This window comes from Streptomyces sp. ID05-26A (assembly GCF_033794685.1).
GTDB lineage: Bacteria > Actinomycetota > Actinomycetes > Mycobacteriales > Pseudonocardiaceae > Lentzea.
The window spans coordinates 2,147,232-2,203,503 of the sequence record NZ_JARAYZ010000001.1; the positions used below are offsets into that span (position 1 = coordinate 2,147,232).

The 56,272-nt window shown below is 67.5% G+C and carries 57 protein-coding genes and 3 tRNA genes (2 of these 60 only partly in view); 34 read left to right on the forward strand and 26 right to left on the reverse strand.

All coding sequences use genetic code 11. The features are described 5' to 3' along the window. From PV646_RS10615 to PV646_RS10640, 6 genes are all read left to right on the forward strand, one after another. Positions 1-929, forward strand: the 3' portion of a protein-coding gene (locus PV646_RS10615) for a protein kinase family protein (protein ID WP_500341253.1). Its footprint begins 589 nt before the window's first position; only the last 929 of its 1,518 coding nucleotides appear in the window; its start codon lies off the left edge, out of view; the stop codon is at positions 927-929. 67 nt (positions 930-996) lie between these two features. After that, positions 997-1,614, forward strand: coding sequence for an RNA polymerase sigma factor SigM (gene sigM, locus PV646_RS10620; RefSeq protein WP_500341254.1), 618 nt, complete (start codon positions 997-999; stop codon positions 1,612-1,614). Then, positions 1,611-2,357, forward strand: coding sequence for an RsmA family anti-sigma factor (locus PV646_RS10625; RefSeq protein WP_500341255.1), 747 nt, complete (start codon positions 1,611-1,613; stop codon positions 2,355-2,357). Before sigM ends, PV646_RS10625 begins: the two co-directional genes overlap by 4 nt. A 77-nt stretch (positions 2,358-2,434) precedes the next feature. Further along, on the forward strand, positions 2,435-3,415 hold the full coding sequence (gene trxB, locus PV646_RS10630; protein ID WP_500341256.1) for a thioredoxin-disulfide reductase: 981 nt from the start codon (positions 2,435-2,437) through the stop codon (positions 3,413-3,415). Between the two features lie 34 nt (positions 3,416-3,449). Continuing rightward, the gene (trxA, locus tag PV646_RS10635; RefSeq protein WP_093595124.1) at positions 3,450-3,779 is read left to right on the forward strand and encodes a thioredoxin; all 330 of its coding nucleotides are present in this window, start codon (positions 3,450-3,452) and stop codon (positions 3,777-3,779) included. A gap of 220 nt (positions 3,780-3,999) precedes the next feature. Beyond that, the gene (locus tag PV646_RS10640; protein WP_500341257.1) at positions 4,000-5,139 is read left to right on the forward strand and encodes an N-acetylmuramoyl-L-alanine amidase; all 1,140 of its coding nucleotides are present in this window, start codon (positions 4,000-4,002) and stop codon (positions 5,137-5,139) included. A gap of 52 nt (positions 5,140-5,191) precedes the next feature. Here the strand turns inward: PV646_RS10640 and PV646_RS10645 are convergent, their stop codons facing one another. Then, on the reverse strand, positions 5,192-5,824 hold the full coding sequence (locus PV646_RS10645; protein ID WP_500341258.1) for a GNAT family N-acetyltransferase: 633 nt from the start codon (positions 5,822-5,824) through the stop codon (positions 5,192-5,194). Positions 5,825-6,042: 218 nt separating this feature from the next. Between PV646_RS10645 and PV646_RS10650 the strand changes: the two genes are divergently transcribed. Then, on the forward strand, positions 6,043-7,275 hold the full coding sequence (locus PV646_RS10650; RefSeq protein ID WP_500341259.1) for an aminotransferase-like domain-containing protein: 1,233 nt from the start codon (positions 6,043-6,045) through the stop codon (positions 7,273-7,275). Between the two features lie 25 nt (positions 7,276-7,300). After that, positions 7,301-8,245, forward strand: coding sequence for a D-alanine--D-alanine ligase family protein (locus PV646_RS10655; protein WP_500341260.1), 945 nt, complete (start codon positions 7,301-7,303; stop codon positions 8,243-8,245). Here the strand turns inward: PV646_RS10655 and PV646_RS10660 are convergent. Next, entirely contained in the window at positions 8,209-8,808 is a 600-nt protein-coding gene (locus tag PV646_RS10660) for a winged helix-turn-helix domain-containing protein (protein ID WP_500341261.1), read from the reverse strand. The genes PV646_RS10655 and PV646_RS10660 overlap by 37 nt on opposite strands. Before the next feature lie 165 nt (positions 8,809-8,973). On the opposite strand from PV646_RS10660, the gene PV646_RS10665 reads away from it, so the two are divergent. Further along, positions 8,974-9,312 (forward strand): beta/gamma crystallin domain-containing protein, encoded by a 339-nt coding sequence (locus tag PV646_RS10665; RefSeq protein WP_500341262.1) that lies wholly within the window; start codon positions 8,974-8,976, stop codon positions 9,310-9,312. Between the two features lie 97 nt (positions 9,313-9,409). Here PV646_RS10665 and PV646_RS10670 read toward each other — a convergent pair whose 3' ends face one another. From PV646_RS10670 to rsmG, 3 genes are read right to left on the reverse strand one after another with little or no spacing between them, the layout of a single operon-like run. Beyond that, a complete protein-coding gene (locus PV646_RS10670) occupies positions 9,410-10,378 on the reverse strand; it encodes a ParB/RepB/Spo0J family partition protein (RefSeq protein ID WP_500341263.1) in 969 nt (322 codons plus the stop codon). Further along, positions 10,375-11,349, reverse strand: a complete 975-nt coding sequence (locus PV646_RS10675; protein ID WP_500341264.1) for a ParA family protein — start codon at positions 11,347-11,349, stop codon at positions 10,375-10,377. Before PV646_RS10675 ends, PV646_RS10670 begins: the two co-directional genes overlap by 4 nt. Next, on the reverse strand, positions 11,346-12,023 hold the full coding sequence (gene rsmG / locus PV646_RS10680) for a 16S rRNA (guanine(527)-N(7))-methyltransferase RsmG (protein WP_500341265.1): 678 nt from the start codon (positions 12,021-12,023) through the stop codon (positions 11,346-11,348). The genes PV646_RS10675 and rsmG overlap by 4 nt, the downstream gene beginning before the upstream one ends. Before the next feature lie 175 nt (positions 12,024-12,198). Between rsmG and PV646_RS10685 the strand changes: the two genes are divergently transcribed. Continuing rightward, entirely contained in the window at positions 12,199-12,636 is a 438-nt protein-coding gene (locus PV646_RS10685; protein ID WP_500342357.1) for a protein-tyrosine phosphatase family protein, read from the forward strand. A 920-nt stretch (positions 12,637-13,556) separates the two neighbouring features. Here PV646_RS10685 and PV646_RS10690 read toward each other — a convergent pair. The 5 genes from PV646_RS10690 to rpmH are packed head-to-tail and all read right to left on the reverse strand — an operon-like array spanning position 13,557 to position 15,986. After that, entirely contained in the window at positions 13,557-14,120 is a 564-nt protein-coding gene (locus PV646_RS10690; protein WP_500342358.1) for a Jag family protein, read from the reverse strand. A 60-nt stretch (positions 14,121-14,180) separates the two neighbouring features. Continuing rightward, positions 14,181-15,215: a membrane protein insertase YidC gene (gene yidC / locus PV646_RS10695; RefSeq protein WP_500341266.1), complete on the reverse strand. Its 1,035-nt coding sequence runs from the start codon at positions 15,213-15,215 to the stop codon at positions 14,181-14,183. Between the two features lie 5 nt (positions 15,216-15,220). Next, entirely contained in the window at positions 15,221-15,478 is a 258-nt protein-coding gene (gene yidD / locus PV646_RS10700) for a membrane protein insertion efficiency factor YidD (protein ID WP_030480223.1), read from the reverse strand. Further along, a complete protein-coding gene (rnpA, locus tag PV646_RS10705; protein ID WP_500341267.1) occupies positions 15,475-15,816 on the reverse strand; it encodes a ribonuclease P protein component in 342 nt (113 codons plus the stop codon). Before rnpA ends, yidD begins: the two co-directional genes overlap by 4 nt. A 26-nt stretch (positions 15,817-15,842) precedes the next feature. Further along, positions 15,843-15,986, reverse strand: coding sequence for a 50S ribosomal protein L34 (rpmH, locus tag PV646_RS10710; protein ID WP_189157525.1), 144 nt, complete (start codon positions 15,984-15,986; stop codon positions 15,843-15,845). A 377-nt stretch (positions 15,987-16,363) separates the two neighbouring features. Between rpmH and dnaA the strand changes: the two genes are divergently transcribed. The 11 genes from dnaA to PV646_RS10765 all read left to right on the forward strand — a co-directional run bounded on the left by dnaA (position 16,364) and on the right by PV646_RS10765 (position 29,057). Beyond that, positions 16,364-17,917, forward strand: coding sequence for a chromosomal replication initiator protein DnaA (dnaA, locus tag PV646_RS10715; RefSeq protein WP_500342359.1), 1,554 nt, complete (start codon positions 16,364-16,366; stop codon positions 17,915-17,917). An 806-nt stretch (positions 17,918-18,723) separates the two neighbouring features. Beyond that, positions 18,724-19,848, forward strand: a complete 1,125-nt coding sequence (gene dnaN / locus PV646_RS10720) for a DNA polymerase III subunit beta (protein ID WP_500341268.1) — start codon at positions 18,724-18,726, stop codon at positions 19,846-19,848. A 43-nt stretch (positions 19,849-19,891) separates the two neighbouring features. Beyond that, on the forward strand, positions 19,892-20,806 hold the full coding sequence (gnd, locus tag PV646_RS10725) for a phosphogluconate dehydrogenase (NAD(+)-dependent, decarboxylating) (protein WP_500341269.1): 915 nt from the start codon (positions 19,892-19,894) through the stop codon (positions 20,804-20,806). A 3-nt stretch (positions 20,807-20,809) separates the two neighbouring features. Continuing rightward, positions 20,810-21,916: a DNA replication/repair protein RecF gene (gene recF, locus PV646_RS10730; protein WP_500341270.1), complete on the forward strand. Its 1,107-nt coding sequence runs from the start codon at positions 20,810-20,812 to the stop codon at positions 21,914-21,916. A gap of 118 nt (positions 21,917-22,034) precedes the next feature. After that, entirely contained in the window at positions 22,035-22,568 is a 534-nt protein-coding gene (locus tag PV646_RS10735; RefSeq protein ID WP_500341271.1) for a DciA family protein, read from the forward strand. 249 nt (positions 22,569-22,817) lie between these two features. Next, complete coding sequence (gene gyrB / locus PV646_RS10740) at positions 22,818-24,788, forward strand: DNA topoisomerase (ATP-hydrolyzing) subunit B (RefSeq protein WP_500341272.1); 1,971 nt, start codon at positions 22,818-22,820, stop codon at positions 24,786-24,788. Between the two features lie 55 nt (positions 24,789-24,843). After that, the gene (gene gyrA / locus PV646_RS10745) at positions 24,844-27,396 is read left to right on the forward strand and encodes a DNA gyrase subunit A (protein ID WP_500341273.1); all 2,553 of its coding nucleotides are present in this window, start codon (positions 24,844-24,846) and stop codon (positions 27,394-27,396) included. A 34-nt stretch (positions 27,397-27,430) separates the two neighbouring features. Then, positions 27,431-28,477 (forward strand): DUF3566 domain-containing protein, encoded by a 1,047-nt coding sequence (locus PV646_RS10750; protein ID WP_500341274.1) that lies wholly within the window; start codon positions 27,431-27,433, stop codon positions 28,475-28,477. Between the two features lie 72 nt (positions 28,478-28,549). Further along, positions 28,550-28,623, forward strand: a tRNA-Ile gene (locus tag PV646_RS10755). Positions 28,624-28,823: 200 nt separating this feature from the next. Beyond that, complete coding sequence (locus PV646_RS10760) at positions 28,824-28,946, forward strand: DLW-39 family protein (RefSeq protein WP_211257843.1); 123 nt, start codon at positions 28,824-28,826, stop codon at positions 28,944-28,946. A gap of 38 nt (positions 28,947-28,984) precedes the next feature. Further along, positions 28,985-29,057 (forward strand) — tRNA-Ala (locus PV646_RS10765). A gap of 115 nt (positions 29,058-29,172) precedes the next feature. Here the strand turns inward: PV646_RS10765 and PV646_RS10770 are convergent. Further along, complete coding sequence (locus PV646_RS10770; RefSeq protein ID WP_500341275.1) at positions 29,173-29,568, reverse strand: DoxX family protein; 396 nt, start codon at positions 29,566-29,568, stop codon at positions 29,173-29,175. A gap of 109 nt (positions 29,569-29,677) precedes the next feature. On the opposite strand from PV646_RS10770, the gene PV646_RS10775 reads away from it, so the two are divergent. After that, positions 29,678-30,211, forward strand: coding sequence for a DUF2020 domain-containing protein (locus PV646_RS10775; RefSeq protein WP_500341276.1), 534 nt, complete (start codon positions 29,678-29,680; stop codon positions 30,209-30,211). A 1-nt stretch (position 30,212) separates the two neighbouring features. Here PV646_RS10775 and PV646_RS10780 read toward each other — a convergent pair whose 3' ends face one another. Further along, positions 30,213-30,782 carry a hypothetical protein gene (locus PV646_RS10780; protein ID WP_500341277.1) on the reverse strand — a complete coding sequence of 190 codons (570 nt, stop codon included), beginning with the start codon at positions 30,780-30,782 and terminating at the stop codon, positions 30,213-30,215. 94 nt (positions 30,783-30,876) lie between these two features. On the opposite strand from PV646_RS10780, the gene PV646_RS10785 reads away from it, so the two are divergent. Further along, positions 30,877-31,425 (forward strand): peptidylprolyl isomerase, encoded by a 549-nt coding sequence (locus PV646_RS10785; protein WP_452250353.1) that lies wholly within the window; start codon positions 30,877-30,879, stop codon positions 31,423-31,425. Then, positions 31,422-32,339, forward strand: a complete 918-nt coding sequence (locus PV646_RS10790; protein ID WP_500341278.1) for a rhomboid family intramembrane serine protease — start codon at positions 31,422-31,424, stop codon at positions 32,337-32,339. The genes PV646_RS10785 and PV646_RS10790 overlap by 4 nt, the downstream gene beginning before the upstream one ends. Positions 32,340-32,346: 7 nt before the next feature. Here the strand turns inward: PV646_RS10790 and PV646_RS10795 are convergent, their stop codons facing one another. Together PV646_RS10795 and crgA are read right to left on the reverse strand one after the other, a co-directional pair. Next, on the reverse strand, positions 32,347-32,742 hold the full coding sequence (locus tag PV646_RS10795) for a PH domain-containing protein (RefSeq protein WP_500341279.1): 396 nt from the start codon (positions 32,740-32,742) through the stop codon (positions 32,347-32,349). A gap of 234 nt (positions 32,743-32,976) precedes the next feature. Next, the gene (gene crgA / locus PV646_RS10800) at positions 32,977-33,243 is read right to left on the reverse strand and encodes a cell division protein CrgA (RefSeq protein WP_030465604.1); all 267 of its coding nucleotides are present in this window, start codon (positions 33,241-33,243) and stop codon (positions 32,977-32,979) included. 144 nt (positions 33,244-33,387) lie between these two features. Between crgA and PV646_RS10805 the strand changes: the two genes are divergently transcribed. Continuing rightward, positions 33,388-34,623 carry a class E sortase gene (locus tag PV646_RS10805; protein WP_500341280.1) on the forward strand — a complete coding sequence of 412 codons (1,236 nt, stop codon included), beginning with the start codon at positions 33,388-33,390 and terminating at the stop codon, positions 34,621-34,623. Continuing rightward, positions 34,623-34,778, forward strand: a complete 156-nt coding sequence (locus tag PV646_RS10810; RefSeq protein ID WP_189157537.1) for a hypothetical protein — start codon at positions 34,623-34,625, stop codon at positions 34,776-34,778. The genes PV646_RS10805 and PV646_RS10810 overlap by 1 nt, the downstream gene beginning before the upstream one ends. On the opposite strand, the gene PV646_RS10815 is transcribed toward PV646_RS10810, so the two are convergent. The 3 genes from PV646_RS10815 to PV646_RS10825 form a co-directional block, all read right to left on the reverse strand. Continuing rightward, positions 34,765-35,229 carry a hypothetical protein gene (locus PV646_RS10815; protein WP_500341281.1) on the reverse strand — a complete coding sequence of 155 codons (465 nt, stop codon included), beginning with the start codon at positions 35,227-35,229 and terminating at the stop codon, positions 34,765-34,767. The genes PV646_RS10810 and PV646_RS10815 overlap by 14 nt on opposite strands. Then, entirely contained in the window at positions 35,217-35,642 is a 426-nt protein-coding gene (locus tag PV646_RS10820) for a hypothetical protein (protein ID WP_500341282.1), read from the reverse strand. Before PV646_RS10820 ends, PV646_RS10815 begins: the two co-directional genes overlap by 13 nt. An 85-nt stretch (positions 35,643-35,727) precedes the next feature. Next, positions 35,728-37,071, reverse strand: coding sequence for an FAD-dependent oxidoreductase (locus PV646_RS10825; RefSeq protein ID WP_500341283.1), 1,344 nt, complete (start codon positions 37,069-37,071; stop codon positions 35,728-35,730). Between the two features lie 77 nt (positions 37,072-37,148). Between PV646_RS10825 and PV646_RS10830 the strand changes: the two genes are divergently transcribed. Continuing rightward, a complete protein-coding gene (locus PV646_RS10830; RefSeq protein ID WP_500341284.1) occupies positions 37,149-37,790 on the forward strand; it encodes an aminodeoxychorismate/anthranilate synthase component II in 642 nt (213 codons plus the stop codon). A gap of 56 nt (positions 37,791-37,846) precedes the next feature. On the opposite strand, the gene pknB is transcribed toward PV646_RS10830, so the two are convergent. Genes pknB through PV646_RS10865 form a run of 7 tightly spaced genes read right to left on the reverse strand, consistent with a single transcriptional unit; the run spans position 37,847 to position 47,517 of the window. Further along, on the reverse strand, positions 37,847-39,847 hold the full coding sequence (pknB, locus tag PV646_RS10835; RefSeq protein ID WP_500341285.1) for a Stk1 family PASTA domain-containing Ser/Thr kinase: 2,001 nt from the start codon (positions 39,845-39,847) through the stop codon (positions 37,847-37,849). 55 nt (positions 39,848-39,902) lie between these two features. After that, a complete protein-coding gene (locus PV646_RS10840) occupies positions 39,903-41,387 on the reverse strand; it encodes a serine/threonine-protein kinase (protein ID WP_500341286.1) in 1,485 nt (494 codons plus the stop codon). Further along, the gene (locus tag PV646_RS10845; RefSeq protein WP_500341287.1) at positions 41,387-42,859 is read right to left on the reverse strand and encodes a peptidoglycan D,D-transpeptidase FtsI family protein; all 1,473 of its coding nucleotides are present in this window, start codon (positions 42,857-42,859) and stop codon (positions 41,387-41,389) included. The genes PV646_RS10840 and PV646_RS10845 overlap by 1 nt, the downstream gene beginning before the upstream one ends. Beyond that, positions 42,856-44,283 carry an FtsW/RodA/SpoVE family cell cycle protein gene (locus PV646_RS10850; RefSeq protein ID WP_500341288.1) on the reverse strand — a complete coding sequence of 476 codons (1,428 nt, stop codon included), beginning with the start codon at positions 44,281-44,283 and terminating at the stop codon, positions 42,856-42,858. The genes PV646_RS10845 and PV646_RS10850 overlap by 4 nt, the downstream gene beginning before the upstream one ends. 42 nt (positions 44,284-44,325) lie before the next feature. Then, the gene (locus PV646_RS10855; RefSeq protein ID WP_500341289.1) at positions 44,326-45,750 is read right to left on the reverse strand and encodes a PP2C family protein-serine/threonine phosphatase; all 1,425 of its coding nucleotides are present in this window, start codon (positions 45,748-45,750) and stop codon (positions 44,326-44,328) included. Beyond that, positions 45,747-46,208, reverse strand: coding sequence for an FHA domain-containing protein FhaB/FipA (locus PV646_RS10860; RefSeq protein WP_030480247.1), 462 nt, complete (start codon positions 46,206-46,208; stop codon positions 45,747-45,749). The genes PV646_RS10855 and PV646_RS10860 overlap by 4 nt, the downstream gene beginning before the upstream one ends. Before the next feature lie 49 nt (positions 46,209-46,257). Continuing rightward, the gene (locus PV646_RS10865; RefSeq protein ID WP_500341290.1) at positions 46,258-47,517 is read right to left on the reverse strand and encodes an FHA domain-containing protein; all 1,260 of its coding nucleotides are present in this window, start codon (positions 47,515-47,517) and stop codon (positions 46,258-46,260) included. A gap of 126 nt (positions 47,518-47,643) precedes the next feature. On the opposite strand from PV646_RS10865, the gene PV646_RS10870 reads away from it, so the two are divergent. The 4 genes from PV646_RS10870 to PV646_RS10885 all read left to right on the forward strand — a co-directional run bounded on the left by PV646_RS10870 (position 47,644) and on the right by PV646_RS10885 (position 50,233). Next, a tRNA-Leu gene (locus tag PV646_RS10870) sits at positions 47,644-47,726 on the forward strand. A gap of 116 nt (positions 47,727-47,842) precedes the next feature. Further along, positions 47,843-48,628 carry an NADP-dependent oxidoreductase gene (locus tag PV646_RS10875; protein ID WP_500341291.1) on the forward strand — a complete coding sequence of 262 codons (786 nt, stop codon included), beginning with the start codon at positions 47,843-47,845 and terminating at the stop codon, positions 48,626-48,628. Between the two features lie 315 nt (positions 48,629-48,943). Continuing rightward, positions 48,944-49,561 (forward strand): hypothetical protein, encoded by a 618-nt coding sequence (locus PV646_RS10880; RefSeq protein ID WP_189156612.1) that lies wholly within the window; start codon positions 48,944-48,946, stop codon positions 49,559-49,561. Between the two features lie 15 nt (positions 49,562-49,576). After that, positions 49,577-50,233 carry an NAD(P)H-binding protein gene (locus PV646_RS10885; RefSeq protein ID WP_500341292.1) on the forward strand — a complete coding sequence of 219 codons (657 nt, stop codon included), beginning with the start codon at positions 49,577-49,579 and terminating at the stop codon, positions 50,231-50,233. A 362-nt stretch (positions 50,234-50,595) separates the two neighbouring features. Here the strand turns inward: PV646_RS10885 and PV646_RS10890 are convergent, their stop codons facing one another. Then, positions 50,596-51,879, reverse strand: coding sequence for a D-arabinono-1,4-lactone oxidase (locus PV646_RS10890; RefSeq protein WP_500341293.1), 1,284 nt, complete (start codon positions 51,877-51,879; stop codon positions 50,596-50,598). Between the two features lie 87 nt (positions 51,880-51,966). On the opposite strand from PV646_RS10890, the gene PV646_RS10895 reads away from it, so the two are divergent. Continuing rightward, complete coding sequence (locus tag PV646_RS10895; RefSeq protein WP_500341294.1) at positions 51,967-53,148, forward strand: amino acid deaminase/aldolase; 1,182 nt, start codon at positions 51,967-51,969, stop codon at positions 53,146-53,148. Here the strand turns inward: PV646_RS10895 and PV646_RS10900 are convergent. Beyond that, positions 53,145-53,759 carry a TetR/AcrR family transcriptional regulator gene (locus PV646_RS10900; protein WP_500341295.1) on the reverse strand — a complete coding sequence of 205 codons (615 nt, stop codon included), beginning with the start codon at positions 53,757-53,759 and terminating at the stop codon, positions 53,145-53,147. The two genes, PV646_RS10895 and PV646_RS10900, sit on opposite strands and share 4 nt — an antisense overlap. A gap of 113 nt (positions 53,760-53,872) precedes the next feature. Here PV646_RS10900 and PV646_RS10905 point away from each other — a divergent pair, with 113 nt between their 5' ends. Then, positions 53,873-55,120, forward strand: coding sequence for a GH1 family beta-glucosidase (locus PV646_RS10905; RefSeq protein WP_500341296.1), 1,248 nt, complete (start codon positions 53,873-53,875; stop codon positions 55,118-55,120). After that, positions 55,113-56,272, forward strand: partial view of an MFS transporter gene (locus PV646_RS10910; RefSeq protein WP_500341297.1) — the 5' portion only. The gene runs 49 nt beyond the window's last position; 1,160 of the gene's 1,209 nt are visible here — the first part of the coding sequence; its start codon is at positions 55,113-55,115; its stop codon lies beyond the right edge, outside the window. Before PV646_RS10905 ends, PV646_RS10910 begins: the two co-directional genes overlap by 8 nt.

Below are 56,272 nucleotides of genomic sequence, written 5' to 3' on the forward strand. Positions count from 1 at the left end.
CCGGCCGGTGGGCGCTGCCGGGCGGCCCCCAGGGCGTGCCGGTCGCGCCAACGGGGCCGGACGGGTCCGTGGTCGCACCGAACGCGCTGCACCCGTACCTGCCGCACGACCTGTCGTCCGTCGCGGTGCGTTCGCTGGAGGACACGTCGGTGGGCGGCATCCGCACGTCCGCGGCGATCCTGCAGGTCCTCGACCAGATCGCGGCCGAGGAAGCGCAGACGTCGCTGATCCCGGCCGTGGCGGCGACCCGTGATGACGACGACCAGGTCGTGTGGACGACCCAGCGGCCGCGCCAGGACAAGCAGCAGAAGAAGAAGCTGTGGATCAGCGTCGGCGTGCTCGCGCTGGCCACGCTGACCGTGATCGTCTGGCTGAGCGTGCAGATCGTCGGGTTCTTCAGCGACGAGCCGTCCAAGGGCGGCGGCCCGACCGTGGTGATCAACCAGCCGGGGTCGAACGGCCAGACCGCGCCTCCGCCCGCGGCGGCGGGTCCGGTGCAGCCGGGCCAGATCGGCGTCTACGACGTCACGAACCAGCCCGACAACGCGAACCAGGCGAGCCGGGCGGTCGACAACAACGCGGGCACGTTCTGGCGGACCGACAACTACTTCCAGCAGTTCCCGACGCTCAAGCCCGGCATCGGGCTGATGGCGTCGTTCGCGGAACCGGTGAAGCTGGCCTCGGTCACGGTCACCTCGCCCAGCAAGGGCACGCACGTCGAGATCCGGGTGGCGTCCGCGCTCGACTCGCCGATCGAGGAGACCAAGGTCATCGGCGTCGCGGACCTGTCCGACGGGCAGACGCAGATCCAGCTGAACGACCACGAACCGACCGGTCACGTGCTGATCTGGATCACGCAGCTGACGAGCTCCGGCGGTGGCAAGAACCAGACGGAGATCCGAGAGGTCCTGTACACGCGAGCCCAGTAGAACTACGCGTGCACTCTGGGTAGACCTGTCCGGGTGATCTGTGATCACCCTCGCTAAAGTGCGTCCCGTGACCGCCGCAGCCAGCTCGGACGCCGAACTCATCTCGGCCCACGCCGCAGGTGACCCCTACGCGTTCTCGGAGCTGGTCAAACGGCACCGCGACCGGATGTGGGCGGTGGCGTTGCGCACGCTGCGTGATCCGGAAGAGGCCGCGGACGCGCTGCAGGAGGCGTTCATCTCGGCCTTCCGGGCGGCGTCGTCGTTCCGCGCGGAGTCACAGGTGACCACCTGGCTTCACCGCATCGTGGTCAACGCGTGTCTCGATCGGATGAGACGCCGACAAACAAGACCGACAGTGCCGCTGCCCGAGGCCGGTCCCGGCGAACCCGTCGCTCCCCGTGACGCGATGAGCGACCGCGAGACCAGCCTGATGGTGCAGCAGGCGTTGATGGAGCTGCCGGAGGAGCAGCGGGCGCCCATCGTGCTCGTCGACGTCGAGGGGTATTCGGTCGCCGAAACGGCGAAACTCCTCGGCATCGCGGAGGGCACGGTCAAGAGCCGGTGCGCGCGTGGCCGCGCCAAGCTCGCCAAAGTTCTCGGGCACCTCAGGAACCGAATCGCAGATGCGAACGTCCCAGCTGACGGTGTGAATGTGCAAGAGCAACGTCAGTGGGAGGGCCGATGACCGGCATGGAGCGCGTGCCGATGGGTCCGCCGTGGTCTGTTGACCTCATCGCGGACCTGCACGCGGGCGTGCTGCCCCCTGAGGTCGCCGCACAGCTGCGCCCGAGGGTCGAGGCAGACCGCGACGCCAGGGAGATCCTGCAGGCGCTCGACGCGACGCTGATGGACCTGCAGTCGTTGCCGGCGATCCCGATGCCCGACCACGTGGCCGCCCGGATCGACGCCGCACTGGCCGCGGAGGCCCGTCCGGGCATCGCGCCGGTCGTGTCGCTGAACGACGCACGCAAGCGCCGCAACCGCCGCCTCGGCATGGGCGGGGCCGGTGTGCTGGTCGCCGCCGCTGCCGCGTTCGGCATCGTGCTGGCCGTGTCACCGGGTGCGCAGAAGCCGCCCGCGAACGACGCCGCACCCGCGCCGACCGCGTCGTCCACCAGCGCGAACGCCGCCCCTCCGCTCGCGTTGTCGGAGGCCGAGCTCGGCTCCGCCGTCGGCGAGGTGCTCAAGGCGCAGAACTACGGCCCGCTCGAGACGCCCGACCGGCTGGCCGGCTGTCTGAAGGGCGGCGGCATCACCAGCTCGGGCAACCCGCTCGGCATCAGCCCGATCAACCTCGACGGCAAGAACGCGGTCATGGCGATCCTGCCCGCCGGTCTCGGCCAGTTCCGCCTCGTGGTGCTGGACCCGGCGACCTGCGGACCGGACAAGCCCGAAGGCGTGCTGGCCGACACCACGATCAAGAGGTAGTCGCGGAAGTCACGGAATTAGCTGCACCTACGATCCGTTGAGCCAGTCAGACGACGAGATCGAGGAGTTGCAGAGCCGTGAGCGTGCGCAACGTGATCATCATTGGATCGGGACCGGCGGGGTACACCGCGGCGGTCTACGCGGCACGCGCGCAGCTGGAGCCCCTGGTCTTCGAGGGTTCGCAGTACGGCGGCGCCCTCATGACGACGACCGAGGTCGAGAACTACCCCGGCTTCCGCGACGGCATCATGGGCCCCGAGCTCATGGAGCAGATGCGCGAGCAGGCCACCCGCTTCGGTGCCGAACTGCGCGCCGAGGACGTCGAGTCGGTCGAGCTGACCGGTGAGATCAAGAAGGTCGTCGCGAACGGCGTCGAGTACGAGGCCAAGGCCGTCATCCTCGCGATGGGTGCCGCGGCCCGGTACCTCGACATCCCCGGTGAGCAGGAGCTGCTCGGCCGTGGCGTGTCCGCGTGTGCGACGTGTGACGGGTTCTTCTTCCGCGACCACGACATCGCCGTGGTCGGCGGTGGCGACACGGCGATGGAGGAAGCGACGTTCCTCACTCGCTTCGCCAAGTCCGTGACGGTCATCCACCGCCGCGAGGAGTTCCGGGCCTCGAAGGTCATGCTCGAGCGCGCCCGCGCCAACGAGAAGATCAAGTGGCAGCTGAACACGCAGGTCACCGACGTGCTGGGTGACGGCACCGTGTCCGCGATCAAGATCAAGGACACGAAGACCGGCGCCGAGTCGGAGATGCCCGTCACCGGGTTCTTCCTGGCGATCGGTCACGACCCGCGTTCGGCGCTGGTCAAGGGCCAGGTCGACCTGGACGCGGAGGGGTACGTCCTGACCAAGGACAAGTCCTCCTACACGAACCTGGACGGCGTGTTCGCCGCCGGTGACCTGGTGGACCACGAATACCGCCAGGCCATCACCGCCGCCGGCTCCGGTTGCAGTGCCGCGATCGACGCGGAGCGGTGGCTCGCCGAGCACGGCACCGAGCAGGCCGAGATCGCCGCCGAGGCGGTCGGTGGCGGCTACGGCAAGAGCATCTGAAGTTCCTTCTGCGAGACGTTTTAGGGAGAGCAACATGGCAGGCGCCACCGTCACGGTGACCGACAAGTCGTTCGCGGACGACGTTCTGACCAGCGAGAAGCCCGTGCTGGTCGACTTCTGGGCGACCTGGTGCGGCCCGTGCAAGATGGTTGCGCCGGTGCTGGAGGAGATCGCGGCCGAGCACGGCGAGAAGATCACCGTCGCCAAGGTCGACATCGACGCCAACCCGTCGATCGCCCGCGACTACCAGATCATGTCCGTCCCGACGCTGATCCTGTTCCAGGGCGGTCGCCCGGTGAAGCAGATCGTCGGCGCGAAGCCCAAGGCCGCGCTGCTCAAGGACCTGCAGGACGTCCTGGCCTGAGCCGGAGAACTTGCATGAGCTAAGAATTTCTTTGCAACGCGCAACGTGGCCCGCCCGTCTATCGATAAGACGAGCGGGTCACGTTCGTTTTGGTGCCGGGACGGTGATCCCGGTACGACTGTGAGTAGCCCTGCATCGATCACTAAGCGCAGCAGGGCACAATGAGGACTTCCCAACTGACGCGCCGACCAGGTTCGGCGCCCTAGTCGAGCGAGGGTGCATGCAGCTGCTCCGCCGCGGGGACGTCGGAAGTGATGTTGCCGAGATCCGGTCGATCCTGACCAGGCTCGGACTGCTTCCGCCGGCCGACCCACAGGCGCCGCCGGTGTTCGACCAGCAGGTCGAGCACGCCGTGCGCGCGTTCCAGCAGCAGCGGGGGCTGATCATCGATGGCATCGTCGGCCCGGCGACCTACCGTTCGCTGCGTGACGCGACGTTCCGGTTGGGGGACCGGCCGCTCGCGTACCTGATGTCGCAGCCGACGACCGGTGACGACGTGCTCGTGCTGCAGGAACGCATGCTGGAGCTCGGATACGACGCCGGCCGCGCCAACGGTGTGTTCGGCCAGCAGACCGAGCAGGCGCTGAGGAACTTCCAGCGCGACTACGGACTGATCGTGGACGGCATGTGCGGTCCCGACACCGTCCGCGCGTTGCGCCAGCTCCAGCCGAAGGTCCGCGGCGGCCGTCCGCAGCTGCTGCGGGAGCAGGAACGGCTCCGCGGTGCCGGTTCGCGCCTGTCCGGCAAGCGGATCGTGATCGACCCCGGCCACGGCGGCCAGGACCGCGGTGTGGTCGTGGACGGACTGTCCGAGGCCGAGCTGATGCTGGACCTGGCCCGTCGCCTCGAGGGCAAGATGGCCGCCACCGGCATGGAGGCGCTGCTCACGCGCGGTCCGGACAACTGCCCGGACGAGGCGGAGCGCGCCCGGTTCGCGAACGAGGCGGGCGCCGACCTGATCCTGTCGCTGCACAGCGACGGCAACTCGTCGCCGAACGCGCAGGGCGTGTCGACGTTCCACTACGGCACCGGCAACGGCACGTCGTCCACGGTCGGTGAGGCGCTGGCCGGGTTCATCCAGCGCGAGGTCACCGCCCGCACGACGATGTCGAACTGCGGTTCGCACCCGAAGACGTGGGACCTGCTGCGGCTCACCCGCTGCACGGCCGTCCGCGTCGAGGTGGGCTACCTGACGAACGCGGAGGACCGGGCACGCCTCGCGACTCCCGGGTTCCGCGACATCGTGGCCGAGGGCATCCTCGTGGCCGTGAAGCGTCTCTACCTGCTCGGCAAGGACGACCAGCCGACGGGCACGTTCACGTTCAACGACCTGCTGCGCTACGAGATGGCCAAGGGCTGACGTTCTGACGAAAAGGGCCCCCTCGCTTCGGCGAGGGGGCCTTTTCGCTGTCTCAGACGGGGCGGAAGCTGGGTTCCGCGGTGGAGACGGTGACGCTGTTGAGAAGCCGTTCGAGAGCGGCCTCCACGTCTTCCTTCCAGGTGATGGAGCTGCGGAGCTCCATGCGCAACCGGGGCCAGCGAGGGTGCGGCCGCACGGTCTTGAAGCCCACGCTCGTCAGGAAGTCGGCGGGCGTGACGCAAGTCTGCTCTTCGTCGTCCGGGCGCATGTCGCCGAACGCCTCGATGGCCTTCACGCCACGACGCGTCAGGTCCTTCGCCACGGCCTGCACGAGCACTCGCGCGAGTCCTCCCCCTCGGAACTCCGGGAGGACGTCCAGCGACGTCATGAGGACCGCGTCCGGGCTCACCGGAGAGGTGGGGAAGGCGGAACTGCGCGGCACGGCGGCCGGTGGTGCGTAGAAGACCGAACCGGCGGGGATGCCGTCGCAGTAGATGATGCGACCGCACGAACCCCACTCGAGCAGGACGCTGGAGACCCAGGCTTCCTTCTCGAATTCCGTGTCGCCGTATTCCTCAGCCTGTTCTCGCAGGTGAGGGGCAAGCTCCCAGAAAACACACGTCCTGCTGTGCTTGGACAGATGTTCCAGGTTGTCCAGCGTGACGCCTACGACGCGACGGGACACCCCGACCTCCACCCGTTAAAACACAAAGCGAACCCATACGAGGGTAGGCGAATGTGACGGAACCCGGAAGGCGCGTGCCCTGAACGGGACGACGGTTACACTCGCTCGGGACATTTCCCATACAGGAGTCCCACATGACGATGCCCGGGCAACCCGCTAAGCAGGGCCCCAGAAGCCTTGATCCCCACCTCCGCCGTTACGCAGCGCGCACGGCAGGGATGACGGCATCGGAGATCCGGGCACTCTTCGCGGTGGCATCCCGCCCCGAGGTCGTCTCGCTGGCCGGCGGCATGCCCCACCTCGCCGCTCTGCCGCTGGAATCGCTGTCCGCGGAGATCGGTCAGTTGGTGGCGTCCGAGGGTCTGGTGGCCCTGCAGTACGGCTCGGCGCACGGGGTCCCGTTGCTGCGCGAGCAGATCTGCGACGTCATGGCGCTGGAAGGCATCAACGGGCACCCGGACGACGTGGTGGTGACCGTGGGCTCCCAGATGGGCCTCGACATGGTCACCCGGATCTTCTGCGACCCCGGTGACGTCGTGATCGCCGAGGGCCCCTCCTACGTGGGCGCTCTCGGGTCGTTCACGGCGTACCAGGCGCAGGTCGTGCACGTCGCGATGGACGCCGACGGCCTCGTGCCGTCGTTGCTCCACGAGGCTCTGGAGGCCTGCAAGCGCGCCGGGCAGCGGGTCAAGTTCCTGTACACGATCCCGAACTTCCACAACCCGGCCGGCGTGACGCTGGCGGTGTCGCGACGGGCCGAGATCCTGGAGATCTGCCGGACCTACGGCGTGCTGGTCGTGGAGGACAACCCGTACGGGCTGCTCGGCTTCGACGGGCAGACGTACCCTGCGTTGCGGTCGATGGACCCCGACAACGTGGTGTACCTCGGGTCGTTCTCGAAGACGTTCGCGGCCGGTCTGCGGGTCGGCTGGGTGCTGGCCCCGCACGCCGTCCGCGAGAAGCTGGTGCTGGCGGCCGAGTCGGCCACGCTGTGCCCGCCCACGCTGAACCAGATGATCGTGTCCCGGTACCTGTCGACGCAGGACTGGAAGGGTCAGATCAAGACCTACCGCGAGGCGTACCGGGATCGCCGGGATGCGGCGGTGTCCGCTCTGGAGCAGCACATGCCGCAAGGTTCCACGTGGAACATTCCGGATGGCGGCTTCTACGTCTGGGTGACGGTGCCGGAGGGCATCGACACGAAGGCGATGCTGCCTCGCGCCGTGACGGCCCGGGTCGCCTACGCGTCCGGCACCGGCTTCTACGCGGACGGCTTCGGCTCCCGCCAGTTGCGGATCTCGTACTGCTACCCGACGCCGGAACGCATCCGGGAGGGCGTCCGTCGGCTGGCGAACGTCATCGAGGAAGAGATGCAGCTGGCCGCGACCTTCGGGGCGACGCCGGGCCGTCAGCTGTCCGGTCCGCAGACCCCGTCGCCCGACACCGCCTGATCTTCTCGATCTTTGGAGTTTTGCTGTGGCTGACCGCATGGTCGCTGTGCTGTCCGGTGGGCTCTCCCACGAACGTGAAGTCTCGATTCGCTCGGGCCGCCGGCTGTCGGCCGCCCTGCGGTCGGTGGGCCTGACGGTGGAGGAGTGGGACGCCGACGCCTCGTTGCTGACGCGTCTCGCCTCGAACCGTCCGGACGCGGTCGTCGTCGCCCTGCACGGCGGCGAGGGCGAGAACGGGTCGGTGCAGGCGATCCTCGAGATGTTCGGCGTGCCGTACGTGGGCACGGACTCGCGGGCGTGCCGGCGAGCGTGGGACAAGCCGACCGCCAAGGCCGAGCTCGCCCGTGCCGGACTGGCGACGCCGGAGTGGGTCGTGCTGCCGCACGCGACGTTCCGGGAGTTGGGTGCCAAGCCCGTGCTCGACGCGATGGTGTCGACGCTCGGTCTGCCGTTGATGCTGAAGCCGGACCAGGGTGGGTCGGCGCTGGGCGCTCAGGTCGTGCGTGACGCGGCCGAGCTGCCGCCCGCGATGGTCGGGTGCCTGGCGTACGGGGACACCGTGCTGGCCGAGCAGTTCATCTCCGGCGTGGAGGTGGCGGTCTCGGTCGTCGACGGTCCGGACGGTCCGTACGCGCTGCCGGCGGTCGAGATCGTTCCGGAGACCGGCGTGTACGACTACACCGCCCGGTACACCGCGGGCCTGACGGACTTCCACGCGCCTGCTCGGCTGGACGCTTCCTCCGCCAAGGCGGTGGGGGAGTTGGCGGTCGCGGCACACCGGTTGCTCGGGCTGCGGGACGTGTCGCGGACCGACGCCATCGTCGCCGAGGACGGCACCGTCTACTTCCTGGAAGTGAACGTGTCGCCGGGACTGACCGAGACGTCGCTCCTGCCGATGGCCGTCGAGGCGGCGGGGCAGTCGCTGGGCGAGATCTACGCCGGTCTGGTCGAACGCGCCGTCGTCCGCTGAGTTCCGAGCAGGGCACGCCCGAGTGGCGTGATCGTGTGCCGCACGGTGTTCCGGATGCGGAGGCTGATCACCAGACCGGCGTTGCGCAGCAGGCTGGTGTGCTCGCTGGCCGAGGACGGGGAGATCGCGAGTTGCCTGGCTATCTCCCCACTCGTCCGGCTGCCGCCTGAGGCGATGTAACCGAGTGTCTCCGCCCTGGTGCGGCCGATGAGGCGCACGACCGTGTTGGGCATGACTCCTCGCGGCAGGAGCGCCTCGCGGGTGACCGGGTAGGTGAGGACGCCGTCAGCGAACGTGACGTTGCCCGGCTCGCTGGTCGGCCGGAGGATCAGGCCTTCGCCGGTCAGGTGAACGGTCGCGTCCGGGCCACCTTGGACCTGCAGGACCGGACACTCCCAGCGGACCATCGGATGCAGCCCCGTGAGCAGTGCGTCGATGCCGCCTTCGAGGAACGCTCTGGCTCTGGCTTCGCGCTCCACCACGACGGATTCCGGCTGGCTGCCGTCAGCCTTGATCATGCGAATGGACGTCAGATCGTGCGGCGTCAGGTGCACGCGAAGCATCGTTGAGTCCCCCCAGACCCGAGTTCCGCTCGAACCTATCAGGAATCCCAATGCCACGTTGAGTGTTTCGGCTGTGACCGAAAGTGGGTGCGAACTCATCGGATGATCGGCACTGTGGTGCCCGTGGCACCGATCGGTGCCGCAGCCTGGGGGAAGGAACCACTCATGCGTTTGGGCAAGTCTCTCGCTGCCGTCGGCCTCGCGGCCGCTGCCACGCTCGGCCTCGCCGCGCCGGCGTCCGCCATCACGCCCACCACCTGTTGGCCGGACAACGGCCAGCTGCGGATCACGTGGATCTCCATCTTCGAGAAGGAGTACCGCTGCTTCGCCAACGCCGGCTCGACCAACACGAACCTGACCTCGTCCAGCTACATCCGGTCGGGCAACAACCAGGGCAACGTCGAGTTCATCGACACCGACGGCACCCCGCGCTTCACGCCGTTCTTCCGGTGGGAGGAGAAGTCCCTCGCCAACGTCAAGATCACCAAGGTGACCATCTACTGATCCACAACTGATCAACAAATAGGTGACGCCCCGTATCCAATTGGATGCGGGGCGTCATCGTCACCGTGACATAAGGCCCTGGTGTGATCCTATGGGCCTACTCCGATGTCCGAATTGTCGTTTCTGGGCTCATCATGCCGATGATCCTTTGAAGATCATCAACTGACCCGAATTCGACGACGATCCGGCCTTTTCGCTGCCCGAGCTCGACCTTCACGCGGGTGTCGAAGTTGTCCGAGAGACGCTCGGCGAGCTCCTGAAGACCGGGCGCGTGCAGCTGCTTGCGCGGGGCGGCCTTCTCCTTTTTCGGCTTCTCGTTCTTGGCGATCGTGACCGCCTCTTCGGTCGCGCGGACCGACATGCCCTCGGCGACGATCCGTGCCGCGAGGTCCTCCTGCGTTCCCGGGTCGTCCAGACCGAGGAGCGCCCGCGCGTGGCCGGCGCTCAGCACGCCCGCCGCGACCCGTCGCTGGACGGGGAGGGGGAGCTTCAGCAGCCGGATGGTGTTCGTGACGACGGGGCGGCTACGGCCGATGCGGTCCGCGAGTTCCTCGTGCGTGACGCCGAACTCCTCCAGCAGCTGCTGGTACGCCGCCGCCTCTTCGAGCGGGTTGAGCTGGACGCGGTGGATGTTCTCCAGCAGAGCGTCGCGCAGCATGGCGTCGTCGGCCGTCTGCCGCACGATGGCCGGGATCGTCTTGAGCCCGGCCTGCTTCGTGGCCCGCCAGCGGCGCTCACCCATGACGAGTTCGAACGTGTCCGCGGTCAGTTCACGGACGACGATCGGCTGCATGAGCCCGAACTCCTTGATGGAGTACGAGAGCTCATCGATCGCGTCGTCGTCGAACACCTGACGCGGCTGCTTGGTGTTCGTCCTGATCGCGGTGACCGCGATCTCGCGGTACACCGCACCCGCGACCTCACCGGCGGCCTGCGCGGTCTGGGTTCTGGTGGAGCCGTTGCCGGTCATGGCGGGCCGGATGGTGCCCGGCGCACCGGCCGGCGGCCCCTGGGGGATGAGTGCGGCCAGGCCGCGCCCGAGTCCACCCTTGCGCTGCTCCGTCATGCGCCCTCCTTCTTGGCCCCGCGGATCGCGATCTCCTTGGCGGCGTCGAGATAGCTCATCGACCCGCGCGAGCCCGGGTCGTAGGTCAACACCGTCTGACCGAATCCTGGCGCCTCGGAGACCTTCACGCTGCGCGGAATCACCGTCTTGAGGGCGACGTCGCCGAAGTGACCGCGCACCTCACTGGTCACCTGGTCCGCGAGCTTCGTGCGGCCGTCGTACATCGTGAGGAGGATCGTGGAGATGTTGAGCTCCGGGTTGAGGTGCTGCTGCACCAGTTCGATGTTGCGGATCAGCTGGCTCAGCCCCTCCAGCGCGTAGTACTCGCACTGGATCGGGATCAGCACTTCCTGCGCCGCGACCATCGCGTTGACGGTCAGCAGGCCGAGACTCGGCGGGCAGTCGATGAAGACGTAGTCGGGCTGCAACTGGTCGAGCGCCTCGGGGGAGAGCGCCTCCTTGAGCCGCGCCTCGCGCGCCACCATCGAGACGAGCTCGATCTCGGCGCCGGCCAGGTCGATCGTCGCGGGCACGCAGAAGAGGTTCGGCGACGTCGGGCTGACCTGAGCAGCCTCGGCGATGGAGATCTCGCCGAGCAGCACCTCGTAGACGGACGGCGTGCCGCTGCGGTGCTCAACGGAGAGCGCCGTGCTGGCGTTGCCCTGCGGGTCGAGGTCGATCACGAGCGTCTTGAGCCCGTGGATCGCGAGCGCGGCAGCGAGGTTCACCGTGCTCGTCGTCTTGCCGACGCCACCCTTCTGGTTGGCGACGGTGATCACCCGGCGATGGGTCGGGCGGGGGAGCAGTGACTCGTCGGGGTGCAGCACGCTTGCCGCACGAGCCGCCTCTTCTGCAATCGGGGTCCACACCACGGCGCTGTCATCTCCGTTGTTGGTCGGCTTGGCTTTGGGTTTGGAGGGTTTCGTTTCACGTGGAACATCGGCGGCCTGGAACTCCGGATACACGCTCACCGAACCCTCCGCTGTTGGCGCTCCACGATGAGCACCGTCGTCGGCACCTCAAGTACGTCCGCTCCCACGACGACCACGTGCGGGTTGGCGCCCCCAGCTTTGAGCACCGCCGCACCGTCGCGTTCCAACTCCTCCTGCGCGCGCTCGCCCTTGAGCGCCACCATCCGCCCGCCGCCCTTGAGCAGAGGCAGGCACCACTTCGTCAGCTTCTCCAGCGGAGCCACCGCCCGCGCCGTGGCGGAGTCGCAGTTCAACAGCTGCTTCCGAATCGGCCCCTCCTCCGCACGTCCGCGGAGGACCGTCACGTTGTCGAGGCTCAGCCGTTCCTTGACCTCTTCCAGCCACGCGATGCGGCGCGCCATCGGCTCCAGCAACGTGATCCTCAGGTCGGGCCGCGCGATGGCGAGCGGCACCCCCGGTAGCCCGGCGCCCGAGCCCACGTCGACGACTCGTTCGTTGGGCTGGAACAGCTCCTCGATCACCGCCGAGTTGAGCACGTGCCGATCCCAGATCTTTTCGACCTCGCGAGGACCAATCAGTCCGCGCTCCACGCCGTGCTCCTCCAGGAGCCTGACGAACTCAGCGGCACGATCGACGTGCTCGCCAAAGACGAGCTTCGCGTTGTCGGGCAACTCCCCGGCCATGTTCTCCATCCGCGTTTCACGTGAAACCACGCGGCGGCGGTGTCCCAGCGGCCGGTGGAAAAGCTGGCGAATGCCAGGGCACCATCATGACGGATCGACAGTGGGTGGCGCCAAATCCTGAGCGCCGTTTCACGTGAAACTTGGGGGAAAGTTGCAATCGACGTTGTGGACGGTCACTCGGGACGGTCGCGGACTCGTGTCGACGATGGGTCATCCGGGCGGCGGGTGGTTGTTGGAGCGGAAGGCTCGCGGGCTGCGGTTGGTCGGGGTCGACGTGCTGGTGTCACTACAGACCGATGAGGAGAGGGTGGAGTGCGATCTGCAGGACGAGGAGCGGGTCGTGACGGCGGCTGGGATTCGGTACTTCTGCTTGCCGGTGGCGGATGGGTCGGTGCCGGCGGTCGACGAAGCTGTCGACTTGGTTCGGCCGCTGCATGAGCTTTATGTGGGTGGGGCTCATGTGGTGTTCCACTGTTGGGCTGGGATTGGGCGGTCTTCGTTGATGGCTGGGTTGTTGTTGGGGATGGATGGGGTGGCGCCTGGGGAGGCTTGGGGGTTGATCTCTGGGGTTCGGGGGAGGTCGGTGCCGGAGACTGTTGAGCAGGGGGAGTGGTTGGAGGCTTGGTGGGGTGGGCGGGGGTAGGTGTTTCACGTGGAACCTGGGGGCGGCCTTGCTTCTGGGGTCGGTTTGCGTTGGGCCGTTGCGTTCCAGCGGGGTGGGTGGGTTGCCTTGCGGATGGTCACCTTGGTCGAGTGGTTGCGCAGGTCCAGACGAGCCGGTGCCGGTCATCGCCGCTGCGCGACGATAGCGATTGGGGCTTGACCTCGAGCCTCTAGCTGGATGCCAGATCGGACTTAAAAGATGGGTCCAGGAGCCCATCCGATCCCTTCAACGATTGCATCCAGCCCCTCAAGGTCAAGCCCCAATCGCCGAGCTGGTCACGTCACCACCGCTACCCGGCGCACCTAGGTAGGTACGCCTCGGCTTCGCCCTTGCCGTTGGCGGCGGGGTGGCTTGCCTTCGGCATTGCCCTGGTGTGTGTGGAGGGACGGCTCGGCTTCGCCATTGCGGTGTCGGTGTCGTGGTTGGCGTCGTGAGCTGTGTTCACCTTCGCCCCCGCCTGCCCCGGATTCGTCCTCTGACCTTCGCTCCGCCTCTGTCGTCCGGCGCCGCTGTTCCGCTTCGCTCCGCGCGCTCGCCCTACGACTTGGGCCTTCGTTCCCGTCCCGTTCCCCTGAACTCCGCTGGCCGTCTCCGCCCCGCCTCCGTTCTCACTCGCCTCCGCTCCGCCCCGCCTCCGTTCTCACTCGCCTCCGCTCCGCCCCGTCTCCGTTCCCATCCCGCCCCGTCTCTACTCCCGTCCCCGCCGCCACTCCGCCTCGTCTCCGCTCCCGTCCCGTCTCCCCACTTCCATCCCGCCCCTGCCTCCATCCCGAGCCCACTCCGCCTCCCATCCCGAGCCTCTCGGGCTGCACGTCCTGCCCGGTTTGGCTCTGCCTGGCCCGAGACAACAAACGGCCCCTGGTTCCGGGGAACCAGGGGCCGTGAGAAAGCTGGAGCTGTCAGGGCTTGGGGAAGATGATGACCCGGCGCTGCGGCTCTTCGCCTTCGCTCTCGCTGTGCACGCCCGCGACCGAGGCGACGGCGTCGTGGACGACCTTGCGCTCGAACGGGGTCATGGGGTGCAGGCGGGCGCGCTCGCCTGAGGCGGCCACCTTTTCTGCGGTGGTGCGGCCCATCTCCGCCAGTTCTGCTCGGCGGCCTGCTCGCCACTGGGCGATGTCGAGCATGAGGCGGGAGCGGACTCCTGTTTCCTGCTGGACTGCCAGGCGGGTGAGTTCCTGGAGTGACTCGAGGACGTTGCCTCGGGGGCCCACCAGCTTCGCGAGGTCTTCGCCGCCGTCGATGCTGACGATGGCTCGGCCGCTTTCGACGTCCAGGTCGATGTCGCCGTCGTAGTCGAGCAGGTCCAGCAGGCGCTCGAGGTAGTCGCCCGCGATGTCGCCTTCCTGGACGAGAAGGTCTTCGGTCTTGCTCTGCGACTGCGGCTCGGCCGTGGCTTCGCTCTCGGCCGAGGCTTCGGTCTGGGCTTCGGTCTGGGCCTCGGCCTCCGACGACGCCTCCACGTCGTCGGTCGCCTGCAAGGTCTCCGACACGATGTCTCCTCTCCGGGGCAACGCCCGAAATCAGCGGCGCTTCTTGCTGCCCGGCTTCTTGCTGGTGGATCGGCCTGGGGTCAGGCCGGGGATCTCGGTGTTGGAGTTGCCGTTGGTGGCAGCTTCCGTGGAAGGCGCCTTCGGCGCGCCGCTCGGGCCCGCGGTCGGCATGCGCTTGGCGCCGTTGGCCGGCTTGGCTCCCGGTGCGGGCTTCTTCGGGTTGACCGGCTTCGCGCCCGGCTTCGGAGCGAGGGCCTGACGGGTCTCGACGACCGTGGCCTTCTTCTCCTCTTCCTCGGCGTCGATGCGCTTGTAGACGAAGTGCTGCTGGCCGAGGGTCCACGCGTTGTTGGACAGCCAGTACAGCAGGATCGCGACGGGGAAGAAGAAGCCACCGGCGAGGACACCCAGGGGGAAGATCCAGAGCGTCAGCTTGTTCATGATGGCCGTCTGCGGGTTGTCCAGCGCCGCGGCGTTCTGGCGGGCAACCGAGTGGCGGGCCGTGAAGTGGGTCGCGATGGACGCGATGATCATCAGCGGCACCGACAGCAGGATGACGTTGAGGCGCTCCGTGCCGTACGTCGCGAGCTGGTCGGACGGCATCGTGATGAACGTCGAGAGGTTCGTGCCGAACAGCTTGGCGTTGACGAACGAGTCGACGCCCTGCTTGTCGAAGAAGTAGACCTCGCCCCAGCCGGGCTTGAACGAACGCAGCACGTGGAACAGACCGATGAACACCGGGATCTGCACCAGCATCGGCAGGCAGCCGCCGAGCGGGTTGACCCCGTGCTCGGACTGCAGCTTCTGCATCTCCTGCGCCTGGCGCTGGCGGTCGTTCGGGTACTTCTTCTTCAGCTTCTGCATCTCCGGCGCGAACTCCTGCATCTTTCGCATGGAGCGCACCTGGCCGACGAACGGCTTGAAGAGGATGGCGCGGAGCGTGAAGACCAGGAAGATGACGGCCAGCGCCCAGGCGAAGCCGCTCGACTCACCGAAGACCTTGCCGAACACCCAGTGCCAACACCACAAGATGAAGGACACCGGGTAGTAGATGAAGTTGAGCACGGGAGCTACTCCTCGGTGGATACGTCGGGGACCTGCCGCCTCGGCGGAACGGGGTCCAGGCCTCCAGGGTGCCAGGGTCCGCAGCGCAGCAACCGGCGGATGGTCAGCCAGGTTCCTCGAAGTGCGCCGTGGACTGTCAGGGCTTCCACCGCGTACGCACTGCAACTCGGGTAGAAGCGGCAGGTCGGCGGCAGCAGCGGCGAGATGAACTTCCGGTAGAAGTGCACCGGCAGCAGCGCGACCTTCGCGGGCAACGTGGTCATCGCAGCACCTTGCGCAGGGCAGAAGAGAAATCGGCGGCGAGCTCGGAACTCGACGCCTCGGCTGCTGGAGCCAACGCCCTGACCACGACGAGAGTTCCCGGTGGCAGATCTGCCACCACGGAACGCACCACGTGACGCAGGCGTCGATAGACACGGTGGCGGACCACCGAGTTGCCCACTGCCTTGCTCACGACGAAGCCCACCTTGGACGAATCCAAGGTGGGCACGTCAGGCTTCAAGACGTGGACGACCAACCGGGGTCGTCCGGCGCGGCGGCCTCGGCGGACCACCAGGCCGAAGTCCTGGCTGCGGGTGAGCCGGGCGGCCGGTGGTAGCACGACGACGCTGCGCTTACCAGCCGCTGTCAGGCGGACAGCGTGTCACGGCCCTTGCTGCGGCGCGCAGCCAGAATGGCGCGGCCGGCGCGGGTCCGCATGCGCAGCCGGAAGCCGTGCGTCTTCGCGCGGCGGCGGTTGTTGGGCTGGAAGGTGCGCTTACCCTTGCTCACGGTCGGTCTCCCGGTGCTTCACTGCTGACAAAGCCTTGTGGTTGTCCCCGACGGCAGTGGACGTAGGCGCGCAAAAGGCGCCCGTCGCAAGCGGGAGACTCGTACGAGGGTACGCATGCCCGGGTGCGGCAACCAAATCGGGGTGGGCCACGCCACGTCTTGTGAGGCGTGCCGGGCCTTGTTACCGTTCGTCCTTCGCGCGTGCCGGGGTCGGCGTGGGAGCCGCCACCGACCGGCAACACAACACACCTTTTAGTGCACAGTTGTGGATAACTCTGTGGATACCTCTATTCTCCGTGTCCACACGTGGAGTCTTGGGCTCCGGCGGAGGGGAGGGGAGCGCGGAGGTGTCGAACCAGCAGGTCGATCTTGGTCTCGTGTGGGCCGAGGTGGTGCAGGAACTGGCGACCAGCCACCTGTCCCCTCAGCAGCGCGCGTGGATGAGGGTCACCCGTCCGATCGGTTTGCTGGATGGAACGGCACTGCTCGCTGCTCCCAGTGACTTCGCGAAGGAAGCGATCGAACGCGCACTGCGCGACCCGATCACCGCCGCTCTCTCCCGCAGGCTGGGCCGTTCGGTCTCCCTCGCGGTGAAGGTCGACTCTCCGGAACCGCCGAGTCCCGTCGTGAGCCCGCCGACCACGCCGATCCCGGTCCACGCGATCCAGCCGGTCGCCCCGGTCCAGATCCCGGCGATTCCCGGCGTTCCGGCCGGCGACACGCCCGGCCCCGTGATCACGGACGACCCGGAGGAAGAAGTCGACGAAGCCGGTGACGCGCTCGCCGCCGTCTCCGAGATCTGGCCGACCTTCAACACGGCCAACACCGCGGGCGGGGGGACGCCGAACGCGAACCTGCCGTACACGCGGCCCGCGAACCCGTCGCCGTCGCAGACCCGGCTGAACGAGAAGTACAACTTCGACACGTTCGTCATCGGCGCCTCGAACCGGTTCGCGCACGCCGCGGCCGTCGCGGTGGCCGAGGCTCCCGCCAGGGCGTACAACCCGCTCTTCATCTGGGGTGAGAGCGGCCTCGGCAAGACGCACCTGCTGCACGCCGTCGGGCACTACGCCCAGCGCCTGTTCCCCGGCATGCGCGTGCGGTACGTGTCGACCGAGGAGTTCACCAACGACTTCATCAACTCGCTGCGCGACGACCGCAAGGTCGCCTTCCAGCGCCGCTACCGGGACATCGACGTTCTCCTCGTCGACGACATCCAGTTCCTGGAGGGCAAGGAAGGTACGCAGGAGGAGTTCTTCCACACGTTCAACACGCTCCACAACACGAACAAGCAGATCGTGGTGTCGAGCGACCGGCCGCCGAAGCGGCTGGAGACGCTGGAAGACCGTCTGCGCACGCGGTTCGAGTGGGGCCTGATCACGGACATCCAGCCCCCCGAGCTGGAGACCCGCATCGCGATCCTCCGCAAGAAGGCGGCCCAGGACCGGCTCGCGGCCCCGGCCGACGTGCTGGAGTTCATCGCCTCCCGCATAGAACGCAACATCCGCGAGCTCGAAGGCGCGCTCATCCGCGTCACGGCGTTCGCGTCGCTCAACCGCCAGCCGGTCGACATCCAGCTCGCCGAGATCGTGCTGCGCGACCTCATCCCGGACTCGCACGCGCCGGAGATCACCGCACCGATGATCATGGCGGTCACCGCGGAGTTCTTCGGGGTCTCGATCGACGACCTGTGCGGCCCCGGCAAGACGAAGGCGCTCGCCCAGGCCCGGCAGATCTCCATGTACCTGTGCCGCGAACTGACGGACCTGTCGCTGCCGAAGATCGGCCAGACGTTCGGCGGCCGCGACCACACGACGGTCATGCACGCGGACAAGAAGATCCGCAAGGAGATGGCCGAACGCCGGCGCATCTACGACCAGGTGCAGGAGCTGACGTCGCGCATCAAGCAGCGCGCCCGCCACCTTCCCTGATCCACCCGGGTAGCAACGAAGGGGTCCTCCATCGCGGAGGGCCCCTTTTTCGTTCGCACCTGGGGACGGCGGGCGGGGGCGGGCGGACCTCCGGACGCGACCGAGCGAGCCGGCGGCGAGCACCCGGGGACGGATCCGCGGTCCGGTACCGAACACCCGGGGACGCGACCACGACCCGGCGGCCAACACCCGGGGACGACTTGGGCCAAGCGATGGGACTGCATCAGTCCGTGCGGCTCCAACCACCACCACGCGCCGCACACGTACCCGGGTAAACGAGGCTCGATCCGGCGCGCGGCGAGGCTTTCTGTTCGCGCCCGACACTCGAAGGGGTGGGGACAACTGGAAAAGTCTGTGGCCCAGGCCACGATCTGGCCACGGAAGCCTGTTGAACACCCGGGTACAACTGGCCCGCACCCGGGGACGCACCCGGGGACAACTGTGGACGATCTGTGGACCGAGACCTGTGCACAACTGGCTGTCCCCGGGTGCGCCGATCTGTCCCCGGGTGCCATCCCCCGGTAGTCCACATGCTGGGTGTCACCTTGACCTGCAGGTTTAACGGCTGTCCCCACAATCCACAACCCTTACTGTTACTGCTGTTTGATCTCTTCTGGAAGAACTCAAAAGCAAAACAGCGGTGGATGGTTCCCGGGGATCGGTGCCCGAACCCCGAAGTGACGGGAAGGGCCAGGACGCTCTAACGTGGTTGCTCCGCACCTCGGGACAAGCCGAGGGTCGAGGCTCCCGAACCCCACTGGCTCGTTGTCGTGGTGGCTTGTCGACTGTCGAGGAAAGGACGCCTCATGAAGATCCGCGTCGAACGCGACGGCCTGGCCGACGCTGTCGCCTGGGTCGCTCGCAGCCTTCCGTCCCGTCCACCGGTTCCGGTGCTGGGCGGCGTGCTGCTCGACGCGGAGTCGGAGGACTCGCTGACGGTCTCCGGGTTCGACTACGAGGTCTCCGCTCAGGTCGGTGTCCCCGCGACGATCGCCGACGGTGGCCGAGCTCTGGTCTCCGGGCGTCTTCTCGCCGACATCACCAAGGCGCTGCCGAACCACCCCGTCGAGATCGCGGTCGACGGCGCTCGCATGATGATCAGCTGTGGCAGCGCCAGGTTCAGCCTCCCGACGATGCCGGTCGAGGACTACCCGGCGCTCCCGTCGATGCCCCAGCTGATCGGTGAGCTCCCCGGCGAGGTCTTCGGCGAAGCGGTCAGCCAGGTCGCCGTCGCGGCCGGCAAGGACGACACGCTCCCGATGCTGACCGGCGTCCGCGTCGAGATCGGCGACGGCAAGCTCGTCCTCGTCGCCACCGACCGGTTCCGCCTCGCGATGCGCGAGTTCCCGTGGGAGCCCGACGCGTCCCTCGGCGAGGTCGCCGTCCTCGTCCCGGCCCGCACCCTCGGCGACGCGGCCAAGACGCTCGGCTCGTCCGGCGGCAAGGTCGAGATGTCGCTCGCGGCCAACGACGGACTGCTCGGTCTGTCCGGCTCCGGCAAGCGGACCACCACCCGGCTGCTCGACGCGGACTTCCCGAAGTACCGCCAGTTGCTGCCCTCCGAGCACAGCGCCGCGGCGATCATCGACATCGACGCGCTGCAGCAGGCGATCAAGCGCGTGTCGCTCGTCGCCGAGCGCGGCACCCAGGTGCGCCTCGAGTTCGTCGACGGTGGCCTGCGTCTCTCGGCCGGTGGCGACGACGAGGGTTCGGCCGAGGAAGAGCTCCCGGTCGAGTACACCGGCGACGCGGTCACCATCGCGTTCAACCCGGGCTACCTGCTCGACGGCCTCGGAGCCGTCCGCACGCAGAAAGTCCACTTGTCCTTCACCACACCGAGCCGACCGGCATTGCTGAAGCCGGTGGACGAGGATGGGAACGTGGCGCCGGGCTACCTGTACCTGCTCATGCCCGTTCGCCTTCCCGGCTGAGAAAACCCTTACCGGGTACCAGAAGAACGTAGGGGAGAACACCGTGCAGCTCGGACTCGTCGGCCTCGGCAAGATGGGTTTCAACATGCGCGAGCGGCTGCGCCGGGCCGGTCACGAGGTGATCGGCTACGACCGCAACCCCGAGGTCACCGACTCGGAGTCGTTGGCGGACATGGTGTCCAAGCTCGAAGCTCCGCGCGTGGTGTGGGTCATGGTGCCCGCGGGCGACATCACCCGTGACACGGTGAAGGAGCTGTCCGAGCTGCTGGCGTCCGGCGACCTCGTCGTCGACGGTGGCAACTCCAAGTTCACCGACGACCGGGTCCACGCGGACCTGTTGGCGGAGAAGGGGATCGGCTACGTCGACGCCGGCGTGTCCGGTGGCGTGTGGGGTCTCGACAACGGCTACGCGCTGATGGTCGGTGGCGACGCCGCCCACGTCGAACAGGCGATGCCGATCTTCGACGCGCTGCGTCCGGAGGGTCCGCGCGAGGAAGGTTTCGCGCACGCGGGCAAGGTCGGCGCCGGCCACTACTCGAAGATGGTCCACAACGGCATCGAGTACGGCCTGATGCAGGCGTACGCCGAGGGCTTCGAACTCCTCGACAAGACCGACGTCGTGGACAACGTGCCCGCGGTCATCTCCGCCTGGCAGCGCGGGACCGTCGTCCGGTCGTGGCTGCTCGACCTGCTGGTCCGCGCGCTGGAGTCCGACCCGGAGCTCGACGACCTGCGCGGGTACGTCGAGGACTCGGGCGAGGGCCGGTGGACCGTCGAGGAGGGCATCAACAACGCGGTGCCGCTCCCGGTGATCTCCGCCGCGCTCTTCGCGCGGTTCCAGTCGCGGCAGGAGGACTCGCCCGCGATGCGTGCCGTCGCCGCGCTGCGCAACCAGTTCGGTGGCCACTCGGTGCACCTCGCCGGACCGTCGTCCGGCGGCGGCAGCACCCAGGGCTAGCGAGTGCACGTCAGACACCTCCAGGTCAGCGACTTCCGCTCGTGGGAGCTCGCCGACCTGGAGCTCGAGCCCGGCGCGTCGGTGCTCGTCGGACGCAACGGCCAGGGCAAGACGAACCTGGTCGAGGCGATCGGGTACGTGGCGACGCTGGGTTCGCACCGCGTTTCCAACGACGCGCCGTTGATCCGGCACGGTGCTCAGCGCGCCGTGGTGCGGACGGCCGTGGTCAACGACGACCGCGAGCTGCTCGTGGAACTCGAGATCACGGCCGGCAAGTCGAACCGGGCCCGCATCAACCGGGGCCCGGTGCCACGACCTCGCGATGTGCTCGGAATTCTGCGCACCGTGCTGTTCGCACCGGAGGACCTCTCTCTGGTGAGGGGCGATCCGAGCGACCGCCGGCGGTTCCTCGACGAGATGCTCGTGTTGCGCGCACCGCGCTATGCCGGTGTTCGCAGTGACTACGACCGTGTCCTGAAGCAGCGCAGCGCGTTGCTGAAGACGGTGAAGCACTCGCGGTCGGCCGACCTCTCGACGCTCGACGTCTGGGACGGGCACCTCGCGAAGCACGGCGCGGAGCTGCTGGCCGCGCGGTTGAAGCTGGTCCGCGACATGGCGGACCACGTGACCTCGGCGTACGCGGAGGTCGCTCCGGAGTCACGTCCGGCGCTCATCTCGTACCGGTCGAGCGTCGGCGACCTCCCGGAGGACCGGGAGAGCATCGAGGACCTGCTGCTGGCCGAGCTCGACCGGGTACGGCGGCAGGAGATCGAACGCGGCGTGTGCCTCGTCGGTCCCCACCGGGACGACCTGGACCTGACGCTCGGCGAACTGCCGGCGAAGGGCTACGCCAGTCACGGAGAGTCATGGTCGTTCGCGCTCGCCCTGAGGCTCGGCGGGTACGAACTGATGCGTGTCGACGGCATCGAACCGGTGTTGGTGCTGGACGATGTGTTCGCGGAGCTCGACCGGGGCCGGCGGCGACAGCTGGCCAAGGTGGCGGCCGCCGCCGAGCAGGTGCTGATCACCGCGGCGGTGGCCGAGGACGTTCCGGACGAGCTGACCGGTGCCCGGTTCGAGGTCCACGGCGGGGAGGTGCGACGTGTCTGACCCAGAGGCTGACTCTGGGGGTTCGAAGCCCCCATATGTAGCTCGATCGGGTGTGTCCGCCCACACATCTGGGGACAAGTCTGTGGATGGTGTGGATAACTCCGTCACAAATCCGGACTTGTCCACAGGTTCATTCACACCTGAGGGTGAGTCGCTGAAGGGTTCAGACCTCGCACGGGCTGCTCTGGAGGCGGCGAAAGCGGCTGCCAAGGCCCGCGGACGGGTTCCCGGGAGCAAGGCGAAGGGCCGTCCGGTCCAACGCCGCCGGCGTCGCTGGTCGGGTCCGGGCCCTGATGACCGCGACCCCCAGCCGCTCGGGCGGATCGCGTCCAGGATCGCGGCGGACCGCGGCTGGGTCGAGCAACTCCAGGGTGGCCAGGTCTTCGGTCGTTGGGCAAAATTGGTGGGAGAGGACGTCGCCGAGCACGCGAAACCAATCGCTCTCAGTGACGGGGAACTGACGGTCCAGGCGTCGTCGACGGCGTGGGCCACTCAGCTGCGCCTCCTGCAGCGCGAGCTGATCAAACGGATCGCCGCGGGCGTGGGCAACGGCGTCGTCAAGAAGCTCAAGATCAAGGGACCGGACGCTCCCAGTTGGCGACACGGCCCCAGGCACGCGCCTGGGCGCGGTCCGCGTGACACCTACGGGTGAGGTCCTGTCAAGGGCTCAGCGGCCGTTCTACGGCTCAATGAGCGTTCACCTGCGGATTTGAACCCCCTTTTCAGCCGTCCCGACCCGTCTCGCGCTTCTTGAGGCGCTCTGTGACCGAATCAAAGGTGTCCTTGACCCCGTTCTGTCGGGGTGCACCGGTAGAATCACAGGAGAGCGTCACCCCCCATCCCAGTTAGTCGGGGAACATCGTGCGGGTCCTGCCCGCATCAGCGAGGAGACTCCAGGCCCGTGTCAGAAAAGAAGAACGAGTACGACGCGTCCTCGATCACCGTCCTCGAGGGTCTCGAGGCAGTGCGCAAGAGGCCGGGCATGTACATCGGCTCGACCGGCGAGCGCGGTCTGCACCACCTGGTCCAGGAGGTCGTGGACAACTCGGTCGACGAGGCGATGGCCGGCTACGCGACGACGGTCGACGTCACCCTGCTCGCCAACGGTGGCATCCGGGTCATCGACGACGGCCGTGGCATCCCGACCGGCATCCACCCGGTGGAGGGTGTGCCGACCGTCGAGGTCGTCATGACGAAGCTGCACGCGGGCGGCAAGTTCGACAGCGACTCCTACGCGGTGTCCGGCGGTCTGCACGGCGTCGGCATCTCGGTGGTGAACGCGCTGTCCACCGCCGTCGACCTGGAGATCAAGAACGCGGGTCACGTCTGGACCCAGCGCTACGAGGGCTCCAAGCCCGCGCACGAGCTGCGCAAGGGCGAGCCGACGACGGAGACGGGCACCACCGTCACGTTCTGGGCCGACCCGGACATCTTCGAGACCACCGAGTACAACGTCGAGACGATCGCACGCCGCCTGCAGGAGATGGCGTTCCTCAACAAGGGGATCACGATCATCCTGCGCGACGAGCGGGTCTCGCCGGAGGACGAGGAGGCCGACGCCGAGGGCCACAAGGCCGCGGTGAAGGAGCGCGTCTTCCACTACCCCGGTGGTCTGGAGGACTTCGTCCGCCACATCAACCACACGCGCGAGGCCGTGCACCAGAAGGTGATCGGCTTCGAGGTGCAGGGCGACGACCTCCAGGTCGAGATCGCGATGCAGTGGAACACGGGCTACACGGCCTCGGTCTACACCTTCGCGAACACGATCAACACGCACGAGGGCGGCACGCACGAGGAAGGCTTCCGCGCCGCGCTGACCCGAGTGGTCAACGAGTACGCGCGCGAGAAGAAGCTCCTCAAGGAGAAGGACACGAACCTCACCGGTGACGACATCCGCGAGGGTCTCGCGGCGATCATCTCGGTGAAGCTCAAGGAGCCCCAGTTCGAGGGCCAGACGAAGACCAAGCTGGGCAACAGCGAGGCGAAGTCGTTCGTGCAGAAGTCGACGAACGAGCACCTGGCCGACTGGTTCGAGCGCCACCCCAACGAGGCCAAGACGATCGTCATCAAGTCGGTCTCGTCGGCGCAGGCCCGCATGGCCGCCCGCAAGGCCCGCGAGCTGGTGCGCCGCAAGGGCGCGCTCGACATCGGCGGCCTGCCCGGCAAGCTGAAGGACTGCCGCTCGACCGAGCCGGAGCGGTGCGAGCTCTACATCGTCGAGGGTGACTCGGCAGGCGGCTCGGCCAAGGAGGGGCGGGACTCCATGTACCAGGCCATCCTCCCGATCCGCGGCAAGATCATCAACGTCGAGAAGGCGCGCATCGACCGCGTCCTCAAGAACACCGAGGTCCAGTCGCTGATCACGGCCCTGGGCACCGGCATCCACGACGAGTTCGACCTCTCGAAGCTGCGCTACCACAAGATCGTGCTGATGGCCGACGCCGACGTCGACGGCCAGCACATCCGCACGCTGCTGCTCACGCTGCTGTTCCGCTTCATGCAGCCGCTCATCGAGCACAACCACGTGTACCTCGCGCAGCCGCCGCTCTACAAGATCAAGTGGCAGCGCACCGAGCCGGAGTACGCCTACTCCGACCGTGAGCGCGACGCCGTGATCAAGGACGGTCTCGCCGGAGGCAAGCGCCTCGGCAAGGAAGACAACATCCAGCGGTACAAGGGTCTCGGCGAGATGAACGCCGAGGAGCTGTGGGAGACCACGATGGACCCGGCGAACCGGATCCTGCGCCAGGTCACCATGGACGACGCGGCCACCGCCGACGAGCTGTTCAGCGTGCTCATGGGCGAGGACGTCGAAGCACGCCGTTCGTTCATCACCCGCAACGCCAAGAGCATCAAGTTCCTGGACATCTGAGTCCGGTCTTGGCTTCTAGGCACCCTGGCGTTTCTGGCGAGAAGGAAAGAGAACAGTGAGCGAGACGACTCTGCCCCCGCAGCACGACCGCATCGAGCCGGTCGAGATCCAGCAGGAGATGCAGAACTCGTACATCAACTACGCGATGTCCGTGATCGTGGGACGTGCGTTGCCGGACGTGCGGGACGGGCTCAAGCCCGTGCACGTCCGCGTTCTGTACTCGATGTTCGACTCCGGCTTCCGCCCCGACCGCGGCTTCAACAAGTGCGCGCGCGTCGTCGGCGACGTGATGGGCAACTACCACCCGCACGGTGACTCGGCGATCTACGACGCGTTGGTGCGTCTCGCCCAGCCGTGGGCGCTGCGCTACCCGCTGATCCAGGGCCAGGGCAACTTCGGCTCGGTGGGCAACGACCCGGCCGCCGCCATGCGGTACACGGAGTGCCGGCTCTCCCCGTTGGCCATGCAGATGCTGGCCGACATCGAGGAAGACACCGTCGACTTCCGCGACAACTACGACGGCCGCATCCAGGAGCCGACGGTCCTGCCGTCGCGCATCCCGAACCTGCTGATCAACGGCAGCTCGGGCATCGCGGTCGGCATGGCGACCAACATCCCGCCGCACAACCTCCGCGAGGTCGCGGACGGCGTGGTGTGGGCACTGGACAACTTCGAGGCCTCCGACGAGGAGACCCTCGAAGCGATGATCGCCCGGATCAAGGGCCCGGACTTCCCGACGTACGGCCAGATCCTCGGCACCTCCGGCATCGAGGACGCGTACCGCACCGGCCGCGGCTCGGTCCGCATGCGCGCGGTCGTCGAGATGGACGAGGACGCCAAGGGCCGCACGATCCTGGTCGTCACCGAGCTGCCGTACCAGGTGAACCCGGACAACCTGGTCGAGAACATCGCCTCGCTGGTCCGCGACGCCAAGCTCACCGGCATCGCGAACATCGCCGACGAGTCGAACCGCCGCATCGGCATGCGCATCGTCGTCACGCTCAAGCGCGACGCGGTGGCGAAGGTCGTGCTGAACAACCTCTACAAGCACACCCAGCTGCAGTACTCGTTCGGTGTGAACATGTTGTCGCTGGTCGACGGTGTGCCGCGCACGCTGCGCCTCGACCAGATGATCCGCCACTACGTGAAGCACCAGATCGAGGTCATCGTCCGGCGCACGCGGTTCCGCCTGCGCAAGGCCGAAGAGCGCGCGCACATCCTGCGCGGTCTGGTGAAGGCGCTCGACCAGCTCGACGCCGTCATCGCGTTGATCCGCCGGTCCGAGACGCCGGACATCGCGCGCACGGGCCTGATGGAGCTCCTCGACGTCGACGAGGTCCAGGCCAACGCGATCCTCGAGATGCAGCTCCGTCGCCTCGCGGCCCTGGAGCGCCAGAAGATCGTCGACCAGTTGTCCGAGATCGAGGTCGAGATCGCGGACCTCAAGGACATCCTCGAAAAGCCGGAGCGGCAGCGCAAGATCGTGCGCGACGAGCTCACGGCGATCGTGGAGAAGTTCGGCGACGACCGCCGCACGAAGATCATCCCGTTCGACGGCGACGTGTCCATGGAGGACCTGATCGCGGTCGAGGACGTGGTCGTCACGATCACGCGCACCGGCTACGCGAAGCGCACCAAGACCGACCTCTACCGCGCGCAGAAGCGCGGTGGCAAGGGCGTGCAGGGCGCGCAGCTCAAGCAGGACGACATCGTGGCGCACTTCTTCGTGTGCTCGACGCACGACTGGATCCTGTTCTTCACGAACAAGGGCCGTGTGTACCGCACGAAGGCGTACGAGCTGCCCGAGGCGAACCGCAACGCGCGTGGCCAGCACGTCGCGAACCTCCTCGCGTTCCAGCCGGATGAGGAGATCGCGCAGGTCATCCAGATCAAGAACTACGAGGTGTCGCCGTACCTCGTGCTCGCCACCCGGAAGGGGCTGGTGAAGAAGTCGAAGCTCACCGACTTCGATTCCAACCGATCGGGTGGACTTATCGGCATCAACCTCCGCGAGGACGACGAGCTCGTCGGAGCGGTGCTGTGCTCGGCCGACGACGACCTGCTCATGGTCTCCGCCGACGGTCAGTCGATCCGCTTCCACGCGACCGACGACGTGCTGCGCCCCATGGGTCGTGCCACGTCAGGTGTGCAGGGCATGCGGTTCAACGCCGATGACGAGCTGCTTTCCGTCGGTGTCGTCCAAGAAGGCCTGTTCGTTTTGGTTGCGACGGACGGTGGGTACTCGAAGCGGACGCCCATCGAGGACTACCCGGTCCAGGGGCGTGGCGGCAAGGGTGTGCTGACCATTCAGCACGACCGCCGACGTGGCAGGCTGGTGGGCGCGCTCATCGTCGACGTCGACGACGAGCTCTACGCCATCACCTCGAGCGGCGGGGTCATCAGGACCCGGGCCGAGCAGGTGCGCAAGGCTGGACGGCAGACGAAGGGCGTGCGGCTGATGAACCTCGGCGAGAGCACCACTTTGATCGCCGTCGCACGCAACGCGGATGAGGCTGTCGACGTCACTATCAGTGAGACGTCTGTCGCGGAGGACTCTGCCGTCGACGCCGTTGACGAGGCAGTCACCCCCACCGACTCGGCCGAGTAGCCGGAATCGCTAGCGAGAGGTCAAGGACAAGCTCGTGACTCCACCCGAGAACCGCGATGGTCGGGACGCGGACAAGACCGCGGTGATCACCAAACCGACTCCGCAGAACTCCGCGCCCAAGCCCGCCGAGAAGAAGACGGACTCGGCAGCGGCCTCCGGTTCCTCGGGTGGAACCGCGCAGGACAAGACCAAGCCCGTGTCGGCGGAGAAGGCGGCCGAGGCCGCCGCACCCGCCGCGTCCGAGAAGGAGAAGCCGGCCGCACCTGCGGCTCCGGCCACTCCTGCTCCCGCTGCGACCGCGACGCCGACCCCGGCTCCCGCGCCGGCGGCCACCCCGGCCGCGCCGGTGGAGGAGAAGACGGTGTCGCTCAGCGCCCCCGCCCCGGCACCCGCTCCGACTCCGGCGCCCGCGCCGGTCGCGGACGAACCGGTCGTCGTGTCGGCACCGCCGCCCTGGCAGCGCGTGACGAACGACACGGAGGCCGCTCAGAGCGACACGACCGAGACGTACACGGCTCCGGCCGCGCCGCCCGTGCCGTCCGCCGCTGAACCGGCCCCGGCCTTCCCGCAGGTCGACCCGGACACCGTCAAGGTGCAGAAGCCCGTGGTCACGGGCTCGGCGGTGCCGGTCGGCCTCGGCAGCAGCCGCACGTCGGTGAACATGGGCAGCAGCGGGGCCCGCCCCGCCGCGTCCACCCCGTCGGCCCGCCGTCCCGGCCGCGGCCCTCGTCGCGCCTCACTTCAGGTGAAGCGCGTCGACCCGTGGTCGGTCCTCAAGCTCGCCCTGGTGCTGGGCGTCGCACTGTTCTTCGTGTGGCTCGTGGCAGTCGGTGTGCTCTACGGCGTCCTGCACGGAATGGGCGTCTGGGACAAGATCAACAGCACCGCGAACGACCTGCTCCAGGCCAACGAGCCGGGCGAACCGTTGATCAGTGCCGGCCGCGTGTTCGGCGTCTCGGCGATCATCGGCGCCGTCAACATCGTGCTGTTCACGGCCCTCGCGACCGTCGGCGCGTTCGTCTACAACGTGTCCGCGGATCTGGCCGGTGGCTTGGAGTTGACGCTCTCCGAGCGTGAGTGACCCCCGATTTGGGAGCGGCGAGGACGATCCTGTAAGGTTCTCCTCGTCGCCCCAAGGGGTGACGATGATCGAGGGCCTATAGCTCAGGCGGTTAGAGCGCTTCACTGATAATGAAGAGGTCGGAGGTTCAAGTCCTCCTAGGCCCACTCGATTCGGGGATATCCATGTCGGCAGAATGCGCCGACCATATCCCGAATCATCGTTCTTTATCTGGGGGCCAAGCCCCCAGACCCCCGGCCGGGGGCAAGCCCCCGGAACCCCCATCACAGTTGATCGCTCAGCACCAGACTGGTTGCTGTAACGTGGTGGGGTCGCTTACTTTTTTGGTCCTTGGGAGGGATTCGAAGTGGCTAAGAAGATCATCGCACTCGTCGTGGTCGCCGGTGCGGTCCTGTTCTTCGTGAAGCGCAGCCGTTCGGCCAAGGCCGACGCGGACCTGTGGCGCGAGGCCACCGCTCCCACCGACTGATCTTCGCTCTGACGGGTGGTCCGCCGCCCATCAGGCTCGGGGACGTAGCTCAATTGGCAGAGCACCGCCTTTGCAAGGCGGGGGTTAGGGGTTCGATTCCCCTCGTCTCCACGTATTGACGGCTCGTGCTCGCAGAGAGCGCGAGCCTTTTCGTTCTTGGCGCTGACGCGTCGAAGCCCCGTTCACGGCGATGGGAACGGGGCTTCAGTGCGTTCTGGGCATGACGTCACGCTGCGGCTAGCGACGACTTCTTCGGTGCGCTGCGAAGCTTGTCGATGCTCCACGCGCCGGCGCCGGTGAAGACCAGCAGCAAGAAAGCCCAGGAGTAGATGGCTGCCAGTTCGCCGCCGTTCTCGATCGGGAGCAGAGCGCGCGGCTGATGCACCACGAAGTAGGCGTAGGCCATGGCGCCGGAGCTGATGAGCGCCGCCCAGCGCGTCCACAGGCCGATGATGATGAGGCCGCCGCCGATCAGTTCGATCAGCGTCACCGGGCCGCCGGGCCAGGAGAACAGGTCGAATCCCTTCGACAGCTTCTGCACCCCGTGGAACACGAAGAACAGGCCGATGATGATGCGGAAGAGCGCGAGGGCGTGCTCTCGTCGTTGCTCCAGGAACTCCATGATCGGGTCCTTCCGAGGGGGCGGTGGCAGGGGGCAGGCACAAAAGGTATGGACCAATTTAGAGTGTCCCGCTCAAGGCGCTTTTGGTATCTGGTTGACTGTTGCCCCTATGAAACGAGCACTGTTGCTGCCCTTGCTCGGCGTACTCGCCGCGTGCGGCACTCCTGAGGCCCAGAACGCGCCGGTGCCGACAACCCAGACCAGGCAGGTCACCACCACGACCAGCGCGGCTCCGACAGTGCCGCCCGCGCCCCAGCCCGCGAACGACGGCACGTGCCCGTATCTGACGACCGGTTTCGTCGCGGAAGCCAACGGTCAGCGTGTACCCAAAGTGAAACTGTCAACGGATCAGCCTCACCCAGCGTGTTTTTTCTACGCCAACGCAACTGAGGTCCAGTTGACCGTGCGTGTGTACGTGGGTGCCGAGAGCGTTGCGAAGCTCATCGTGAACGAGGCGGCGCCGGAGGGTTCACAGCCCGCGAACTCGCCCACCGGCTGGACCGGAGGGTACGTGAGCAACGACAGCGGCGTCGTCTACGCCGTGGCGAAGAACGACGCCGCTGTGGTCGTCACGAGCAATCAAAAGCAGTCGATCAAGGCCCGGCGCATCGCCGAAGAGGCGATCAAGGGCCTGAAGCTCTGACCTACTTGATCGGCTCCTTCTGGGACGGCACCTGGCCGTTGAGGACGGGCTCCGCGTGCGGGGCCTGCTCCTCGTCGTCCTGCAGGTGCACCTCCTGCGGCCTGCGCGTCATAGCGACGTAGCCAGCCGCCGCGGCCGCGATCAGCAGACCCAGCACCCACGGCCAGCGGCGGCGCTTCGGTGCGTCGGCACCGAGCTGGGCCGCGGCCTTGCGGATCTCCTTGGCGCGCACCTTCGCGTCCTTGCGGGCGCCCTTGGCCGCCTTCTTCACTTCCTTGCGCACGACCTCGGCCTTGCCCATGAGGTCGGCGCGCGTCTTCGCGCTCTTCTTGGCGAGCCGCTTGCGTTGGCGGCGCGTCTGCTTCTCCCAGTCCTCGGCCTTGCCCATGAGCGTGTCTGCCCGCTCTACGAGTGCGCCGCGAACCTGGTCTGCCGTGATGCCGCGGTCAGCCAGCTTGGCCTCCGCGACGTGACCAGCGCGAACGACTCCCTGGCGGGCGGCCTTCAGACCGGTGCCGACAGCCTTGCCAACGTTCTCGCCGGCCCGGGTCATGACGTCCACCTCGTCCATCCTCTGCTCCACACGTTGTCGTCCGGTGATGTCAACAGGTGTACCCATCGTGCCCCTTTCTGAACATCGGCGCCTGTGATGGCACGATGGGGTGGTGGCTGACAGCAACGAATCCTTCGTCGGGACCAAGGTGACGGCGACCCTGCACACCACGCAGGGCGACATCCGGATCAACCTGTTCCCCGACCACGCCCCCAAGACGGTGGCGAACTTCGTCGGGCTCGCCGAGGGCACCAAGGACTACACCGAGGCGAACGCGAGCGGTACCAAGTCGGGTCCGTTCTACGACGGCACCCTGTTCCACCGCGTCATCGCGGGCTTCATGCTCCAGACCGGCGACCCGACCGGCACCGGTCGCGGTGGCCCCGGCTACCGCTTCGCCGACGAGTTCAACTCCGAACTCCAGTTCAACAAGCCGTACATCCTCGCGATGGCGAACGCCGGGCCCAACACCAACGGCTCCCAGTTCTTCGTCACCGTGGCGCCGACGACGTGGCTGAACTTCAAGCACACGATCTTCGGTGAGGTCGCGGACCAGGAGTCGCGCGACGTCGTCGACGCGATCGGCAACACCACGACCGGCGCGGGCGACCGTCCGGTCAACGACATCAAGATCGAGCGGATCACGATCGAACGCGCGTGAGCAACGCCCCCGTGCCACCGGACGGGCCGATCGGAGCGCAGCCGGACCTCCCGGTCTGCGTGCGTCATTCCGATCGGCCCACCCGGCTGCGCTGCTCCAGGTGCGACCGTCCGGCGTGCCCGGACTGTCTGCGCGACGCCTCGGTCGGCATGCAGTGCGTCGACTGCGTGAACGAGGGCGCCCGTTCGATCCGCCAGGCCCGCACGTCCGCGGGTGCGGTGGTCTCGACCGGCCGGCCGATCATCACGCAGGTGATGATCGCGCTCAACGTGATCGCGTACGTGGTCACGGTCGTCCAGTCCGGCAGCCCGATGAACAACCAGCGGGCAGGCCTCTTCACGGCGACGTCGATGATCCCGGAGCTCACCGCCAACGGTGAGTGGTGGCGCATCCTGACGTCGGGCTTCATGCACTTCGGCCTGATCCACCTCGCGCTCAACATGGCGGCGCTCTTCGTGGTGGGTCCGGTGGTCGAGCAGGAGCTGGGCAGGCTGCGGTACAGCGCCGTGTACTTCCTGTCGCTGCTCGGCGGCAGTGCTGCGGCGTTCTACTTCGGCACCGTCTGCCAGCAGCTCGCCGGAGCGTCCGGCGCGGTGTTCGGCCTGATGGGCGCGCTGCTGATCGTGTTCAAGCGGCAGAAGCGGGACATCTCGACGATCCTCGTGGTCGTCGGCATCAACCTGGTGTCGAACCTCTTCACCAACGCCTCGCTGCTCGGGCACCTCGGCGGGTTCGTGATCGGTGGCCTGCTGACGCTCGCGATGGTCAGGGCACCGCAGAAGAACCGCAACGCCTACCAGATCGGCGCTGTGGCGGCGGCCGCGTTGCTGCTCGGAGTCATGTTCGTGTTGCGTGCCTCCGAACTCGACACAGCGGCAGAACTCGTCCTCGAGTACGCCAGGACGTGTCGCTAAAACGTATTCACGGGCGTAGCGCGTGCAGCACTCCGGCGACTTCTTCGGGGTCGGCGCCGAGGTCCAATCTCGTGAGCACCACGAGACGGTCGTCGGCGTCGAGTTCCAACGTCTGCTGTTCCCTGCCGAGTCGGCGGGTGGTCTGCAGCTTCACCTTCACCTCGTGCCACGGCAGCAACGTCGTACCCGCGAACCCGCGCACGGCCAGGCCGTCGGCGTCCGCGGTGAGCCTCGGCCGCGCGATCGTGGCGAACGCCGCGAAGCAGGTGACCAGCACCGTTGCCAGTCCGATGAGGAGACGGCCCGCGTTGTCGTCGGCGAGGAACGCCGCGGTGGCGAGAGCGAGGGCGGCCACCCACGCGACGGCGACCAGCGGGACGGGCGTCGACCAGGTTCGAGTCACACTGTCGAGTGTCCCGCATGAATTGTGGACAACCGAACGGGTCCGCATGAGGGAAAACCGTCGCTTGTGCATTTTGGTGCAAAGTTGTCCACAGGACTTGTCCCCAATGGGGATGACTTACAGCTGTGTGCTTCGGTGACGCTCGGATGAACCAGGTGAACCTGGAGCGAACAAAGGTCGGCCCGGACGTGTGACGTCCGGGCCGACCTCTACGAACGGTGACTTGCCGCGCGCCTAGCGCCAGCGCATCGTCATCAGCAGGCCGATGATCATCAGCGCGAAGCCGATCGCGAAGTTCCACGCGCCCAGCTCTAGCATGAACGGGATCTTCTCGGCGGCGATGTAGTTGACGACCAGCCACGCGAGGCCCAGCAGCATGAAGCCGAGCATGACAACGACGTAGACCGGGTGAGACGGCCCCGCTGCCTTGACCTTGACCGGCGTGCGGCGGTCAGTGGGTGCGGTGTAGACCGCCTTCTTCCGGACCTTCGACTTGGGCATGCTGTCCTCGCCTGACGTGGAATCCGTGAGTGACGCAAGTTTACGTGCACTACTCGGTAGACACGTTAACGTAGCGACGGTGGTCAGCGAACCACCTTGCAGACGCAGTTGTTTTCAGTTCACAGTCCGTGCGGAGGTTCTCTGGTGAACTCGGGACCCCAGCAGCCGCCTCCACGGCGTCCTGTACCTCGTCGTGACGACCTGCAGCACGTGCGGGCCACGCAGTCGCCCCAGCCTGTGCCGCCGCCGGAGGCGACCCAGTTCACCAGCGCTTTCTCCGGAAGCCTGCCGCCGAACGGTCAGGCGCAGCACCGTCGGCCCCCGCCGTTCCAGCCGCCGCCGGGCACGCCCGCGCGCGGAATGCCGCAACCGGGCCGTCCTGTGCCGCCTCCCGGAACACCGCCGGGCGGAATGCCCCGCCGGCCGATGCCCCCGCGTCCCCGCCCGGTCGATCCGCCCACCGAGGTGATCCCGCGCGTCGAGGACGAATACAACGACGACTACTACGACGATGACGAGTACTACGACGACGAGCCGGCGTCCGCAAAGGACGCCCCGCCGCCGGACAGCCTCGCGCGCAAGACCGTGCGCGGTTTCGGCGAAGCCCTCATCACGATGGGTCTGGTCGTACTGCTGTTCGTCGTCTACGAGGTCTACGTGACCGACCTGCTCTCCGCGGAGAAGCAGCAGGACGCGACCGCCGCGCTCGACTCCGAATGGAGCTCGAACGTCGTCACGCCGCCCCCGGCCGACCCGAACCGCAAGTCGCAGCTCAACCTCATCGAGGGCAAGGCCTTCGCGAAGATGTACATCCCGGTCTTCGGCAACGACTGGAAGTTCTCCGTCGTCGAGGGCACCACGGACAAGCACCTCGAGATCGGCCCCGGCCACTACAAGGACACCGCCCAGCCGGGCGAGGGGGGCAACTTCTCCATCGCCGGCCACCGCGTCGGCAAGGGCGCGCCGTTCAACGACCTCGACCTGCTGCAGTCGTGCAACTCGATCGTCGTGCAGACCCAGACCCAGTGGTTCGTCTACCGGGTGCTGCCGATGAGCAGCGAGGTCGCCGGGTGGGCCGGGAACCCGAAGTCGAAGGAGGCCGCCTGCACCGGCGTCGCCCCGCTGTCGACGACCTTCGGTGACGCCTACGCGAAGACCGTCGGCCAGGAGATCGTCGTGCCGACCCAGGGCGAGGTCATCGCGCCGATCCCGCACCACGTGGGCGCCGCCGTTCCGGTCGACAAGCAGGCCCGCCTGCTCACCCTGACGACCTGTCACCCGCGCTTCTCGGACAAGCAGCGGCTGATCGTGCACGCCATCGAGACCAAGAGCTACCCGGTGGCCGACGGCTTCGTGCCGCCAGAGATGACGGAGGGCTGATGTACAGCTGGATCTGGCGGCACCTGCCGGGCCCGCTGTACCTGCGGGTCGTCGAGGCGGTCGTGCTGGTCGTCGGCATCGTCGCGCTGCTGATGTTCGTGGTGTTCCCGTGGGCGGAGCCGAAGCTGCCGTTCAACAACGTCACGACCCAGTGAGCCGCTCCCCGGCGAGGCGCAGGTACTCGCGGACGTAACCGAGGAACGGCTCGGGGTCGGTTTTGTACCTGGCCAGCGCCCAGTACACGCCGTCCTCCTCGTCGTTGACCCGCAGGGTGATGCGCCAGGCCGCGCGGTCCCACTCGGCACGCGGCGCACCGGCGACGACCTGGAGGGCGACCTGGCGACCGAGGTACCAGTCGGCCTCCTCCTCGGTCATCGGCGTGATGCCGAGTTCGAGGAGCACCTGTTCGACGAGCACGTCGGCGTCCCGTTTCGCCAGCCGCGTCGGAGACTCGCCGGCGAGTTCCTGCAGCGCGGGGGAGTCGAGGCCGGCGACCAGCAGTTCGCACGCCAGCCACACGACCTGTTGCGGCTCGATCGAGTTGTCGGCCAGGTCGGCGTTGAGGCGCTGCAAGCGGTTGCGCAGGTCAGTGCTCAGGTCGTCCACGCCGCGAGCCTTTCGTCGGCGGTGCGGAGGATCTCGGCAGGCACCAGCTGTCCGGGCACGAGTTCGGCGTTGCCGAACTCCGCGCCGAGCGCCGACAGTTCGGTCTCGCCGCCCTCGCGATCGAGTTCTCCGGTGGCCATCAGCCGGGCGACGTCGCGGGCGAACCACCAGCAAGCCTGCTGAGCGGTCATCGGCTCGATGCCGAGTTCGGCGAGCAGCCGCTCGACCAGGTGCGCCGCGTCGGCCACGTAGGTCGACCCAGGGGAGGCACCGGCCAGTTCGATCACGGCAGGCGTGTCCACCCCGGCGACGAGCAGGTCGCACGCGAGCCAGATCGCGTCGTCGGGCGACATCCTGGTCGCGGCAAGGTCGACGTTGAGGCGTAGCAAGCGGTTGCGGAGCTCGGCGTTCACACGACCAGTGTCCGCGCGGGCGCGACCGAAATAAGTGAAGCCGCCATCGCGATCACGCGATGGCGGCTTCATCGAGGAACGGCGATCAGCCGTTCGAGATCGTGGTCATCTCCTCGCGCGACACGACCTTGACGCGCTCACGGCCGTGCGCCGCACCCAGCGCGATCTCGTGCGCGTCGAGGCGGCTCCAGCCTTCGTTCGTCACGAACGGCACGCCGCGCTGCTCCAGGAACTCGACCACCGACGCCGGTGAGGGCGACGTGGCGGGAGGCAGTGCTGCGGCGTCTTCGAGGAGGCTGGTGATGGTCTCCAGCGCGTCGCCCTTGGTGTGGCCGATGAGTCCGATCGGGCCGCGCTTGATCCAGCCGGTCGTGTAGACGCCGGGCATGGGCACCTCGTCGAGGTCCAGCACGCGGCCGGCGAGGTGAGGGATCGTGCCCGAGACGTGGTCGAACGGGATGTCGGCCAGGTGCGTCGAGAGGTAGCCGACCGCGCGGTACACGGCCTGGACGTCCCAGTCGGTGAAGGTGCCGGTGCCCCGGACGTTGCCGTCGCCGGTCAGTTCCTGGGTCTCGGTGCGCAGGCCGGTGACGCGGTCGGTGCCGAGCACCTCGACCGGTGCTTCTAGGAAGTGCAGGTGCAGGCGGCGGGGGCGGGTGCCGACGTCGCGGATCGCCCACTCCTGCAGGGTCTTCACGATCATCTCGACCTGCTTGTTGGTCCTGATCGCGTGCATCGAGGCCTCGTCGAACTCGATGCCCTCGGCGTGGACGATGACCTCGACGTTCGGGGAGTGGTCGAGCTCGCGCAGTTCCAGCGGCGTGAACTTGGCCTGGGCCGGGCCCCGACGGCCGAAGACGTGCACGTCGGTGACGGGGGAGGACGCCAGGCCCTCGTGGACGTTCGGCGGGATCTCGGTGACCAGCAGCTCGTCCGCGGTCTTGGCCAGGATGCGGGCCACGTCCAGGGCGACGTTGCCGACGCCGAGCACCGCGACGGACTTGGCGGTCAGCGGCCAGGTGCGTGGGACGTCGGGGTGGCCGTCGTACCAGGACACGAAGTCCGCGGCGCCGTAGCTGCCGGGCAGGTCGATGCCGGGGACGTCGAGGGCGCGGTCGGCCATGGCGCCGGTGGAGAAGATGACGGCGTCGTAGAACTGGCGCAGGTCGTCGAGCTTGATGTCGACGCCGTACTCGACGTTGCCGAAGAAGCGGACGGACGGCCTGTCGAGCACCTTCTGCAGGGCCGTGACGATGCCCTTGATGCGCGGGTGGTCGGGTGCGACGCCGTAGCGGACCAGGCCGTAGGGCGCCGGCAACTTCTCGAAGAGGTCGATCTGCGCGTCGACGTCGGACTTGGTGAGGATGTCGGCGGCGTACACGCCTGCCGGTCCAGCGCCGACGATGGCGACGCGCATGGGGCGACTCATGACACCTATTTTAGGGTAGCCTTACCTCTGTCCAGACGAGAGCTAACTCACTCGACTCGACCGACTAGGCTCTCTCCATGCGCGTGCTCGTGGTCGACAACTACGACAGCTTCGTCTACAACCTGGTCCAGTACCTGGCACAGCTGGGTGCGGAGTGCGTCGTGCGGCGCAACGACGAGGTGGACCTCGACGAGATCGACAAGGTCGACGGTGTCCTCGTCAGCCCCGGCCCCGGTACGCCGGAGCGCGCGGGCGCGAGCATCGACGTCATCAAGAAGTGCGCCGACATCGGCAAACCCGTCTTCGGCGTGTGCCTCGGCCACCAGGCCATAGGTGTGGTCTGGGGCGGCACGGTGGATCGCGCGCCGGAGTTGTTGCACGGCAAGACGAGCATCGTCTTCCACGAGGGCAAGGGTGTGCTCGCCGGTGTGCCGCAGCCGTTCATCGCGACGCGCTACCACTCGCTGACGGTGCTGCCGGAGACCATCCCGGCGGAGTTCGAGGTCACCGGCAAGACCGAGACCGGCATCGTGATGGGCATGCGCCACAAGGAACTCCCGGTCGAGGGTGTGCAGTTCCACCCCGAGTCGGTGCTGACCGACGGCGGCCACCGGATGCTCGCGAACTGGCTGGAGGTCTGCGGCTTCGAGGTCCCCGAGTCCACGGTCGCGACGCTCGAGAACGGCATGCGCACGCTCGCCGCAGCCGCGCGACTCTGACACGCGAAAGGGGCGGCTTCCGTTGGGAAGCCGCCCCTTTCGCGTGTTCGGAAGTTCTAGCTGCCGCCGATCCCGAGCTGGGCCACGGTGACGTTGACCGCGGTACCCCTGGTGATCGAGGTGCCCTTGGGGATCTGCTGGGTGAGCACCTTGTCCCGCTTCGACGGGTCGGAGTTCTGGACCTTCTCGACGTTGAAGGAACCGTTCCAGCCCAGCGACCTGAGCTTCTGCTCGGCTGCCTGCTGGTCGAGGCCGACCAGGTCCGGCATCTCGAGCTGGTTGCCCTTCGAGACCGTCAGCGTGACCTGCGAGCCCTTGTCGACCTTGCTGTTGGCCGGCGGGTTCTGCGTGAGGACGGTGCCCTCGGGCTTGGCGCTGTCGACCGGGTTGATGACGACCTTGAAGCCGGAACCCTCCAGGGTCTGGCGAGCGTCGGCCTGGTCGTCGTTCAGGACACCCGGCACGTTCACCCTGTCCGGCGCCCTGCCGAGCTGGATGTTGATCGTGCCGCCCTTCTTCAGCTTCAGCCCGACCTCGGGGTTCTGCTGCGCGACCTTGCCGGCCTTCGACGCGTCGTCGACCTCGACGGACTCGCCCTGCTGCAGCTTGAAACCGTTGGGGTCCTTGTCCAGGACCTGCTGGGCCTCCGCGGCGGTCTTGCCCTTCAGGTCGGGGACGGTGCCCTCACCGGGAGGCGCGCCGACGGAGATGGTGACCTGCCCGCCCTTGGCGAGCTGGGTGCCCTCCTGCGGGTTCGTGCTGATCACCTTGTTGATCTGGTCGGCGTTGCACTTCGCGGCGGCACCGTTCGGGCCGGGCTCGCAGGCCACGTCCTCCTGGACCGCCGAGAGACCCGCCTTGGTGATCTTCTCCCTGGCCTCCAGCGGGCTCAGGCCCACGATCGACGGGACCGAGACCCTCTCCGTCGCCTGGTTGCCGGTGTCCATCACGTTCTTGGTGATCCACGCGGCGAGACCGAGGACGGCCACGCACAGGATCACCACGAGCGTGATCATGATGGCCTTCTTGCGCCGCGCGCGACGTTCTTCTTCCTCGTCGGCGATCGGGTCGTAGTCGTCGTCCGGCTCCGACTTCAACGCCGCCGGGCGGTGCCTGCCACCGGACGTGACCTGCGTGCGCGGGGAACGCGACGCCGCCTGCTCGTTCATCACGGCGGTCCGGTCCTCGGCCGTCATCACGGCGGGCGCGGACGGACGCTGACCCGACAGCACGCGCACCAGGTCGCCACGCATCTCCGCGGCCGACTGGTAGCGGTTCGCCGGCCCCTTCGACATCGCCTTCAGCACGATCGCGTCGAGCTGCGGCGACACCTTCGGGTTCAGCTGTGACGGAGCCTTCGGGTCCTCCCGCACGTGCTGGTACGCGACCGCGACGGGCGAGTCACCGGTGAACGGCGGCTCCCCGGTCAGCAGCTCGAACAGCACACAGCCGGCGGCGTAGACGTCGGAACGGGCGTCGACGGACTCGCCGCGCGCCTGCTCCGGCGACAGGTACTGGGCCGTGCCGATGACGGCGGCGGTCTGGGTGACCGCGGCCTGACCGTCGTGCAGTGCGCGGGCGATGCCGAAGTCCATCACCTTCACGGCGCCGGACTTCGTGATCATCACGTTCGCGGGCTTCACGTCGCGGTGGACGATGCCGTGCCGGTGGCTGAAGTCGAGTGCGGCCGAGACATCGGCCATGACCTCCATGGCGCGCTTGCCGGACAGCGGGCCCTGCGTCTTCACTATGTCGCGCAGCGTTCGTCCGTCGACGAACTCCATCACGATGTACGGCAACGGGCCGTACTCGGTCTGCGTCTCACCTGTGTCGTAGACGGCGACGATCGCCGGGTGGTTCAGAGCGGCGGAGTTCTGCGCCTCACGCCGAAAGCGTTCCTGGAACTGGGAGTCACGGGCGAGGTCGGCCCGCAGCACCTTGATCGCCACGTCTCTGCCGAGGCGGACGTCCCGCCCCTTGTGGACCTCGGACATGCCGCCGTACCCGAGAGTCTCACCCAGTTCGTAGCGGTTTGAGAGCAGTCGTGGAGTGCTCATCGGTGCTTCGTCCCGCTCCTCGTCGACGGTGTTCCCAACTCGGTTCTGGTCTTGCTCATGGCGCGCACGTCACCTTCACCTGCGAGCCGACCGGCACCTCGCCTGTCGGCTCGATGGCGGTGACCCGGCACTTCTTCAAGTCGCCCGGCGCTGTGCCCTGGGCGCTCTGCACCTTGGGCTCCAGGCCGCGGTCGATCAGCTCGATGCTGACCGCGTCGCCGGAACGACCGATGTAGTCGTCCTCGTTGATCCGCATCGGCTGGCTGCCCGGTATCCGGTCGGCGGAGTCGGGCTTCGCCTGACCGCTCGCCGGGGCGTTCGGGTTCGCCGTGCTGGACGTCGTCGGCCGGCCGCCTTGCCCGGCGCCGTCGTTCTGCTTGCCGGTCAGCTTCCACAGCACGACCACGCCGACCACCAGCATCACGGCCACCAGGAAAGCGACCATAACCCAGACCAGGGTCCGGTTTCTCCCCGGTGGTGTCGGCATGGGAGTGAACGTTCCGGTCTGGTGCGCCGGCTGCATACCCGTCTGGTGCGGCGGGTGTGGAGTGATCGTCCGCACCGGACCCGTCGGGTGGTGCGGCGACTGCTGCGGTATCGGCAGCGGCTGCGACACCTGCGGCGGAGGCGGCGGAGGCGGCGGAGGCTGGACGACCTGCTGCGGGATCACCGGGGGCATCGTGAACCCGGACGGCGTCGGCAGCGGCTGGCCCACCCGCACGGCGCTGACGGCCGCGGCGAACTCCCCGCCGGTCCGGTAGCGCTGCCGCGGGTCCTTCACCAGCGTCGCCTCGATCAACGCCCGCGCACCCGGCGGGACGTCCCGCGGCAACGGCGGCGCGATGTCGCGGATGTGCATCATCGCGACCGTCACCGCGTTGTCCGACAGGAACGGCCGGTGACCGGCCAGGCACTCGTAGCCACACACGGCCAACGAGTAGACGTCGCTCGCCGGTTCGGCCTCTCCGCCAAGAGCTTGTTCGGGGGCGATGTAGTGCGCGGTGCCCATCACCATGCCGGACCGCGTCACGGGTGCCGCGTCCACGGCCTTCGCGATGCCGAAGTCGGTGATCTTCACCTTCCCCGACGGCGTGACCATGATGTTGCCGGGCTTCACGTCGCGGTGCACGAGCCCGCGCTCGTGGGCCGCCTGCAACGCGTTCCCGGTCTGCTCCAGCAGGTCGAGGGTCACGTCGGCGGTCAGCCGGCCGCGGGAGATGATCGTCGCGAGCGGGTCGCCCTCGACGAGCTCCATCACCAGGTAGGCCGTGTCCTCGGGTCCGTCCGCGACGGACGCGGTCTCGCCGTAGTCGTGCACCGACGCGATGCCGGGGTGGTTGAGCGACGCGGTCATCCGCGCCTCGACGCGGAAGCGGTGCAGGAACTCGGGATCTCCGGAAAGCTCCGCTTTGAGCACCTTCACCGCCACCCGGCGGTCGAGCCTGTCGTCCGCCGCCTCCCAGACCTCTCCCATGCCACCGACCGCTATCCGCCTGGTGAGGCGGTAGCGGTCGGCGAGGAGCTGGCCCGTGGTCAGCATCAGCGGCCTGCCAGGTACGCGTTCATCACGGCGCGCCCGATCGGTGCGGCGACCTTGCCGCCGGTGGCACCCAGACCCCGGTCGCCACCGTCCTCCACGATGACCGCGATGGCGATCTCCGGCTTCTGCGCCGGCGCGAAGGCGATGTACCAGGCGTGCGGGTTGTTCTTCTTGACGTCGGCGCCGTGTTCGGCGGTACCGGTCTTGGACGCCACCTGCACGTTCTGCAGGCGGCCCTCGCCACCGGTGTTGATCTCCGACTGGATCATCATGTCGCGCAGGGCGTTGGCGTTGGCCGTGCTCATCGCGGACTCGACCTCGTCGGGGTCGGTCTCGTCGATCGCCTTCAGGTCCGGGCCGAGGATCTTCGACACCAGGTACGGCTGCATGCGCTTGCCGTTGTTCGCGATCGTCGCCGCGATCACCGCGTTCTCCAGCGGGGTGATCTGCACGTCGCGCTGACCGATGCCGGTCTGGTAGAGCGCCGCGTCGTCCGGGATCGAGCCGAGCGTCGAGGTCTCGACGGCCAGCGGCACCGTGAGGTCCGGGTCGTTGAAACCGAACTTCTCGGCCTGGCGGCGCAGCTTGTTCGCGCCGAGCTGGCCCGCCATCTCACCGAACGCCGTGTTGCACGACTTGGCGAGCGCGGTCTCCATCGACACGGTCTCGCCGGGGCCGCACGGGGTGCCGTTGAAGTTCGGCAGCGGCGTCTGGCTGCCGGGCAGCGTGATCGAACCCTTGGCGGTGTACTGCGTGTCCTTGTTCTTGCCGTCGGCGAGCGCGGCGGCCGCGACGACGACCTTCAGCGTCGAGCCGGCCGGGTAGAGGGCCTGCGTCGCGCGGTTGAGCAGCGGGTCGCCCGAGTCGTCGGCGTTGAGCTGCTTCCACGCCGCCGCCTGCTCGTTCACGTCGTGGCTCGCGAGCAGGTTCGGGTCGTAGGACGGCGTGCTCGCCATCGCGAGGATCTCACCGGTGTCCGGCTTGATCGCGACGACCGAACCGGTGAAGCCCTTCGCCGTCAGCTGGTCGTACGCGGTCTGCTGCACCTTGGCGTTCAGGGTGAGCTGCACGTTGCCGCCGACCGGGTCACGACCGGTGATCAACGCGGAGACGCGGCGCGCGAACAGCCTGTCGTCCGAGCCGTTGAGCAGGTCGTTCTCGGCGCGCTCCATGCCGGAGGTGCCGTAGGTGACCGACAGGTAGCCGGTGACGGGCGCGTAGGCCTTCCCCGCGCCGTAGGTGCGCAGGAACCGGAGACGGTCGCTCGTCTCCTTGACGTCCGCGATCACCGTGCCGTCGGCGACCGTGATCAGACCGCGCTTGCGGGCGTACTCGTCGAGCAGCACCCGGCGGTTGTAGGCGTTCTTGCGCCACTCGTCGGCGTTGATCACCTGCACCCACGTGGCGTTGCCCAGCAGGAGCAGGATCATCACCATCATGGCCATGCCGACGCGGCGGAGCGGTGTGTTCATTTGGGACGCTCCACCATCACAGTGTGCTGGTCGGCGATAGCCGGTTGTTGCGGTTTCGGCTTCGCGATCCGCTGCGGGGCCCGCGCCGCCGCAGAAATTCGCAGTAGCAACGCGACCAGGATGTAGTTCGCGAGTAGCGACGAACCGCCGTAGGACAGGAACGGCGCGGTGATACCCGTCATCGGGATCAGCTTGGTGATACCGCCGACGACGATGAACACCTGGAAGCAGACCGCGAACGCGAGACCGCCGCCCAGGAGCTTGCCGAAGCTGTCACGCACGGAGATCGCCCCGCGCAGGCCGCGCAACGCGAAGATCATGTAGACCAGCAGCAGTGCCGCGAAGCCGATGAACCCGAGCTCCTCGCCGATGACGGCGGTGATGAAGTCGGTGTTGGACTCCGGGATCATCTCCGGCCGGCCGGCGCCGAGACCGGCACCGCCGATGCCGCCGGTCGCGAGAGCGAACAGCGACTGCGAGATCTGGTACCCGCCGCCGACCACGTCGTAGCGGGCGATCGGGTCCTGCCAGTTCGCGACGCGCTGCTGCACGTGTGTGAACAGCTTCCACGCGATGATCGCGCCGCCGGAGAACAGGCCGAGACCGAGCACGACCCACGCCGCGCGTTCGGTGGCGATGTAGAGCAGGACGAGCACGATGCCGAAGAACAGCAGCGAGGAACCGAGGTCCTTCTGCAGCACCATGACCGCGACCGTGACTCCCCAGGCCGCGAACAGCGGGCCCAGGTCACGTGCGCGGGGCAGGTCCATACCTAGGAAACGGCGCCCGGCCACCGTGAAGAGGTCACGTTTCGACACCAGGAACGCGGCGAAGAAGACCATCAGCAGGATCTTGGCGAACTCACCCGGCTGGATCGACAGCGGTCCGATGCGCAGCCAGATCTTCGCGCCGTTGATCGTCGGCGCGATGAAGCCGGGCAGCACACCGGGCAGCAGCAGGGCGACCAGTCCGACGAGGCCGAACGTGTAGCCGAAGCGCGCGAGCATCCGGTGGTCCGGCAGGAACTTCAGCGTCGCCGCGAACAGCAGCAACCCGATGCCGGTCCAGATGACCTGCTTGAACGCCACCGGGTCCCACGTCGAGCCGTCCGGAAAGACGGTGCCCTCGAGCGCCAGGTCGATCCGGTGGATGACCACCAGTCCGAGTCCGTTGAGCAGCGCGACGCACGGCAGGATCGCCGGGTCGGCGTAGGGCGCCCACCTGCGCACGGCGAGGTGGGCACACGCGAAGAGTGCGAGGTACGCGAGACCGAGGTAGAGGATCCTCAGGCTCAGCGAGCGTTCCTGGTTCAGTTCGACCAGGATCAGTGCCAGCGTCACGAGACCGGCGGCGAACGACAGCATCACCAGTTCGGTGCCGCGTCGAGTCGGCGCCTTCAGCCCTGGCGACGTGCTCGTCGCCACCGACGCTGAGCCTTCCCCGGCGGGGGCGGGCGAGCCCATCAACTACGGACCCTCCCGGCATTCCACGCCCGGCTTCTGCTGGGAGGGGGTGAGCGAAGGCTCCGTCGAGCCGGTCTCCGGCGAACCGTTCGCGGGCTGCGTGGTCGTCGTGCTGCCTGGCGTGCTGGACGGCGTCGTGGGCGTCGTGGTCGTCGTGCTGGTGCCCGGCGTCGACGAGGTGTCCTTGCACAACGGCAGCATGTGCTCGGTGCGCAGCAACCGGACCGCGGCGCGGGCGCCGTCGAGGCCGTTGTCACTGCGGATGCCGGCGGTGATGGTCTTCCGACCGGCTTCCTGCAGGTCCTTCAGCGTGATCGGGGTGCAGCCCGTGGATCCGGGCGGGCACGAGTCCTCGACCTTGGACGACAGCTTGAACCCGAGCACCGTGCCGTTCAGACCGCGGAAGATCGCGACCTGACCGTCTTCGGTGGAGCCGACGTAGTACTGGGTGTTGAGCCACAGCTTGCCGCCGACCGCCACGACACCCGTCAGCAGGAGCAGCACGAAGATGATCGCGAACGCCTTGATGGCGTTGCGCTTCTTGCGCTTCGGGTCCGGCGGGGGAGGAGGCGGCGCGTCCATGCGCTGCGGCATGGGCGGGCGCTGCTGCGTGAGCGTCGCAGCCCGGGAGGCAGCGGAGTCCGGCGGAGTGTTGTGCTCCTCGCTGCCGTCACCCGCCGCGCCGCCGACGATCGGGTAGTCGTCGCCGAAGTCGACGTCCTCGACGTCCGCCACGATCACCGTGACGTTGTCGGGACCGCCGCCCTTGAGCGCGAGCTCGATCATCCGGTCGGAGCAGGCCTGCGGGTCGGGGATGCGGATCGCCTCGTCGAGCGTCTCCAGGCTCACGACTCCGGACAGACCGTCCGAGCAGAGCAGGAACCGGTCGCCGGCGCGCGCCTCGCGCACCGTCAGACTGGGCTCGAAGTCGTGGCCGGTGAGTGCACGCAGCAGCAACGAGCGCTGCGGGTGCGTGGCGGCCTCGTCCGGGGTGATCCGGCCCTCGTCGATCAACGACTGGACGAACGTGTCGTCGTGCGTGATCTGAGCGAAGGACCCCTCCCTCAGGAGGTAGGCGCGCGAGTCGCCGATGTGCACGAGTCCGAGCCGGTTGCCCGCGAACAGGATGGCCGTGAGCGTGGTGCCCATGCCCTCCAGGTCCGGGTCGCTCGTCACGAGCTCGGAGATGGCGCCGTTGCCACTCGCCACCGCGTCGCGCAGCTTGCCGAGGAGGTCGTCGCCGGGCTCGTCGTCGTCGACGTGGGCCAGCGAGGCGATGACCACCTTGCTCGCGACTTCACCGGCGGCGTGGCCACCCATGCCGTCGGCTACTGCGAGCAGGCGGGGACCCGCGTACACGGAGTCCTGGTTGTTGGCGCGAACCAGGCCCCTGTCGCTGCGGGCCGCGTATCGAAGAACCAAGGTCATGAGCGCAGCTCGATCACCGTTTTGCCAATGCGGATCGGGGTGCCGAGAGGTACGCGCAGGGGTGCGGTGACCTTGGCTCGGTCCAGGTAGGTGCCGTTCGTGGAGCCGAGGTCCTCCACGTACCAGTCGGTACCGCGCATGGACAGCCGCGCGTGCCTGGTCGACGCGAAGTCGTCGTCCAGCACGAGAGTGGAGTCGTCAGCGCGGCCGATCAGGATCGGCCTGCCGTCGAGTGAGATGCGGGTGCCTGTGAGCGCCCCGTGGGTGACCACGAGTTGCCGAGGCGCCTTGCTTCCCCTCGCCGACTTCTCGGACCTCCGGAATCCGGGCAGACCTGATGCCCGGAGCCCTGAGGCTGCGTATAGATCAGAGCGGACCACACGTAGGGCGGCCAGCACAAAGAGCCAGAGGAGGACGAGGAAGCCCGCTCTGGTCAGCTGCATCACCAGCTCTTGCACCGGTTGTAACCGCTCCTGCCTTGAGTTGCATACCGACGCTCGTACCGACCTAGCCCGCGGTGCGGTAGACCAGTGACGAGTGGCCGATGCGGACGACGTCGCCCTCCGCGAGCTGCCAAGTCTGCACTGGCGTGCCGTTCACCGTGGTCCCGTTGGTCGAACCGAGATCAGCGAGCATCGCATTCTGCCCGTCCCAGGAGATTTCCAGGTGGCGCCTGGAGACTCCAGTGTCCGGGAGGCGGAAGTCGGCTTCCTGCCCACGTCCTACGACGTTTCCACCCTGCTTCAGGTTGTACGTGCGGTTGGATCCGTCGTCGAGGTGCAGCGTCGCGTTGAGCTGACGGTTCGCGCCCTGGGTGGCCGGAGGGGCGTATCCGCCCTGGTTGTAGCCCTGGTCGTAGCCGCCTTGCTGGCCATAACCCTGCTGCTGCCCGTAGCCCTGGTCGTAACCGCCGGCCTGCTGCTGGCCGTAACCCTGGTCGTAGCCGCCCTGCTGCTGGCCGCCGCCGTAGCCCTGGTCGTAGCCCTGCTGGCCGTAGCCCTGCTGCTGGCCGTAGCCCTGGTCCTGGCCGTAGCCCTGCTGCTGGCCGCCGCCGTAACCCTGGTCGTAGCCCTGCTGCTGGCCGTAACCCTGGTCGTAGCCGCCGCCCTGCTGCTGGCCGCCGCCGTAACCCTGGTCGTAGCCCTGCTGGCCATAGCCCTGCTGGCCGTAACCCTGGTCCTGTCCTTGCTGGCCGTAACCCTGCTGCTGGCCATAACCCTGCTGGTCATAGCCCTGCTGCTGCTGGTCGTAGCCCTGCTGGCCGTAGCCGCCCTGACCATAAGGGTCCTGGCCGGGCTGGCCCTGTCCTTGTCCGTAGCCGGGTGGCTGGCTCATGGGTCGGTCTCCTGCGGTGCGAGGTGGTGCTGACCGTCGGCTGGCCGCTTTCACGTCGGGGTCGACGGACGAGCTGGTTCGGAACTGTCCGGTGTGCAGCGCCTCGGAGCGCTCCAGGGAGACTACGACGTCACCATAGGTATCCCATCCGGACTCGGCCAGGTGCTCTCGCAGGCCCTCTGCGAGAAGCTGTGTGATGCGTAGTTCATCCTGCTCGTCGCCCGCAAGACGTTCGTGGTCCTGAGGCCCGAGCAGCACCTTGTAGTGGTTGGGGGCTAGCAGTCTGCCACCCGCGAGTTCGCGGATGTTGCTGTCACCCTCCCGGTGCAGTGCCTGTGCCACCTCTTGGGGCACGACGCTGCCGCCGAACACGCGCGCGAAAGTGTTGCCGACGAGACCTTCCAGCTTGCGCTCGAAGCGTTGCAGGCCCATGTCGACTCCCTCCACTCGTCCCGCACGGCCGGGCTCCTGTACCGATCGTATCCGGGTACGACCGGGCCTACAGGGGGCGATTAGGAACCTGGTTTGGACGCGTGCTAGTGTTTCCAACGTCTCCAGGGGCAAGTGGCGGAATGGCAGACGCGCACGGTTCAGGTCCGTGTGTCCGAAAGGACGTGGGGGTTCAACTCCCCCCTTGCCCATCGAAAGACAGAGAGAACCCCTCTCGCGAATATCGCGAGGGGGGTTCTTTCGTTGATCGGCAGTATCGGATTCCTTGATCCAACAGGTGACGTCTGTCACTCGTTCGGGGGGCGCCATGTGGGCGATAGCCGCGGCTGACTTCGGTGCCGAACTCGAGCTCGTCGAGATTCCCCGGCCCACACCCGAGCCTGGTCAGCTCCTCGTCCGGCTGTTCGCGGCGAGCGTGAACCCGTTCGACCGCAAAGTGGTGGACGGGATGCTCCGCGGTTCCGCGCCGCACCGGTTCCCCCTCGTTCCGGGAACTGATGGTGCCGGTGAGGTGGAAGGTTCTGGAGAGAGGATTTTCGGCACCTTCTTCCACCGTCCCGTCGGCGGCGGAACATACGCCGAGTACGTCACAGTTCCGGCCGAGAACGTGTTGGCTCCGTTGCCGGAAGACCTCGATCCCGCCGTTGCCGCCGCATTGCCGACCGCGGGTATGACCGCATTGCAGTTGGTCGAGTCGCTCGGCACCGCGCAATCCGTGCTGATCGTCGGCGCCACGGGCGGCGTCGGGTCGCTCGCGGTCCAGATCGCGCGTGCGGCCGGCAAACGGGTCGTCCCGATCGGCCGTGGCGACTCCCTCGTCGAGGCCGACGCGCTCATCGACCTCGTGAGCGCCGACCGTTCGTCGTTCGAGGCGAACGCGCGCTACGCGCCGTTGGCCTTCAACACCAACTTCGTTTCCGCTGATCCCGCGCAGAACTTCGGTATGAAGGGTTCGCGGGAAGCCCTGGAGCGACTGGCGTCCCTGGTGCAGGCGGGTGACCTGGAAGTACCGATCGCCCGACGCGTGCCGTTGCGCGAGGCGACCGATGTTTTCGCAGGTCACGGGCCCGGCAAGACCGTGATCATCATGTAGGTGGTCGTTCTGGCGCGGTGAACGGTCGGCGGGCGGTGACCGGTACCGCTGACCGGCTTTTTGCCGCCACGCCTGGCGCACCCACTTTGAGCAGCTCTTTCAGTGCGTCCATCCGGATTAACGTCACCCAGACGGCAGCACCGTAGGACCGAACTCCCCTCGCCACTCCTCGACCGGTCACCGACCGGTCGGCGCCGTCGATCGCAGGGGGTCCTGTGACCTGGGGGCGGGCCGCGCGCTTCCTGCTAATTCTTATCCAGAGCACGAGTCGAAACGCGGCGGATCTCCCGCCGCGGGTGACGAGGAGGCACTGGCGTGAGCAGCACCCCAGCAAGGATCGCGGCACTCGACAGCTCGAACGGTCTGTCGACGACCCCGGTCCCGGTTCCGGAACTGCCCGCGTCGGTCGAGGAGTTGGCAGCCGCTGCGGCGATCCGCCTCGGCTGGCACGGCGTGGTTCTCCCCGAAATGGTCCTGATGGGCCGCAAGGTCGTTGTGGTGGCCGAACTCCTGGCCGACGCCCACGCCGAGCGCGTGTGCGTGGGTGCGGGCCCCGAGGCCGACAAGACCACCGTCTCCACGTGGGTGTGGCCGGAGATGGAAGGCCGCGTGCCGCCGGCCGCCGTTCGCATCGTCGGTGTCCTGGCCGTCGCCCGTCACTGGCGGACCGCGCTGGCCTCCGCGGTGCCCTTCGCCCGCTACGGCAACGCCGCGGTCGTTCTGCCCGAGTCCGTCGCGTTCTCGCACGACTACCTCGCGAACTGCCTGCCGCGCGTCCGTCGCTACGGGGTGTCGGTTCTGCTGGCCGACGACGAGAAGGACCTGTCGGTCGACGTGTCCGGTCGTTCCGAGAACGTCCCCTCCGAAGACACCGCCATCACCCGCTGGGTCAACGAGCTCGTCTACGAGCAGGTGCTCGCCACCGCTTCCTGATCTACGGTCGGGCCTATGCGAGTAGTCATAGCCGGCGGACACGGGCAGATCGCGCTGCTTCTCGAGCAGCTGCTGACGACCCGTGGAGACGCCGCCACCGCGCTGGTCCGCAATCCCGATCATTTTGGTGACGTGCGAGAAGCCGGAGCCGTTCCGGTGTTGTGCGACCTGGAGTCCGCTTCGTTGGACTCGGTCGCTGCGTATTTGAACGGTGCTGATGCGGCTGTGTTCGCCGCTGGGGCCGGCGCTGGGTCTGGTGCCGCCCGGAAGGACACCGTGGATTACGGGGCCGCTGCGCTGTTCGCTTCTGCTGCTGTCGAGGCTGGGGTGCGGCGGTTTGTGCAGGTGTCTTCTGTCGGGATCGAGGCTGCTGACTCGCCTGAGGTGGATGCTTCGTTCGCTGTTTATTTGAAGGCGAAGCGGCTTGCTGAGGAAGATCTTCGGGCGCGGGATTTGGATTGGACGATTCTGCGGCCTGGGGCGTTGGTTGATGATCCGCCTACTGGGCTGGTCACCTTGGCTGCGCCTCGGTTGCCTCGGGGGTCGGTTACCCGTGCAGACGTTGCTGCTGTGTTGGCTGAGTTGTTGGGTGCGCCTGGGACTTTTGGGAAGACGTTGGAGTTGGTCAACGGGGAGACGCCTGTTGTTGAGGCTGTTCGGGCTGTTCTCTGACGCGTTCGTTTTGCCGCGTTCCCCTGTTGCGTTGGCGGGCTTGCGGTTGCGTGCTTCCCCTGGGGGCTCTGCCCCCAGACCCCCGGCAATCTGATCAGGGGGCCCGCGCCGCCCGTAGGTAGATGGCACGCCTGTTGCGTTGGGCGGCTGCCTGTTGCTTAGTTTGGTTGCGTTGGCGGTGGGGTCCCATCACGAGCCGCACCAAGAGCGGGCCACATGCCTGGAGGGGTGTCAACTCGACAAAAAGCGCGTCGAGTTGACACCCCTCCAGGCATGCAGCAAGAGCTATGGCGCGACTCGTGATGGGACCCCACCGCCTGGACCGCGTGGTAAAGACGGCTTGCCTTCGGCTTCGCGTGTGGTTAGGCGCCCAGCACTCGGTCCAGGTACGCGTTGGTGAAGGTTCTGTTGGGGTCTACCTCGTTGCGTACCCGTAGGAAGTCGTCGAAGTGCGGGTACAGCGGGCGGAGGTCTGTGGCTGTCAGGTCGTGCATCTTGCCCCAGTGGGGGCGGCCTCCTACTGAGGCGGCGATGCTGGCGTAGGCGTCGAAGAAAGCCTTGTACTGCATGCCTAGTGCCTGGTGCATTGAGATGTATGCGGTGTCTCGGCCGTTGGCCGTTGAGAGCCAGATGTCGTCTGCCTGGGCTACGCGGACTTCGCAGGGGACGATCAGGTGGTCGCGTTCGTTCAGTTTTGCTGCTACTGCTCGGAGTTCCTTGAGGACGTCCATCAAGGTCTCGCGGGGGATCGAGAACTCGGTCTCTACGAAGCGGACTCGTCTTGGAGTTACGAAGACGTTGTGGGAGTAGTCCGAATAGGACCGTTCTGAGATCAGGGAGCCGCAGAGTTCGTTGAGGCGCTTGGTGTAGCGGGGGAAGGTCTTCGCCACCTTGGTGACGGCGCCGAAGGCGGCGTTCTCCATCACCTCGTACTCCCAGGTCTGGCGGAGTTTCGAGAGTGGGCGGGCCTCTTCGGTGATCCTGTTGTTGCGCTTGAGGATCACTCGGTCCGAGTGGGTGAACCAGTGGAACTCGACGTGGTCCTCGATTGCGCAGAGGTCGTCGAACTGTTCCATCACCGCGTCCAGGCGGCCTGGGGATTCCTGGGCCTGCAGGACGAAGGACGGGACGCAGCGCAGGGTCAGGGTGCTGATGATGCCCAGGGCGCCCAGGCCTACGCGTGCTGCGTTGAAGAGGTCCGGGCGTTCTGTGCGGGAGGCGGTCACCACTGTGCCGTCTGCCAGGACCAGTTCCAGCGACTCGATGGCTGTGGCCAGGACGCCTAGTTTTGCGCCTGTGCCGTGGGTGGAGGTGGAGACTGCGCCTGCCACGGTTTGGGCGTCGATGTCGCCCAGGTTCGGCATTGCGAGGCCGAGGCGGTGGAGGTCCGCGTTGAAGGTGCTCAGGGGAGTGCCGGAGCGGACGGTGACTAGGCCGGTCTCCGTGTCCGCGCGTACTATTCCGGTCCATCGGTCCAGGTCCAGAGCAGTTTCTGGGGCTACCGCGATGTCGTTGAACGAGTGGCCGCTGCCTCGTGCGCGGACTCGGCCGCCTGCCAGGACTGCTTCGGCGATCTCGTCTGTGCTGGACGGGTGGACTACGCGCGTTGGCGTGCACGAAGCCGTTTTAGCCCAGTTCGTCCACACGCGAACCTCCACGAGAGAGTGTGACCTGCCAGTAACGTAAGTGAAAGCTCTTCACGTTTCAAGGGTTCAGGACGTACCGTCAGGGGCATGCGCCGAAATCGACTCGATGCCGCGACGAAGGACCTGGATCCTCCGTTCGCGATCGTCGACCTGGATGCCTTCGACCACAACGCGGCGGACCTCGCCCGTCGCGCTGCCGGGCATCCGATCCGGGTCGCGAGCAAGTCGGTCCGGGTGCGGGAACTGGTGAGCCGGGCCCTCGAACGGCCCGGTTACGCCGGGATCATGTGCTACTCGCTGGCTGAGGCGTTGTGGTTGTCCGAGCAGAACGTCAGCGAGGACCTGCTGGTCGCGTACCCGACTGCCGATCGGGCCTCGTTGCAGAAGCTCGCGGCCAATGAGACGGCGCGGCAGCGGGTCACGATCATGGTCGACTCCGTTGAACACCTCGACTTCGTGGACGCGGCGATCGGTCCGCACGCCGACATCCGGGTCTGCCTGGAGCTCGACGTGTCGTGGCGGCCGTTGCCCGGTGTCCACATCGGTCCGCGTCGGTCGTCGATCCACACGCCGGCGCAGGCGAAGGCTCTGGCGGCGAAGATCGTGCGGCGCACCGGGTTCGCGCTCGTCGGGGTCATGGCTTACGAAGGGCAGATCGCGGGGCTGGGGGACAACCCGCCCGGGCAGCCGTTGCGCGCGCTCGGGATCCGGTTCATCCAGTCCAAGTCCGGGCCCGAGCTCATCCAGCGGCGGACGGCGGTCGTCAGTGCCGTTCGGCAGGTCGCCGACCTGGAGTTCGTCAACGGTGGTGGTACCGGGAGCCTGGAGCTGACCGGGTCCGACCCGTCCGTCACCGAGCTCGCGGCGGGGTCCGGGCTCTTCGGGCCGACCCTGTTCGACGCCTACCAGGCGTTCGCGCCGGAGCCGGCCGCGCTGTTCGCGTTGTCGGTGGTGCGCAAGCCGACCAAGCGGGTCGCGACCTTGTTCGCCGGTGGTTACATCGCGTCCGGGACGCCCACGCCCGACCGTCAGCCGTCGCCGTACCTGCCGACCGGGCTGAAGACGCTCGGGCTCGAGGGCGCGGGCGAGGTGCAGACGCCGGTCACCGGCAAGGCGGCGGAGCAGCTGAAGATCGGCGACCGGGTCTGGATGCGGCACGCCAAGGCCGGCGAGTTGTTCGAGCGGTTCGACGAGGTGCACCTGGTGCACGGTGATCAGATCGAGCGCACCGTGCCCACGTACCGCGGCGAGCGCCGCAACTTCGGCTAGACGGGCAGTCGCGACGACAGGTAGCCCCTGACCAGCGCCCTTGCTTCGATCAGGATCGACTGGTCGCCCGTCGGGTTCTTGCGGAACGCCATCTTCATCACGGCGTCCGCGGCCTCGACGGCGATCGCGATCGGCAGCAGGACCTCGTCCATCGGGATGCCGAACTTGCCCGAGATCAGCTCCGAGATCTTGTCGGAGATGACGTCGTTGTTGTCGCGGCGGTCGTCGAGCAGCCGCATGTCGACGACGTCACCGAAGTGCAGCTTCCCGAACGCGGGGATCTCGCGGTGCATCGTCACGTAGACGTCGAACACCGTGTCCACGGCGTCCCACCAGTGCTCGAGTGTCGCCTGCTCGAGCCGTTCGGTGATGCCCTGGGAGAACTTGTCGACGTTGCGCAGCGTCAAAGCCTGCACGACGGCTCTCTTGTCGGGGAAGAACTGGTAGAGCGAACCGACCGCCACACCCGCTCTCTCCGCGATCAACGTCGTGGTGACGCCGTCGTAGCCCACCTCGTCGATCAGGGTGGCGCAGGCCTCGAGCATGCGCTCGACTCTCTTGGCGCTGCGCTGCTGGACAGGCTGACGGCGAAGCGGGGTGGTGCTCGTCACGGCGACTCCCAGTAGTTCGGGTACTTCACATCTTGCCTGTTGTACGGCTCTTTCACTTCCCTGAACCTGTCAACACGCCTACGATCCGAACAAGTTTCACATTTGGAGGATCGATGAGCGACTTCCTCTGGGGAGTGTCGACGTCCGCGTTCCAGATCGAGGGCGCGTTCGAGGCAGGCGGCCGGGGTCCCTCCGTGTGGGACGAGTTCACTCCGGTACACGAGAACCAGAACGCTTCCGTTGCGTGCGACCACTACAACCGGTGGCGTGAGGACGTTGCGCTCATGACGCAGCTCGGCGTGAACGCGTATCGGTTCTCGATCGCGTGGCCGCGCATCCAGCCGTCCGGCAAGGGACCTGTCAACGCCGAGGGCCTCGACTTCTACGACCGCCTGGTCGACGCGCTCGTCGACGTCGGTATCGCCCCCGTGGCGACGTTGTACCACTGGGACACCCCCTTGGAGCTGGAAGCCGAGGGCGGCTGGCTGAATCGGGACATCGCCGACCGGTTCGCCGACTACACGGCACTGGTCGCGGACCGGCTCGCCGACCGCGTGAAGCTGTGGATCCCGATCAACGAACCGGCGATGGTGACGTTGCAGGGCTATGCGATCGGTGAGCACGCTCCCGGCAAGACGCTGCTCTTCGACGCGTTGCCGACCGCCCACCACCTGAACCTCGCCCACGGCCGTGCGGTCGAAGTGCTCCGTTCCCACAACGCGCAAGCGGTTGGAACGGCCAACAACCACACCCCCGCGTGGCCGGTTGGGCCGAACGACGTAGCAGCCGCCGAGGCGTACAGCGAAATCCACAACTGGATCTACGCGGACCCCATGCTGTCGGGCCGATATCCCGACGCAGTCGCCGATCTCCTGCCCATCGCCGATGGTGACCTGGCCACGATCCACCAGCCGCTCGACTTCTACGGCGTGAACTACTACAACCCGACGCGGCTCAGGGCACCGTCCGACGGCAACCCGCTGCCGTTCGAGCTCGCGGAGATCGACGAGTACGAGCGCACCGGTTTCGGCTGGCCGATCGTGCCGGCGGGGCTCACCGAGATGATCACGACGTTGCGCGAGCGGCATCCCGGCCTGCCGCCGGTCCACGTCACTGAGAGCGGGTGCAGCTTCCCCGACGGACTGCAGGACGCCGAGCGGATCGCCTACCTCGACGGACACCTCAAGGCAGCTCAGGCGGCCGACGTCTCCGGGTACTTCGTGTGGTCGCTGCTCGACAACTTCGAGTGGGAGTCCGGATATTCGCAGCGGTTCGGCCTCGTCCAGGTCGACTTCGAGACGCAGGTCCGCACGCCGCGCGACTCGTTCCACTGGTACAGAAAGGTGATCAGTGGTGAGTGAGGCGCTCGCCGAACCGGTCGTCCCGGTTCGCAGAAGCTGGATGGTCTTGCTGTTCGTCGCGAACCTCGGTCTGTGGCTCGCGGTCTACGCGCCGATCCAGATCCTGTTGCCGCGGCAGGCCGAACTGCTGGACAAGGCGAACAAGACGTTCGTGTTCGGCGTCGTCACCGGTGTCGGCGCGTTCGTGGCGATGGTGGGCGTGCCGCTCATCGGCTTCCTGTCCGACCGCACGACCTCACGCTTCGGCCGCCGGCACCCGTGGACGTTGATCGGGTCGATCATCGCGGCCGCCGGCCTCGCCGTTCTCGCCAGTGCGCACTCGGTCCTGGTCATGACGATCGGCTGGTGCCTGGTGCAGGCGGGGGTCAGCAGCATGCTCGCCGCGCTGACCGCCGCGGTCCCGGACCGGGTGCCCGTCGTGCAGCGGGCCAAGGTCGGTGGGCAGTTCGGCATCAGCCAGATGCTCGGCACCGTGCTGGGCGCTGTCGTCGTCACGGAGCTGGTCACCGATCTGGAGGCCGGCTACCTGGCCTGCGCGGGGATCGTGGTGGCCGGAGCGCTGTTCTTCGTGTTCAGGACGCCGGACACGCAGCTGGTCGTCAAGCCGGTGCGGCCGACGTTCTGGATCTCACCCCGTGAGCACCCCGACTTCGCGTGGGCGTGGCTCGGGCACTTCATGCTCAACGTCGGCAACGCGTTCGGCACGCTCTACCTGTACTTCTTCCTGAGCGACGAGGTGCGCCACCCGAATCCCGACCAGGGCCTGCTGCAGTTGATGGTCCTGTACGGGGTGGCGCTCACCGCAGGAGCAGTGCTGTTCGGCGCACGGAGTGATCGTTCTGGCCGTCGGAAGCCGTACGTGTACGGAGCGTCGGCGGTCATGGCGCTGGCGGCGTTGTTGTTGGTGGTGTCACCGACGTGGCCGGTCGCGCTGGTCGCCTCCCCGTTGCTCGGTGTCGGCTTCGGCACCTACCTGGCCGTCGCGATCGCGCTGCTCACCCAGGTGCTGCCGGCCGCGGCCGACCGGGCCAAGGATCTGGGCGTGATCAACGTGGCCAACGCGTTGCCGCAGGTCATCGCCCCTCTGCTGACCACCGTGATCCTCGCGAACCTGGGCGGGTACCGCGGTCTGTTCGCTGCTTCGGCGCTGGC

Coding starts and splice junctions, on each gene's coding strand:
- PV646_RS10625 (WP_500341255.1), top strand. CDS start 1,611: ATGACCGGCATGGAGCGCGTGCCGATGGGTCCGCCGTGGTCTGTTGAC.
- trxA (WP_093595124.1), top strand. CDS start 3,450: ATGGCAGGCGCCACCGTCACGGTGACCGACAAGTCGTTCGCGGACGAC.
- PV646_RS10640 (WP_500341257.1), top strand. CDS start 4,000: ATGCAGCTGCTCCGCCGCGGGGACGTCGGAAGTGATGTTGCCGAGATC.
- PV646_RS10650 (WP_500341259.1), top strand. CDS start 6,043: ATGACGGCATCGGAGATCCGGGCACTCTTCGCGGTGGCATCCCGCCCC.
- PV646_RS10660 (WP_500341261.1), bottom strand. CDS start 8,808: ATGCTTCGCGTGCACCTGACGCCGCACGATCTGACGTCCATTCGCATG.
- PV646_RS10665 (WP_500341262.1), top strand. CDS start 8,974: ATGCGTTTGGGCAAGTCTCTCGCTGCCGTCGGCCTCGCGGCCGCTGCC.
- PV646_RS10670 (WP_500341263.1), bottom strand. CDS start 10,378: ATGACGGAGCAGCGCAAGGGTGGACTCGGGCGCGGCCTGGCCGCACTC.
- PV646_RS10685 (WP_500342357.1), top strand. CDS start 12,199: ATGGGTCATCCGGGCGGCGGGTGGTTGTTGGAGCGGAAGGCTCGCGGG.
- yidD (WP_030480223.1), bottom strand. CDS start 15,478: ATGACCACGTTGCCCGCGAAGGTCGCGCTGCTGCCGGTGCACTTCTAC.
- dnaN (WP_500341268.1), top strand. CDS start 18,724: ATGAAGATCCGCGTCGAACGCGACGGCCTGGCCGACGCTGTCGCCTGG.
- PV646_RS10770 (WP_500341275.1), bottom strand. CDS start 29,568: ATGGAGTTCCTGGAGCAACGACGAGAGCACGCCCTCGCGCTCTTCCGC.
- PV646_RS10775 (WP_500341276.1), top strand. CDS start 29,678: ATGAAACGAGCACTGTTGCTGCCCTTGCTCGGCGTACTCGCCGCGTGC.
- PV646_RS10780 (WP_500341277.1), bottom strand. CDS start 30,782: ATGGACGAGGTGGACGTCATGACCCGGGCCGGCGAGAACGTTGGCAAG.
- crgA (WP_030465604.1), bottom strand. CDS start 33,243: ATGCCCAAGTCGAAGGTCCGGAAGAAGGCGGTCTACACCGCACCCACT.
- PV646_RS10810 (WP_189157537.1), top strand. CDS start 34,623: ATGTACAGCTGGATCTGGCGGCACCTGCCGGGCCCGCTGTACCTGCGG.
- PV646_RS10825 (WP_500341283.1), bottom strand. CDS start 37,071: ATGAGTCGCCCCATGCGCGTCGCCATCGTCGGCGCTGGACCGGCAGGC.
- PV646_RS10830 (WP_500341284.1), top strand. CDS start 37,149: ATGCGCGTGCTCGTGGTCGACAACTACGACAGCTTCGTCTACAACCTG.
- pknB (WP_500341285.1), bottom strand. CDS start 39,847: ATGAGCACTCCACGACTGCTCTCAAACCGCTACGAACTGGGTGAGACT.
- PV646_RS10840 (WP_500341286.1), bottom strand. CDS start 41,387: ATGCTGACCACGGGCCAGCTCCTCGCCGACCGCTACCGCCTCACCAGG.
- PV646_RS10845 (WP_500341287.1), bottom strand. CDS start 42,859: ATGAACACACCGCTCCGCCGCGTCGGCATGGCCATGATGGTGATGATC.
- PV646_RS10855 (WP_500341289.1), bottom strand. CDS start 45,750: ATGACCTTGGTTCTTCGATACGCGGCCCGCAGCGACAGGGGCCTGGTT.
- PV646_RS10865 (WP_500341290.1), bottom strand. CDS start 47,517: ATGGGCCTGCAACGCTTCGAGCGCAAGCTGGAAGGTCTCGTCGGCAAC.
- PV646_RS10875 (WP_500341291.1), top strand. CDS start 47,843: ATGTGGGCGATAGCCGCGGCTGACTTCGGTGCCGAACTCGAGCTCGTC.
- PV646_RS10885 (WP_500341292.1), top strand. CDS start 49,577: ATGCGAGTAGTCATAGCCGGCGGACACGGGCAGATCGCGCTGCTTCTC.
- PV646_RS10895 (WP_500341294.1), top strand. CDS start 51,967: ATGCGCCGAAATCGACTCGATGCCGCGACGAAGGACCTGGATCCTCCG.
- PV646_RS10905 (WP_500341296.1), top strand. CDS start 53,873: ATGAGCGACTTCCTCTGGGGAGTGTCGACGTCCGCGTTCCAGATCGAG.